General features: G+C 72.2%; 53 protein-coding genes and 3 tRNA genes. 36 read left to right on the forward strand and 20 right to left on the reverse strand.

Going from position 1 to position 53,819, the window contains the following annotated elements:
• Positions 1–86: 86 nt before the first annotated feature.
• Complete coding sequence (fahA, locus tag ACFWZ5_RS19690) at positions 87–1,391, reverse strand: fumarylacetoacetase (protein WP_384803934.1); 1,305 nt, start codon at positions 1,389–1,391, stop codon at positions 87–89.
• A gap of 180 nt (positions 1,392–1,571) precedes the next feature.
• On the opposite strand from fahA, the gene ACFWZ5_RS19695 reads away from it, so the two are divergent.
• Positions 1,572–2,858, forward strand: a complete 1,287-nt coding sequence (locus ACFWZ5_RS19695; protein WP_384803931.1) for an ATP-grasp domain-containing protein — start codon at positions 1,572–1,574, stop codon at positions 2,856–2,858.
• 59 nt (positions 2,859–2,917) lie between these two features.
• Positions 2,918–4,120: an FAD-dependent oxidoreductase gene (locus tag ACFWZ5_RS19700; RefSeq protein ID WP_384803928.1), complete on the forward strand. Its 1,203-nt coding sequence runs from the start codon at positions 2,918–2,920 to the stop codon at positions 4,118–4,120.
• 63 nt (positions 4,121–4,183) lie between these two features.
• Here ACFWZ5_RS19700 and ACFWZ5_RS19705 read toward each other — a convergent pair whose 3' ends face one another.
• Complete coding sequence (locus tag ACFWZ5_RS19705; RefSeq protein ID WP_384890896.1) at positions 4,184–4,549, reverse strand: hypothetical protein; 366 nt, start codon at positions 4,547–4,549, stop codon at positions 4,184–4,186.
• Between the two features lie 476 nt (positions 4,550–5,025).
• On the opposite strand from ACFWZ5_RS19705, the gene ACFWZ5_RS19710 reads away from it, so the two are divergent.
• From ACFWZ5_RS19710 to ACFWZ5_RS19735, 6 genes are all read left to right on the forward strand, one after another.
• The gene (locus ACFWZ5_RS19710; protein WP_384803922.1) at positions 5,026–5,868 is read left to right on the forward strand and encodes an HAD family hydrolase; all 843 of its coding nucleotides are present in this window, start codon (positions 5,026–5,028) and stop codon (positions 5,866–5,868) included.
• 328 nt (positions 5,869–6,196) lie between these two features.
• Complete coding sequence (locus ACFWZ5_RS19715; RefSeq protein WP_384803919.1) at positions 6,197–7,207, forward strand: polyprenyl synthetase family protein; 1,011 nt, start codon at positions 6,197–6,199, stop codon at positions 7,205–7,207.
• A 540-nt stretch (positions 7,208–7,747) separates the two neighbouring features.
• Positions 7,748–8,785: a CHRD domain-containing protein gene (locus tag ACFWZ5_RS19720; RefSeq protein ID WP_384803916.1), complete on the forward strand. Its 1,038-nt coding sequence runs from the start codon at positions 7,748–7,750 to the stop codon at positions 8,783–8,785.
• A 348-nt stretch (positions 8,786–9,133) separates the two neighbouring features.
• Positions 9,134–10,381, forward strand: coding sequence for an outer membrane lipoprotein carrier protein LolA (locus ACFWZ5_RS19725; protein WP_384803913.1), 1,248 nt, complete (start codon positions 9,134–9,136; stop codon positions 10,379–10,381).
• A gap of 82 nt (positions 10,382–10,463) precedes the next feature.
• Positions 10,464–11,423, forward strand: a complete 960-nt coding sequence (locus ACFWZ5_RS19730) for an ABC transporter ATP-binding protein (protein ID WP_384804402.1) — start codon at positions 10,464–10,466, stop codon at positions 11,421–11,423.
• Positions 11,410–12,345 carry an ABC transporter permease gene (locus ACFWZ5_RS19735; RefSeq protein WP_384804400.1) on the forward strand — a complete coding sequence of 312 codons (936 nt, stop codon included), beginning with the start codon at positions 11,410–11,412 and terminating at the stop codon, positions 12,343–12,345. The genes ACFWZ5_RS19730 and ACFWZ5_RS19735 overlap by 14 nt, the downstream gene beginning before the upstream one ends.
• Positions 12,346–12,367: 22 nt before the next feature.
• Here ACFWZ5_RS19735 and ACFWZ5_RS19740 read toward each other — a convergent pair whose 3' ends face one another.
• The 3 genes from ACFWZ5_RS19740 to ACFWZ5_RS19750 all read right to left on the reverse strand — a co-directional run bounded on the left by ACFWZ5_RS19740 (position 12,368) and on the right by ACFWZ5_RS19750 (position 15,773).
• Positions 12,368–12,964 carry a flavodoxin family protein gene (locus ACFWZ5_RS19740; RefSeq protein ID WP_384804398.1) on the reverse strand — a complete coding sequence of 199 codons (597 nt, stop codon included), beginning with the start codon at positions 12,962–12,964 and terminating at the stop codon, positions 12,368–12,370.
• Positions 12,965–13,130: 166 nt separating this feature from the next.
• The gene (locus ACFWZ5_RS19745; protein ID WP_384804396.1) at positions 13,131–14,096 is read right to left on the reverse strand and encodes a M28 family metallopeptidase; all 966 of its coding nucleotides are present in this window, start codon (positions 14,094–14,096) and stop codon (positions 13,131–13,133) included.
• Between the two features lie 192 nt (positions 14,097–14,288).
• A complete protein-coding gene (locus ACFWZ5_RS19750; protein ID WP_384804394.1) occupies positions 14,289–15,773 on the reverse strand; it encodes a hypothetical protein in 1,485 nt (494 codons plus the stop codon).
• A 143-nt stretch (positions 15,774–15,916) separates the two neighbouring features.
• On the opposite strand from ACFWZ5_RS19750, the gene ACFWZ5_RS19755 reads away from it, so the two are divergent.
• Positions 15,917–16,804, forward strand: coding sequence for a TIGR03619 family F420-dependent LLM class oxidoreductase (locus ACFWZ5_RS19755; RefSeq protein WP_384804392.1), 888 nt, complete (start codon positions 15,917–15,919; stop codon positions 16,802–16,804).
• A gap of 137 nt (positions 16,805–16,941) precedes the next feature.
• Here ACFWZ5_RS19755 and ACFWZ5_RS19760 read toward each other — a convergent pair whose 3' ends face one another.
• Positions 16,942–17,916: a helix-turn-helix domain-containing protein gene (locus ACFWZ5_RS19760; RefSeq protein ID WP_384804390.1), complete on the reverse strand. Its 975-nt coding sequence runs from the start codon at positions 17,914–17,916 to the stop codon at positions 16,942–16,944.
• A 52-nt stretch (positions 17,917–17,968) separates the two neighbouring features.
• On the opposite strand from ACFWZ5_RS19760, the gene ACFWZ5_RS19765 reads away from it, so the two are divergent.
• Positions 17,969–18,421, forward strand: coding sequence for a cupin domain-containing protein (locus ACFWZ5_RS19765; RefSeq protein WP_384804388.1), 453 nt, complete (start codon positions 17,969–17,971; stop codon positions 18,419–18,421).
• 14 nt (positions 18,422–18,435) lie between these two features.
• On the opposite strand, the gene ACFWZ5_RS19770 is transcribed toward ACFWZ5_RS19765, so the two are convergent.
• Both ACFWZ5_RS19770 and ACFWZ5_RS19775 read right to left on the reverse strand, forming a co-directional pair.
• Positions 18,436–18,885, reverse strand: coding sequence for a VOC family protein (locus ACFWZ5_RS19770; RefSeq protein ID WP_384804386.1), 450 nt, complete (start codon positions 18,883–18,885; stop codon positions 18,436–18,438).
• Positions 18,886–19,016: 131 nt separating this feature from the next.
• Positions 19,017–19,493 carry a winged helix-turn-helix transcriptional regulator gene (locus ACFWZ5_RS19775; protein ID WP_384804384.1) on the reverse strand — a complete coding sequence of 159 codons (477 nt, stop codon included), beginning with the start codon at positions 19,491–19,493 and terminating at the stop codon, positions 19,017–19,019.
• A gap of 89 nt (positions 19,494–19,582) precedes the next feature.
• Between ACFWZ5_RS19775 and ACFWZ5_RS19780 the strand changes: the two genes are divergently transcribed.
• Positions 19,583–21,061: an MFS transporter gene (locus tag ACFWZ5_RS19780; protein ID WP_384890900.1), complete on the forward strand. Its 1,479-nt coding sequence runs from the start codon at positions 19,583–19,585 to the stop codon at positions 21,059–21,061.
• Here the strand turns inward: ACFWZ5_RS19780 and ACFWZ5_RS19785 are convergent.
• A complete protein-coding gene (locus ACFWZ5_RS19785; protein WP_384804447.1) occupies positions 20,998–21,855 on the reverse strand; it encodes an AraC family transcriptional regulator in 858 nt (285 codons plus the stop codon). The two genes, ACFWZ5_RS19780 and ACFWZ5_RS19785, sit on opposite strands and share 64 nt — an antisense overlap.
• Positions 21,856–21,956: 101 nt before the next feature.
• Here ACFWZ5_RS19785 and ACFWZ5_RS19790 point away from each other — a divergent pair, with 101 nt between their 5' ends.
• The gene (locus tag ACFWZ5_RS19790; RefSeq protein ID WP_384804445.1) at positions 21,957–22,799 is read left to right on the forward strand and encodes an NAD(P)H-binding protein; all 843 of its coding nucleotides are present in this window, start codon (positions 21,957–21,959) and stop codon (positions 22,797–22,799) included.
• Positions 22,800–22,839: 40 nt separating this feature from the next.
• Here ACFWZ5_RS19790 and rarD read toward each other — a convergent pair whose 3' ends face one another.
• Together rarD and ACFWZ5_RS19800 are read right to left on the reverse strand one after the other, a co-directional pair.
• Complete coding sequence (rarD, locus tag ACFWZ5_RS19795; RefSeq protein ID WP_384804443.1) at positions 22,840–23,808, reverse strand: EamA family transporter RarD; 969 nt, start codon at positions 23,806–23,808, stop codon at positions 22,840–22,842.
• Positions 23,809–23,929: 121 nt separating this feature from the next.
• A complete protein-coding gene (locus ACFWZ5_RS19800; RefSeq protein ID WP_384804441.1) occupies positions 23,930–24,787 on the reverse strand; it encodes an SDR family oxidoreductase in 858 nt (285 codons plus the stop codon).
• A gap of 147 nt (positions 24,788–24,934) precedes the next feature.
• Between ACFWZ5_RS19800 and ACFWZ5_RS19805 the strand changes: the two genes are divergently transcribed.
• A complete protein-coding gene (locus ACFWZ5_RS19805; protein WP_384804439.1) occupies positions 24,935–25,306 on the forward strand; it encodes a winged helix-turn-helix transcriptional regulator in 372 nt (123 codons plus the stop codon).
• Positions 25,307–25,349: 43 nt separating this feature from the next.
• Here the strand turns inward: ACFWZ5_RS19805 and ACFWZ5_RS19810 are convergent, their stop codons facing one another.
• From ACFWZ5_RS19810 to ACFWZ5_RS19830, 5 genes are all read right to left on the reverse strand, one after another.
• Entirely contained in the window at positions 25,350–26,432 is a 1,083-nt protein-coding gene (locus ACFWZ5_RS19810; protein ID WP_384804437.1) for a 2-oxoacid:ferredoxin oxidoreductase subunit beta, read from the reverse strand.
• Positions 26,425–28,356, reverse strand: coding sequence for a 2-oxoacid:acceptor oxidoreductase subunit alpha (locus ACFWZ5_RS19815; protein ID WP_384804435.1), 1,932 nt, complete (start codon positions 28,354–28,356; stop codon positions 26,425–26,427). Before ACFWZ5_RS19815 ends, ACFWZ5_RS19810 begins: the two co-directional genes overlap by 8 nt.
• Positions 28,357–28,675: 319 nt before the next feature.
• Entirely contained in the window at positions 28,676–29,335 is a 660-nt protein-coding gene (locus tag ACFWZ5_RS19820) for a LuxR C-terminal-related transcriptional regulator (RefSeq protein ID WP_384804451.1), read from the reverse strand.
• Positions 29,336–29,572: 237 nt separating this feature from the next.
• Entirely contained in the window at positions 29,573–30,913 is a 1,341-nt protein-coding gene (locus ACFWZ5_RS19825; RefSeq protein WP_384797925.1) for a sensor histidine kinase, read from the reverse strand.
• A gap of 248 nt (positions 30,914–31,161) precedes the next feature.
• On the reverse strand, positions 31,162–32,343 hold the full coding sequence (locus tag ACFWZ5_RS19830) for a sensor histidine kinase (RefSeq protein WP_384797922.1): 1,182 nt from the start codon (positions 32,341–32,343) through the stop codon (positions 31,162–31,164).
• A gap of 155 nt (positions 32,344–32,498) precedes the next feature.
• Here ACFWZ5_RS19830 and ACFWZ5_RS19835 point away from each other — a divergent pair, with 155 nt between their 5' ends.
• The 13 genes from ACFWZ5_RS19835 (at position 32,499) to ACFWZ5_RS19895 (ending at position 44,149) form a co-directional block, all read left to right on the forward strand.
• Positions 32,499–32,891: an NADH-quinone oxidoreductase subunit A gene (locus ACFWZ5_RS19835; RefSeq protein ID WP_384797919.1), complete on the forward strand. Its 393-nt coding sequence runs from the start codon at positions 32,499–32,501 to the stop codon at positions 32,889–32,891.
• On the forward strand, positions 32,882–33,511 hold the full coding sequence (locus ACFWZ5_RS19840) for an NADH-quinone oxidoreductase subunit B (RefSeq protein WP_384797916.1): 630 nt from the start codon (positions 32,882–32,884) through the stop codon (positions 33,509–33,511). Before ACFWZ5_RS19835 ends, ACFWZ5_RS19840 begins: the two co-directional genes overlap by 10 nt.
• Positions 33,508–34,689, forward strand: a complete 1,182-nt coding sequence (locus ACFWZ5_RS19845) for an NADH-quinone oxidoreductase subunit C (protein WP_384797913.1) — start codon at positions 33,508–33,510, stop codon at positions 34,687–34,689. The genes ACFWZ5_RS19840 and ACFWZ5_RS19845 overlap by 4 nt, the downstream gene beginning before the upstream one ends.
• Positions 34,686–35,654 carry an NADH-quinone oxidoreductase subunit H gene (locus ACFWZ5_RS19850; protein WP_384797910.1) on the forward strand — a complete coding sequence of 323 codons (969 nt, stop codon included), beginning with the start codon at positions 34,686–34,688 and terminating at the stop codon, positions 35,652–35,654. The genes ACFWZ5_RS19845 and ACFWZ5_RS19850 overlap by 4 nt, the downstream gene beginning before the upstream one ends.
• Positions 35,654–36,238, forward strand: a complete 585-nt coding sequence (locus ACFWZ5_RS19855) for a NuoI/complex I 23 kDa subunit family protein (protein ID WP_384797907.1) — start codon at positions 35,654–35,656, stop codon at positions 36,236–36,238. The genes ACFWZ5_RS19850 and ACFWZ5_RS19855 overlap by 1 nt, the downstream gene beginning before the upstream one ends.
• Entirely contained in the window at positions 36,235–36,882 is a 648-nt protein-coding gene (locus ACFWZ5_RS19860; RefSeq protein WP_384797904.1) for an NADH-quinone oxidoreductase subunit J, read from the forward strand. The genes ACFWZ5_RS19855 and ACFWZ5_RS19860 overlap by 4 nt, the downstream gene beginning before the upstream one ends.
• Positions 36,882–37,304: an NADH-quinone oxidoreductase subunit NuoK gene (gene nuoK / locus ACFWZ5_RS19865; RefSeq protein ID WP_384797901.1), complete on the forward strand. Its 423-nt coding sequence runs from the start codon at positions 36,882–36,884 to the stop codon at positions 37,302–37,304. The genes ACFWZ5_RS19860 and nuoK overlap by 1 nt, the downstream gene beginning before the upstream one ends.
• Positions 37,301–39,295 carry an NADH-quinone oxidoreductase subunit L gene (locus tag ACFWZ5_RS19870; RefSeq protein WP_384797898.1) on the forward strand — a complete coding sequence of 665 codons (1,995 nt, stop codon included), beginning with the start codon at positions 37,301–37,303 and terminating at the stop codon, positions 39,293–39,295. The genes nuoK and ACFWZ5_RS19870 overlap by 4 nt, the downstream gene beginning before the upstream one ends.
• Before the next feature lie 6 nt (positions 39,296–39,301).
• Positions 39,302–40,879 carry an NADH-quinone oxidoreductase subunit M gene (locus tag ACFWZ5_RS19875; RefSeq protein ID WP_384797895.1) on the forward strand — a complete coding sequence of 526 codons (1,578 nt, stop codon included), beginning with the start codon at positions 39,302–39,304 and terminating at the stop codon, positions 40,877–40,879.
• A 2-nt stretch (positions 40,880–40,881) separates the two neighbouring features.
• Positions 40,882–42,444 carry an NADH-quinone oxidoreductase subunit N gene (locus tag ACFWZ5_RS19880; RefSeq protein WP_384797928.1) on the forward strand — a complete coding sequence of 521 codons (1,563 nt, stop codon included), beginning with the start codon at positions 40,882–40,884 and terminating at the stop codon, positions 42,442–42,444.
• A 184-nt stretch (positions 42,445–42,628) separates the two neighbouring features.
• On the forward strand, positions 42,629–43,492 hold the full coding sequence (htpX, locus tag ACFWZ5_RS19885; protein ID WP_384797892.1) for a zinc metalloprotease HtpX: 864 nt from the start codon (positions 42,629–42,631) through the stop codon (positions 43,490–43,492).
• Positions 43,489–43,932: a YccF domain-containing protein gene (locus ACFWZ5_RS19890; RefSeq protein WP_384797889.1), complete on the forward strand. Its 444-nt coding sequence runs from the start codon at positions 43,489–43,491 to the stop codon at positions 43,930–43,932. Before htpX ends, ACFWZ5_RS19890 begins: the two co-directional genes overlap by 4 nt.
• 58 nt (positions 43,933–43,990) lie before the next feature.
• On the forward strand, positions 43,991–44,149 hold the full coding sequence (locus tag ACFWZ5_RS19895) for a hypothetical protein (protein ID WP_384797886.1): 159 nt from the start codon (positions 43,991–43,993) through the stop codon (positions 44,147–44,149).
• A gap of 108 nt (positions 44,150–44,257) precedes the next feature.
• Here the strand turns inward: ACFWZ5_RS19895 and ACFWZ5_RS19900 are convergent, their stop codons facing one another.
• A complete protein-coding gene (locus ACFWZ5_RS19900) occupies positions 44,258–45,511 on the reverse strand; it encodes an APC family permease (protein ID WP_384797883.1) in 1,254 nt (417 codons plus the stop codon).
• A 97-nt stretch (positions 45,512–45,608) separates the two neighbouring features.
• On the opposite strand from ACFWZ5_RS19900, the gene ACFWZ5_RS19905 reads away from it, so the two are divergent.
• Positions 45,609–45,875, forward strand: a complete 267-nt coding sequence (locus ACFWZ5_RS19905; protein WP_384797880.1) for a GlsB/YeaQ/YmgE family stress response membrane protein — start codon at positions 45,609–45,611, stop codon at positions 45,873–45,875.
• 95 nt (positions 45,876–45,970) lie between these two features.
• On the opposite strand, the gene ACFWZ5_RS19910 is transcribed toward ACFWZ5_RS19905, so the two are convergent.
• Complete coding sequence (locus ACFWZ5_RS19910; protein ID WP_384797877.1) at positions 45,971–46,459, reverse strand: YajQ family cyclic di-GMP-binding protein; 489 nt, start codon at positions 46,457–46,459, stop codon at positions 45,971–45,973.
• A gap of 196 nt (positions 46,460–46,655) precedes the next feature.
• Between ACFWZ5_RS19910 and ACFWZ5_RS19915 the strand changes: the two genes are divergently transcribed.
• A tRNA-Tyr gene (locus tag ACFWZ5_RS19915) sits at positions 46,656–46,737 on the forward strand.
• Between the two features lie 157 nt (positions 46,738–46,894).
• The gene (locus ACFWZ5_RS19920; protein WP_384797874.1) at positions 46,895–47,119 is read left to right on the forward strand and encodes a hypothetical protein; all 225 of its coding nucleotides are present in this window, start codon (positions 46,895–46,897) and stop codon (positions 47,117–47,119) included.
• 39 nt (positions 47,120–47,158) lie between these two features.
• Here ACFWZ5_RS19920 and ACFWZ5_RS19925 read toward each other — a convergent pair whose 3' ends face one another.
• The gene (locus ACFWZ5_RS19925) at positions 47,159–47,815 is read right to left on the reverse strand and encodes an NAD(P)H-binding protein (protein WP_384797871.1); all 657 of its coding nucleotides are present in this window, start codon (positions 47,813–47,815) and stop codon (positions 47,159–47,161) included.
• A 201-nt stretch (positions 47,816–48,016) separates the two neighbouring features.
• Positions 48,017–49,297 (reverse strand): amidohydrolase family protein, encoded by a 1,281-nt coding sequence (locus tag ACFWZ5_RS19930; RefSeq protein ID WP_384797868.1) that lies wholly within the window; start codon positions 49,295–49,297, stop codon positions 48,017–48,019.
• Between the two features lie 280 nt (positions 49,298–49,577).
• Here ACFWZ5_RS19930 and ACFWZ5_RS19935 point away from each other — a divergent pair.
• The 7 genes from ACFWZ5_RS19935 to ACFWZ5_RS19965 all read left to right on the forward strand — a co-directional run bounded on the left by ACFWZ5_RS19935 (position 49,578) and on the right by ACFWZ5_RS19965 (position 53,434).
• Positions 49,578–49,650 (forward strand) — tRNA-Thr (locus ACFWZ5_RS19935).
• Positions 49,651–49,697: 47 nt separating this feature from the next.
• A tRNA-Met gene (locus tag ACFWZ5_RS19940) sits at positions 49,698–49,770 on the forward strand.
• Between the two features lie 88 nt (positions 49,771–49,858).
• Positions 49,859–50,023, forward strand: a complete 165-nt coding sequence (gene rpmG / locus ACFWZ5_RS19945) for a 50S ribosomal protein L33 (protein WP_003956487.1) — start codon at positions 49,859–49,861, stop codon at positions 50,021–50,023.
• Positions 50,024–50,245: 222 nt separating this feature from the next.
• Positions 50,246–50,698, forward strand: coding sequence for a MaoC family dehydratase N-terminal domain-containing protein (locus ACFWZ5_RS19950; protein ID WP_384797865.1), 453 nt, complete (start codon positions 50,246–50,248; stop codon positions 50,696–50,698).
• 4 nt (positions 50,699–50,702) lie between these two features.
• On the forward strand, positions 50,703–51,131 hold the full coding sequence (locus tag ACFWZ5_RS19955) for a MaoC family dehydratase (protein ID WP_384797862.1): 429 nt from the start codon (positions 50,703–50,705) through the stop codon (positions 51,129–51,131).
• Positions 51,132–51,322: 191 nt separating this feature from the next.
• Positions 51,323–51,895, forward strand: coding sequence for a TetR/AcrR family transcriptional regulator (locus ACFWZ5_RS19960; RefSeq protein WP_384797859.1), 573 nt, complete (start codon positions 51,323–51,325; stop codon positions 51,893–51,895).
• A 111-nt stretch (positions 51,896–52,006) separates the two neighbouring features.
• On the forward strand, positions 52,007–53,434 hold the full coding sequence (locus ACFWZ5_RS19965) for a DHA2 family efflux MFS transporter permease subunit (protein ID WP_384797856.1): 1,428 nt from the start codon (positions 52,007–52,009) through the stop codon (positions 53,432–53,434).
• The last annotated feature ends 385 nt before the right edge of the window (positions 53,435–53,819 follow it).

Here is a 53,819-nt window from a genome sequence, read left to right on the forward strand (position 1 = left end):
CTGGACCCCCCTTTCATCCGCGCTTCGCGCTCGTCCTCAAACGCCGGACGGGCTGAGATGCCCAGCCCGTCCGGTGGGGCTTTGCGTCAGCGGGGCGGGGCGATGCGGCCCGTCACCTCGCCCAGGCCCACCCGCGTGCCGTTGGGGCCGGGGGCCCAGGCCGAGAGGGTGACCACGTCGCCGTCCTCGAGGAACGTCCGCTTGCCCGAGGGGAGTTCGAGGGTGTCGCGGCCGTTCCAGGTCAGTTCGATGAGGGAGCCGAACTGGTCGGGGGACGGGCCGCTGACGGTGCCGGAGCCGTAGAGGTCGCCGGTCCGCAGGGAGGCGCCGTTGACGGTCATGTGGGCGAGCTGCTGCGCGGCGGTCCAGTAGACCGTGGAGAAGGGGGGCTCGGAGATGACCTCGCCGTTGAGGGTGACGGTGATGCGGAGGTCGTAGCCGCCCGGCTCGTCGGCGGAGTCGTCCAGGTACGGCAGGAGGGGCTCCGTGCGCTCCGGCGGGGCGACGCGGGCCGCGTCCAGGGCTTCGAGGGGCGTGACCCACGCGGAGACGGACGTGGCGAAGGACTTGCCGAGGAACGGGCCGAGCGGGACGTACTCCCAGGCCTGGATGTCGCGGGCCGACCAGTCGTTGAGGAGGGTGAGGCCGAAGACGTGCTCGCGGAAGTCGGCGAGGGGCACGGGGGTGCCGAGCGTGGAGGGGCCGCCGACGACGAAGCCGACCTCGGCCTCGATGTCGAGCTTGGTGGACGGGCCGAAGACCGGCGCCGAGTCGGCGGGCGTCTTGCGCTGGCCGGTGGGGCGCACCACGTCCGTGCCGGAGACCACGACGGTGCCGGACCGGCCGTGGTAGCCGATGGGCAGGTGCTTCCAGTTGGGGGTGAGCGGCGACGGGGCGTCCGGGCGGAACATGCGGCCCAGGTTCGACGCGTGGTGCTCCGACGCGTAGAAGTCGACGTAGTCGGCGACCTCGAAGGGCAGGTGCAGGGTGACGTCGGAGAGGGGGTGGAGCAGCGGGCGGACGACGTCGCGGTGCGCGGGGACCGTCACCCAGGCGGTGAGGGCGCGGCGGACGTCGCGCCACGCGGTGCGGCCGGCGGCGAGCAGCGGGTTCAGCGTGGGCTGCGCGAGCAGCGAGACATAGGGCGAGCCCAGGGCGGCCGCGGCGGCGCCGGCGTCGAGGACGTACGAGCCGAGGCGGACGCCGACGCGGGGGCCGTCGTGGGCGGGCGTCGATCCGGGTGCGGAACCGGGCGCAGAACCGGGGGTGGAGCGGGCCGCGGAGTCGGCCGTGGAGTCGGACGACCTCGCGGGGGAGAAGACTCCGTAGGGAAGATTGTGCGGGCCGAAGGGGTCGCCCTCGGGGAGGTCGAGCGGGTTCTGCTCGGACATGCGTTCCTGCCTCGCTTTCCAATCCGGGTGCCCCACACGTTACGTGTAAGCGCCCAGTTGGGGCAGTGCCTAAAGAGTTCGCAATGTCCGGATAAATCTCGGGTGGGGCTCTCAAATGAGGCCCTAGGTTCCTCGGGGGGACGCGGACGGGGTGGGTCCGGGTCGGGCTGCACTGGACGCGTGGGGGGACCCGTGACCAAGAACGGCGGCGTACTGACGCCTGACCGCGAAGTGCCCGGACTCGTCGTGAAATTCGGCGACTATCCGCTGCACCACGGCGGCGTCGGCGCGATACGCAGCCTCGGCCGCATCGGCGTCCCCATGTACGCCATCACGGAGGACCGGCACACACCGGCCGCCGCCTCCCGCTATCTCACCGGAGCCTTCCCCTGGCCGACCACGGGGACGGAGGAGCCGGGATACCTCGTCGACGGGCTGCGGCGCATCGGGCAGCGCATCGGCAGGCCGACGGTGCTCATCCCGACCGACGAGGAAGCGGCCGTGCTGATCGCCGAGCACCAGCGGGAGCTCGCCGACGACGCCCGCTTCGGCGGCTTCCTGTTCCCGCGCGTCGACGTCCCCCTGCCGCGCCGCCTCGCCAGCAAGCAAGGGCTGCACGAGCTGTGCGCGGAGCACGGCATCACCTCGCCCGTCTCCGCGTGCCCGCGGGGCCTGGCGGACATCGAGAGGTTCGCCGCGACCGCGCGCTTCCCGGTCGTGGCGAAGAACCGCGAGGCGTTCCAGCGCCGCGAGCGCCCCGCGGTGCCCGGCACCACCCGCATCGACACCCCCGAAGCCCTCGTCGGCCTCGCCCGGGAGTGGGGGGAGCGGCCCGGAGTGGTCCTCCAGGAGTACCTGCCGCGCGAGCAGGCCGAGGACTGGGTCGTGCACGCCTACTTCGACGCGGACTCGGCACCGCTCGCCCTGTTCACGGGGGTGAAGGTCCGCTCCTGGCCGCCGCACGCGGGGATGACGGCGTGCGCGTACGTCGTCGACAACCCGGACCTCGCCGACCTCGCCGCGCGCTTCGTCAAGCGGATCGGCTTCACCGGCATCGTCGACCTCGACCTGCGCTTCGACCGCCGCGACGGCCAGTACAAACTGCTCGACTTCAACCCCCGCATGGGCGCCCAGTTCCGGCTCTTCGAGAGCGAGTCGGGGATCGACGTGGTCCGGGCCATGCATCTGCACCTCACCGGCCGCGCCGTCCCGGAGGGCGAGCAGCGCGCGGGCCACCGCTACGTCGTGGAGAACATCGACCTGCCCGCCCTCATCGCGTACCGCCGCAGCGGCTATGTGACCCCGCACGCGCCCGCCCGCGCCAGCGGCACGGAGCTCGCGTGGCTCGCCGCGGACGACATGAAGCCGTTCTTCACGATGCTCGCCCGCTTCGTACGGCCGGGGGCGAAGCACCTGCACCAGATGTGGCGGACGAACCGGCGCCGCGGTGCCGCCACCACCCGATAGCCGTGATACCGCGTGCCGTGCGACGGCACGGCGCGCACGACGTCCTGGGGAGGGACTTCGTGATGCAACCAGTGGCAGTCATCGGGGCGGGCCCCTACGGCCTGTCCACCGCGGCCCACCTGCGGGCCCGCGGCCTACCCGTCCGCGTCTTCGGCGAGCCCATGGTCAGCTGGCGCTCCCACATGCCCGCCGGAATGCTCCTGAAGTCGACGCCCGTCGCGTCGAACATCGACGCGCCGCAGCCCGGCCACAGCCTCGTCGACTACTGCACGACGGTCGGCATCCCGCGCCTCGCCAGGGACGAGGACATCGTCCCGGTCGAGACGTTCATCGGATACGGGCGGTGGTTCCAGGGGAAGCTCGTGCCCGAGCTCGAACAGGTGCGGGTGGTGTCCGTGGACCGCCGCGGCGCGGGCGGCTTCGAGCTGAAGCTGGACTCGGGGGAGCAGTTCACGGCCCGCGCGGTCGTCGTCGCGACCGGCCTCACCGGCCTCGCACAGCTGCCGCCCGTGCTCGCCGCCGCCGTGCCCGACGGCCCCGCCCCCGCGGGCCCGCTCTCGCACAGCGCACAGCACCACGACCTCACGCGGTACGCCGGTACGGAACTGATCGTCGTCGGGGCGGGCCAGTCCGCCCTGGAGACCGCCGCCCTCGCGGCGGAGGCCGGGGCGAGGGTGCAGGTGGTGGCGCGCGGCAAGGGGGCGGTGGCGTTCGGCGGGCCGCCGTGGGCGCAGCCGAGGCTGCGCCCGCAGTCGCCGTTCGGCCGCGCCTGGTCGCTCTACGCGCTCAGCTACTACGCCGACCTGTACCGCCATCTCCCGGCACAGGCCCGCCACTTCCTCGCCCGCCGGGTGCTCGGCCCGCTCGGCGCGTGGTGGCTGCGCGAGCGCTTCGAGGGCAAGGTCGAGGCGCGCGAGGTGCGCCGCGTCGTGCGTACGGAGACACGCGAGGGCCGCCCGGTCCTGACGGTCGAGACGCTCGGCGGCCGGATCAGGGAGCTCACCGCCGACCATGTCATCGCCGCCACGGGGTACCGCGTCGACCTCGCCGCCCTCAGCTTCCTCGAACCGGGCCTGCGCGCCCGCATGGCCGTCAGCCGCGGCACGCCGAAGCTGGGCGCGGGGTACGCGTCGTCGATCCCGGGGCTCTACTTCACGGGCATGCTGGCCGGTTCGTCGTACGGGCCCCTGATGCGGTTCGTGTGCGGCACGGAGTACGCGTCGCCGCGGCTCGCGCAGCACCTCTCGGCGGCGTACGGCTGAGCCGTGGCGTACGCGTACGGCTGAGGCGCGGCTCGGTACGACCTCGACGGGCGGCCCGTCCGGCTACCGGTGGTCGTCGCCGGGAACCACCGGCATCGGGGCGGGCTGCGCCGCGCGCATGCGCTCCGGCGTCCAGTAGTCCGCCGCCGGGGACGTGTCGTGCTCGGCGTCCCGCGCGATGGCCGCGTCCGGCTTCGCCCCCGGGGAGGTCCGGCCGCCCCCGTCCGAGTCCGCCGCCGAGGCCTGCCAGGCGAGCCCCGCCGTGAGCACGGCGACGGCGGCCGCGGTGACGAGGCCGAGCTTGCGGGTCCCGAGGGTGCGGGTCCCGGGCGTGCGGGTCCGGGGGAGTGCCATGTCGTGTGGTTCCTTGTCGTCGAGGGCCGCCGGGTCCGTCGGGTCCGTCGGGTCTGTCGGGCGGCGGTCGGTCACTGCCGCGTACTGCTGGCTGCGTACTCGTGTTGCGTACTCCAGTGACGTGGCGGGAGGCCCGGAGGTTCCGCCGTCGTGCGTCGGCGTTGCGGGGCGCGGGGGGTGTGGATCTCGGGGCGGGTGTCAACGTGCTGTTCCCGCAAGGAAGTTCGGCTTGACGGGGGCGGCCGCGGTTCGGGGCGGCCCGGCGCGGTGCTGCGTGGTCTTTCGTGGCCGTTCGGGCGGCCTCCGGCCGTACGGGGGCCGACGGGGCCGACCCGGGCGCGGCCGGTGTCGTCGCGCCGCGTCCCGCCTCGTTCCGGTGAACCGGGAGCGGGGCGGCGCGGCCAGCGTGCGCAGGCATCCGCGGCGCGCGTGATCGGTTCGTTGCCGCCTCACGACCAGGTGACCGCCGGTAGTGCGCCGGGCGCGACCGAACCGTCACAGCTCCTGCCACACGGCTTACCGGCCGGGCTCAGATCCGTATTCTTCGGATCATGGCCGCTCCCCTCGCATATGCCCTCATCGCCACTGACCTGGACGGAACCCTGCTCCGCCGCGACGACACGGTGTCCGACCGGTCGCGCAGGGCGCTGGCAGCCGCGAGCGAGGGCGGAGCGCGGCACCTCGTCGTCACCGGCCGCCCCGCGCCCCGCGTGCGCCCGCTCTTCGACGACCTCGGGTACGACGGGCTCGCGGTGTGCGGGCAGGGGGCGCAGCTGTACGACGCCGGGAGCGACCGCATGGTGTGGTCGGTGACCCTGGAGCGGGAGCTCGCGGAGGTCGCGCTCGGCAAGATCGAGGCGGAGGTCGGCCAGGTGTTCGCGGCGGCCGACCAGGACGGCGTCGACGGCCTGACCCTGATCGAGCCCGGGTACGAGATGCCGCACCCGACGCTGCCCGCCGTGCGCGTGCCGGGCCGGGACGTCCTGTGGGAGGAGCCGATCAGCAAGGTGCTGCTGCGGCACCCCACACTGGCGGACGACGAGTTGGCCGAGGTCGCCCGGGGCGTGGTGGGACATCTCGCCACCGTGACGATGTCCGGGCCCGGCACCGTCGAGCTCCAGCCGTGCGGGGTCACCAAGGCCACGGGGCTCGCGCTGGCGGCGGAGCGGCTCGGCCTGTGCGCGGCGGACACGATCGCCTTCGGTGACATGCCGAACGACATCCCCATGTTCGCGTGGGCGGCGCACGGCGTGGCCATGGCCAACGCCCACCACGAACTCAAGGCGGTCGCGGACGAGTTGACGCTGTCCAACGAGGAGGACGGGATCGCCGTGGTGCTTGAGCGCATGCTGGACAGTGGCCGGAATTCGGTGGGTACGACGCTGCGCGCGTGAGGTACCCGGCACGGTGTGCCGTGACCGATGTCTCACTCAGCGTGGTGCGGCGCCGGAGGGCGGGGTCATGTGGTCCGCTCTCCGGGTGGATCGGGCGTGCGGGGCGGGAACGGCATGTGGGACGCATCGTTCTCCGGGTATCAATTCGGTCATTCCGTGCCTGTCGGGCAGGGTGGTCTCCTCTGGCCGGGCAGGTGCTCGCTGTGATCGAAAGGCGACCGGATACGCTGACTTGAGTGATGGCAGCGACACATCGACAAACCGTGTCATCGACGAGTGATCGACCGAGTGATCGACTTGTGATCGTCAGCAGACAGGAGAACCCCTCGTGACCGTCGTCGGGCCCTTCGGGCTGAGCGTGCGGGACCAGGCTCTCGAAGCCGATGTCCAGGCCGGATTGGCGGCTGTCGAGGAGGGCCTGCTCGAGGCCACCAAGAGTGAGGTGCCGTTCATCACGGAGGCGGCGCAGCACCTCGTGCGCGCGGGCGGCAAACGTTTTCGGCCACTCCTGGTGATGCTCGCGGCCCAGTTCGGCGACCCGTACGCGCCGGGGATCGTGCCGTCCGCCGTCGTCGTCGAGCTGACGCACCTCGCGACGCTGTACCACGACGACGTGATGGACGAGGCCGAAGTGCGCCGTGGCGTGCCCAGCGCCAACCAGCGCTGGGGCAACTCGGTGGCGGTCCTCACCGGCGACTTCCTGTTCGCGCGCGCCTCGCACATCCTGGCCGACCTCGGCCCCGAGGCCGTCCGCATCCAGGCCGAGGCCTTCGAGCGCCTCGTCACCGGGCAGATCCTCGAGACGGCGGGGCCGCGGGACGGGCGCGATCCGGTCGAGCACTATCTGGACGTCATCGGCGGCAAGACCGGCTCGCTCATCGCCGTGGCGGGGCGTTTCGGCGCGATGATGTCCGGGGCGGACGAGACGGTGGTGGACGTCCTCACGCAGTACGGGGAGCGGCTCGGCGTCGCCTTCCAGCTCGCGGACGACGTGCTCGACATCGCGTCCGACTCCACCGAGTCCGGCAAGACGCCGGGCACGGATCTGCGCGAGGGCATTCCCACGCTGCCGGTGCTCCGGCTGCGGGAGCGGGTGGCGCGGCTCGGGCTCGCCGAGGACATCGCCCTGAGCGAGCTCCTCGACTCCGACCTCACGGATGACGCGCGGCATGCGGAGACGTTGGCGCGGCTGCGGGCGCATCCGGCGCTTGAGCAGGCTCGGCGGGATACGGTGCGGTATGCGCAGGAGGCGCGCGCCACGCTTGCCCCCCTCCCTGAGGGGGACGCCAAATCTTCCCTGGTCGAGCTGTGCGACCTGGTGGTCCACCGGGCGGGCTGATCCCCCCGTCGCTGCCGCCTTCCCGCCCGCCCGCCCGTTTCCACTCCTGCGCGGGGTGGACGCCCCTGGCGGGTGCCGATCGCCGTCGGCGGCTGCGGGTTACCGCCGCTACCGCGGCGACTCCTCTCCCACCCGCCCGCCCGTGACCCCCTTCCAGGGGGTGGAGGTCTCTGGTGGGGGTTGATCGCCGTTGGCGTCCGTGGGTTACCGCCGCTATCGCGGCGACTGCTTTCCTGCCCGCCCGCCCAGTACCTGCCGTCCCGGCCGCACCCGCCGGCGGTGGGTAACCCCCACGAGGGGCGTCCACCCCCTGGGAGGGTGGAAACGGGCGGGCGGGTGGGAAACAAACCGCCGCGGTAGCGGCGGAAAACCCCCGCCGGCCCGCACTCGCCCACCCCATGCGCAGCGGGCCGACGGCCAGGTGACGTAGGTCACAGTATTTCCCTCGCTCTGGATTGAGTCCAGACTCGGACCCGTTCGTACTCATGCCCAGAAGCTGACGCAGGGGGCGTTGGCCGGGAAACGGGGAGATTTCACGTCATGGGTACTGTCACCACTTCTGCGAAGAATCGTCGTCGGACCCTGCTGGCCTCCGGCATCGCCGTCGCCGCCGCGGGCGCCGTGGCGGCCGCCGTCCTTCCGGCGATGGCGGACAGCGGGAGCGGGAGCGGGAGCGAGAGCGGGCACGCGAGCAAGGGGCACGGCGCGCACGGCGCCGGCGTCGAGATCCAGAGCGGCGGCGTCGCCGCAACAGCCCGCGGCGCCCTCTTCACCGCCAGCCTGAACGGCGCCAACGAGGTCCCGGCACCGGGCGGCCCAGCCGTGGGCGACAAGGACGGCGCGGCCCTGCAATTCGTGCGGGTCAAGGGCGGCAAGGTCTCCGTCACGGTCGCGTGGCGCGGCACCGGCAAGCCGACCGCCCTGCACATCCACCAGGGCGCCAAGGGCACCAACGGCGGCATCAAGGTCGACTTCACCAAGCTCCTCGCCAGGGCGCGGCACCACCGCGTGACCGGCACGGTCAAGGTCTCCGACGCCGCCCTGCTGCGGCGGCTCAAGGCGGACCCCGGCGGCTTCTACGCCAATCTGCACACCGCCGAGTTCCCCGGCGGAGCCGTCCGCGGCCAGCTCCACAAGGTCACCGCCAACGTCTCCTTCGACGCCGCGCGCCGCAGCTTCCAGGCCTCCGTCGTCACCGGCAAGCAGATCTACCAGTGCAAGAAGGCCGAGGACGGCTCGGGCACGTACACCTTCCAGCAGCGCGACGTACGCGCCACCCTCGGCGGCCCCATCGCGCACGACTTCGTCGCCCCGAACTCCGGTACGCCGCGCTGGACCGCCCGGGACCGCAGCGCCGTCACCGGCAAGCTGATCTCCAAGACGCCCAACGGCGCGAAGAACATCGCCGAGCTCGACCTCAAGGCCGAGCAGGCGGGCACCAGGCGCGGCCTGCTCGCGGGCACCACCGAGATCCTGCGCCTGAACACGGTCGGCGGCGTCCAGCCCGCCGGCGGCTGCACACCGGGCGCGGTCACCTCCATCCCGTACGGGGCGGACTACGTCTTCGTCCAGCGCTGAGCCCGGCATCGAGTCAACCCTGAGCCGGACAGTCGGCCATCTCCCCCGGTGACCGGCTGTCATCCGGACGATCGGCGCCACGGCCCCGGTGGCCGATCGTCACCTCCAGGGGCGGCGTCTCCCCTACGGGACGGGGGAGGCGCCGCCCCCTCATGTCATCCCGTAGCAGTAGGCGGAGTTGCTTCCGCGGTCTGACGCTTCCGGCTGGCCGATTTGGTCGGATGGAGACAGTCGAAGAGACGCAGGGACAACCACCCCTGACCAATTCGGGTGAGAATGGCGGCGCGGGGTGGACGAGTGCATGGCCGTAACGGAACGCCGCCGCCGACCACGGAGGTAGGGCACACAATGGCACCGTACGAACCGGAGCAGGACACCAGCGAGGCCGGGGAGCAGAGCGCGAGCCGTCGCAAGGCGGCGCGCTATGTCGTCCCGTTCGCGGTGGCGGGGGTGGCTGCGGCGACCATCGGGCTGGTCCCGGCGCTCGCCTCCTCGGGCGACCCGGACCTGCCCGACGTCACCGCTCAGGAACTCATCGAGAAGATCGCCGCTTCGGACACCGAGCAGCTGTCCGGCACCGTGAAGATCAGCACCGACCTCGGTCTGCCGTCGCTCGGCGGCGGCGCGGCCGGCGCCTTCGCGCCGGGCGCGGGCGGCGGCGAGGGCCGCGGGGGCGACGGCGACAAGGGCTCGGCCGCCGACCCGTCGGCCAAGCTGATGGAGCTGGCGTCCGGCACGCACACGCTGCGCGTCGCGGCCGACGGCCCGGACCGGCAGAAGCTCTCCGTGCTCGACGACGCCGCCGAGTACAGCCTGATCCACAACGGCGACGACGTGTGGGCGTACGACAGCGCCTCCAACGAGGCGTACCACTCGAAGCACGCGGGAGAGGGCAAGGACCAGCGCGGCAAGGGCGACCTGCCGAAGGACTTCCCGGCCACGCCGAAGGAGTTCGCCGAGCAGGCCCTGAAGGCGGCCGACGAGTCGTCGACGTCGGTCGAGGTCGACGGCAGCGCGCAGGTCGCGGGCCGGGACGCGTACCGCCTGGTGATCAAGCCGAAGGACAGCGGCAGCACCGTCGGCCAGATCACGGTCGCGGTCGACTCGAAGACGGGTACGCCGCTGAAGTTCACCCTGTCCCCGGCGGGCGGCGGCTCCGCGGTCGTCGACGCGGGCTTCACGAAGGTCGACTTCGACAAGCCGTCCGCGTCCACCTTCGACTTCACGCCCCCGAAGGGCACCAAGGTCACCGAGGACGACGGCAAGCGCGGCACGCACGACAAGTCCGGGAAGGACTTCGAGAAGGAGTTCAAGGGCGACAAGCCCGAGGCCAACGTGATCGGCAAGGGCTGGACGTCCATCGCCGAGCTGCGGATCCCGGGCGGCCGCGGCCTGCCGACGTCCGGCTCCGGCGAGCTGCCGGCCGACGCGCAGCGGTTCGTCGACTCGCTCGGCGACAAGGTCGACGGGAAGTTCGGCTCGGGCACGGTCTTCAAGACCCGCCTGATCAACGCCCTCGTCACGGACGACGGCAAGGTGTACGTGGGCGCGGTCACCAAGGACGCCCTTGTGAAGGCGGCCGACGCCGCCCAGTAGGCACAGAGCGCAGCCGGCGGCGGATTGGGGAGCACCCGAGCGGTGCTCCCCAATCCGTCGTCACAGTGACGAGGGAGGACAGGTGCCGAGCACCCAGGGCGGGCCCCACGGCCATGTGATCGAGACGACGGCGTTGACCAAGCGGTACGGCAAACACCTGGCCGTGGACAGCCTGAGCCTCGTCGTGCCGGGCGGCAGCGTCTTCGGCTTCCTCGGTCCGAACGGCTCCGGCAAGACCACCACCATCCGCATGCTGATGGGCCTGATCGAGCCGACATCGGGGCGCGCCAAGGTCCTCGGCCGCCCCATGCCGTTCGACGGCCGCAGGGTGCTGCCGCACGTGGGCGCGCTCATCGAGGGCCCGGCGCTCTACGGCTTCCTTTCGGGCCGCGACAACCTCCTGCGGTACGACGCCGCCGACCCGACCGCGGACCCCCGCACCCGGCGGGCCCGCGCCGACGCCGCGCTCGACCGGGTCGGCCTGACCGCCGCCGCGGGCAAGAAGGCGAAGGCGTACTCCCTCGGCATGAAGCAGCGCCTCGGCCTCGCGGCGGCGCTGCTCCAGCCGCGTCGCCTCCTGGTCCTGGACGAGCCGACGAACGGCCTCGACCCGCAGGGCATGCGCGAGATCCGCGCCCTGGTGCGGGAGCTGGCGTCCGAGGGCACGACGGTCTTCCTGTCCTCGCACCTCCTCGACGAGATCGAGCAGGTGTGCACGCACGCGGCCGTGATGACGCAGGGCCGTCTGATCACCCAGGGCCCGGTCGCCGAGCTCGCCGCGCGGGCGCGCGGCCGGCTCGCCGTGACCACCCCGGACACGGGGGACGCGGCCCGCGTACTGAAGGAAGCAGGCATCGCCGACCTCGTCGTCACCGACGACCGGGTCACGGGCGAGCCGCCCGGCCGGGAGACGGATCCGGCCGAGCTGAACGCCGCACTGGTCAAGGCGGGCGTGCGCGTCCGCGGCTTCGGCGTCGAACGGGCCTCCCTGGAGGACGCGTTCGTGGCGCTGACGGGAGAGGGATTCGATGTCGCGGGCTGAACCGACACACGCAGGAACAGAGACAGCGGCGCCCGCGCCCCACAGGACGAGCGACCCCGGGGCGCCCCGGGAGCCCCGCTTGCTGTGGACGTTCGGCCTGTTCCGCAGCGAGCTCTCCCTCACGTTCCGCCGCTGGCGCACCCTCGCGCTGCTCGGGGTCCTCGCCGCCGTACCGATCCTCGTCGGCATCGCCGTGAAGATCGAGACGAGCGACGGCGGCTCGATCGGCGGGGGCGGCCCGGACGGCGAGGGGCCCGCGTTCATCGCGCAGGTCACCAACAACGGCCTGTTCCTGGTCTTCACGGCGCTCGCCGCGACGCTGCCGTTCTTCCTGCCGATGGCGATCGGCGTCGTCGCGGGCGACGCGATCGCGGGCGAGGCGAGCGCGGGCACGCTGCGCTACCTCCTGGTGGCGCCCGCGGGCCGCACCCGCCTGCTGCTCGCCAAGTACGCGGCCACGCTGGCCTTCTGCCTGGTCGCGACGCTCGTCGTGGCCGCGTCCGCGCTCGCGGTCGGGGCGCTCCTCTTCCCGCTCGGGGATGTCACGACGATCTCCGGCACGCGCATCAGCTTCGCGGACGGGCTGCTTCGCGCGCTGCTCATCGCCCTCGTCGTCACGGCCTCACTGATCGGTGTGGCGGCGCTCGGCCTGTTCGTGTCCACGCTGACGAGCAGCGGCATCGCGGCCATGGCGACGACCGTGGGGCTGCTCATCACCGTCCAGATCATCGACCAGATCCCGCAGCTGCACGCGGTCCACCCGTATCTGTTCCCGCACTACTGGCTGTCCTTCGCCGACCTGATGCGCGACCCGATCTACTGGGACGACCTGGTCAAGAACCTCGGCCTGCAGGCGCTGTACGCGGGCGTGTTCGGGTCGGCGGCGTGGGCGCGGTTCGGGGCGAAGGACATCGCGAGCTAGCGTCGCCCTCCCGGGGCGGGTGTCACTCCGTGGCGAACGGGAAGCGGGCGAGCGGTGCCTCCTGGGCGAAGAAGGTCTTGGCGCGGGCCAGGGCGTCGGCGTCGTCGAGGACCTGGCCCGGCCGGGTGCCGTTGCCGAGCAGGACGCCGCCGAAGCGCATCGGGAAGTACGCGGCGGAGAAGCGCAGGGTGCCGATCAGGTGGTCCGCCGCCTCCTCCTCGGGGTGCGCGAGCGCGGTGACGCCCCACAGCGTCCGGTCCTTCATCTTCTCCTTGAAGTCCAGGCCGGGGACTTCGAGCCAGGCGTCCCAGAAGTCCAGGTAGCGCTTGACGGTGGCCGACACCGAGTACCAGTACAGCGGCGACGCGATGACGATGTCCGTGGCGTCGAGCGTGGCGTCCAGGAGCAGCGCCTCGTTGGTGCCTTCGGGCAGCGGGCGGGCGCGGGCGTAGACCTTGTCGTGCCGCAGGTCGTCGAAGTCGGGGAGCGGGTGGTCGGCGAGGTGCAGCCAGCGCTGTTCGACGTCCGCGGGCAGCTGCTCGGCGGCCTTGCGGGCCAGGAGCTCGGTGTTGCCGTCGGAGCGCGCGCTGCCGAGCACGAACAGGAACTTGCGGGTCATGGGTCCCCCAGGACGTGAGTGCACGCGGTGGCGTACGACGGAATGGCACGCGGTGGCGCACGACGAATGCTTGCGCGTGCACTATATGCACGCGCAAGCATCATCGTCCAGGGCTCAGGTTCCAGGGCTCAGGGCCCCGGGTCCCGGGGGCGGGACGGCCGGGCGGTCAGCCCGACAGGCCCCACACCGCGTACGCGACCGCGTCGCTGCTGCGGTCGATGGCGGTGGTGTTGATGTTCGACGAGGTGTCGCAGGACGTGTGGTAGCAGCGGTCGAAGGCCTGCCCGGCCGTGCCGCCCCACTTCTGGGCCTGCGCCGCGGACTTGGTGCTGCCCGCGCCGGTGGCGATGCCGCCCACGGGGATGCCCGCGTTCTTGAACGAGGCGTGGTCGGAGCGGCCGTCGCCCTCGCGGTCCGGCTCGGTGCTCACGCCGATGCGCGCGTAGTAGTCCTTGAAGCTCTTCTCGATGGCCGCGTTGTCGTCGTAGACGAAGTAGCCCGCGTTCGGCGAGCCGACCATGTCGAAGTTCAGATAGCCCTTGATCTTGGTGCGCTCGGTGCCGGGCAGGCCCGACACGTAGTTTCGGGAGCCGATCATGCCCAGCTCCTCCGCGCCCCACCAGCCGAACCGCAGGTGCTTGGTGGGCTTGTACTGCTCGCGGGACACGGCGAGCGCGGTCTCCAGGACGGCGGCCGAGCCGGAGCCGTTGTCGTTGATCCCGGCGCCGCGGCTCACGCTGTCGAGGTGCGCGCCCGCCATGATGACCTGGTTCGGGTCGCCGCCGGGCCAGTCGGCGATCAGGTTGTAGCCGACCCGGCCGCTGGCCGAGAACTGCTGGACGGTGGTGGTGAATCCGGCCGCGTCCAGCTTGCCCTTGATGTAGTCGAGCGAGGCGCGGTAGCCCGCGCTGCCGTGGGCGCGGTTGCCGCCGTTGGCGGAGGCGATGGACTGCAGCTGGGAGAGGTGGGCCTTGACGTTGGCCACCGGGATGTCGGGGGCGGCTGCCGCCCGTGGGGGTGCGGTGGTGCCCGTCGGCCCGGTGGCCGCGGTGGATATCGCGCTGGTGGTGAGGAGCGCGGCGACGGCCAGGGCGGCCGCGGTCGCGCCGCGCTTGGGTACGGAGAGTCTCATGTGGGGGGCTCCGGCTTCCGTGAGGTCAATCCCGAGGTGAATTCCGAATGAGCCTGGAGTGCCCGATGGTGGAGGCCTGATGAGTTCACGTCAAGAGCGGGATCCGGACGGCTCGCTCCGCATTCCGGTGAGAGAGCAGGGAGGGAGGGGCGGAGGGCCGATGACGCCAGGAGCGTGCGGAGCGCCGGGAGTTCAGGCGCGCGGGCGGACGTACACGTTCCAGTCGCGGGCGTAGGTGTCGCGTACGGGGACGTGGTGCCAGGTCCTCGCCCAGGGCGGGGGCGGCGCCCCGCGCAGGACCAGGGCGGAGGACCGGCGCGCGCTGTCGCGCCCCGCGGGCTCGCAGTCGGCGACGTACGCGAGGGGGATCTCGGACGTGTTGCCGCGCAGCAGACAGGGCGGGCGCACGCCGTGGGCGCGCAGGGCGTCGGCGACGCGCTGCCAGTCCTCGCGGGCGGCCGACTGGACGCGGGTGGTGCCCGCGGCGAGCGTCACCTGGGCGACGAGGTGCCCGAGCAGGGCGAAGCCCAGGACACCCCCGGCGACGGCGGGCAGCCATGTCCCCCGCCCCCGCCCCCGCCGCGGCGCGCTCCGCACCCACTCCGCCACCGCGACCACCCCGAACGCCGCCGGAACGGCGAGCAGCGCGTGCGTGGGCAGCAGGAACCGGGGCGCGGTGTACGGCACGACGAACACGTAGGGCAGCGCCGCCGACACCCCGACGGCCACCGCGAGCCACCCCGCGGCGGACGCCCGCCGCAGCCGCCGCACCGACCACAGGCCGACCGGGACCAGGACGGCGAGGAGCAGCCACCACTCCAGGGCGTACGTCCTCACGCCGTCGCCCGCGCACGGGCGGCACAGCAACGGCCCGTCGATGGCGGTGAACTGGTGCAGCGCGGAGTCGGTGAGCCGCAGCCCGCCCTGCACCTCGCTCGCGTCGTCGAGACGTTCGCGTACGCCACCGAAGCGAACGTACGCCTCGATTGCCCACGGCACGAACCCCACGGCGAGACCGCCGAGCACCGCGCCCGCGCGGCCTCGCGTGCGCCACCGCGGCACGAGCGCGGCGGCGAGGAGCAGCGGCAGGGCGACGGCGCCGCCGTCGTTGGGCCGCATCAGGGTGGCGAGGGCGAGGCCGGCCGCGATGCCCGCGTGGGCGCGGGGACCGGGGCGGCGGTGCAGGAAGAGCCCGACGGCGCCGACGGCTCCCATGGCGGTGTAGTGGTTCGGCATCGCCGCGCTCGCGTAGAACAGCGTGACCCACAGGCCGCCGTACAGCGCTGCGGCCACCGCCACCGCCTCCGGCCTGCGCGGGAGTGCCCGCAGCCAGGGGCGGAAACCCAGATAGAGCGCGGCCGTCGCGAGCAGCGTCAGCCACGCCCTGAGCAGCACCACCGAGTGGCTCCAGGTCGCGACGGGCGCGATGAGCAGCGGCACGCCGCGGGTGCGGGGCGCGCTGAACGGCACGCCCGCGGGTTCGTCCGGCGCGTACGGGCCGAAGCGGCTCGCGTAGACGATCTCGTCCCAGCCGAGGCGCAGGCCGAGCGGCACGAGCACGAGGGACGCCAGGGCGAACAGGGCGCAGACGGCGAGCAGGAGGCGCCGGGCGCGGCGTTCGCGGTCGCGACGCGAGGGGTGGGGGGCCGCCGGTTTCCGCGCATCTGTGAGGGACACATCCATACGGTAGGCAGGGGGAACGCCGGTACGGCAGCAGATTTGTCGCCGGGCGCGCCCGGCGCGGTCCCGCGCCGGGCCGTGGTGCGCGTCACGCCCGCGGCTGTACGGCCGCCATATGTCCCCGTGCGCAGGATGACCCCATGCACATAGGTATCGCCCTGCCGCAGTACGGAACCCACGCCCGGGCCGAGTCGATCGCGCCGTTCGCCCGGGACGCGGAGGCCGCCGGGTTCGACTCGCTCTGGGTCGGCGACCGTTCGCTCACGCCGGTGGCGCCCAGCGACCTCTATCCGGGGCACACGCCCGACAACCCCTACCCGCCGGAGTACAAGACCTTCCTCGACCCGCTCACCGTCCTGACCGTCGCCGCCACGGCGACCACCCGCGTGCGCCTCGGCACGAGCACGCTCAACGCGCCCTGGTACCCGCCGCTGCTGCTCGCCCGCTCCCTCACCACCCTCGACGTCGTCAGCGGCGGCCGCCTCGACGCCGGGCTCGGCATCGGCTGGCTGCGCGACGAATACACCGCCGTCAACGCCGACTTCGGCAAGCGGGGCGCCCGGCTCGACGAGATCCTGGACATCCTGGAGGGCATCTGGACGCAGGAGACGTTCGGGCACGAGGGGCCGCACTGGACGATTCCCCGCGCGCACGTCGGCCTGCGGCCCGCCCAGCGGCCCCATCCGCCCGTCTACCTGGGCGGGTTCAGCCCCGCCGCGATGGCCCGCGTCGGGCGGCGGGCGGCGGGCTGGGTCGGCGTGACGCTGCCGCCGGAGGCGCAGGCCGGGCTGTGGGGCGTCGCGCGTCGCGCCGCCGAGGACGCGGGGCGCGATCCGGACGCGCTCCGGCGCGAGCTCCGCCACAATCCCGGGCCGGGGGCCTCGTACGAGGACATCGCGGCCGTCGTCCGCGGGGCCCGGGAGTCCGGCGCGGACGGGTGCTTCATCGATCTCCAACAGTGCGTGGCGGCCCCCGAGGCGGCGCTTGACCTGGGCATCCAGGTCCTGAACGAGGTCCGCCGCGGCTGATCCCCACCGCCCCGGCACCCGCCGACGGCGAACAACCCCCACGAGGGGCGTCCCCCGCCACCCGCCCGCACCCGCCCCCACCAGGGGCGGTCACCCCGCGGACCACTGGAAACGGGCGGGCGGGAGATGACCCGCCGTCAGGGGCCGAAGCGGCGACGGTACGCCGACGGGCTCAGCCCCGTCTCCCGCCGCACCCGGAGGCGGAGGTTGGCCGCCGTACCGAGCCCGCTGCGCGCCGCGACCACGTCGAGCCGCTCCTCACCGCGCTCGATGAGCCGGCAGGCGAACGCCGTACGCTCCGCGTTGAGCCACGCGAGCGGCGTCGTACCGAGCTGCGCCCGGAAGCGCCGGTGCAGCGTCGCGGGACTGACCGCCGCCCGCGCGGCGAGCCCGGCCACCGTCAGCGGCTCACCGATCCGCTCCTGCGCCCAGGCGAGCAGCGGCGCGAGCGACTCGTCCGGCACCTCGGGGACGGGCCGTTCCACGAACTGCCGCTGCCCGCCGTCCCGGTGGGCGGCGAAGACCAGCCGCCGCGAGACGGACACCGCGACCTCGGCGCCGAAGTCACGGCGCACGATGTGGAGCCCCAGGTCGAGCGCGGCGGCGCTCCCGGCCGCGGTGAGGATGTCGCCGTCGTCGACGTACAGCACGTCCGGTTCGAGCCGTACCGCGGGGAAACGGGCGCGGAAGTCGTCCGCCCACTGCCAGTGGGCGGTGGCGCGGCGCCCGTCGAGCACCCCGGCCTCGGCGAGCGTGAACGCGCCGCTGCAGAAGCCCACGAGCCGGGCGCCGCGCGCGTGGGCGCGCCGGACGGCGTCCAGGACGGCGGGCCGCCGCGGCACCGCCGTGTCGGGCCGGTTCGGCACGATCAGCGTGTCCGCGGTGTCGGCGGCGTCGAGCCCGGCCACTCCGGTGAGGGTGAAGAAGCCGTCCCGCATCAGGGTGCGCGGCTCGGGCGAGCAGAGCGCGAAGTCGTACAGGGCGGGCCGCGGACGCCCCAGCTCGGGCCGCTGGAGCCCGAAGATCTCGGTCACGCAGCCGAGCTCGAACGGGTTGGAGTTCTCGTCGACGACGACCACGACCCGATGGGCGTGAGAGTTTTCTTGCGCCATATGCGATTTCTAGCACTCGTGGCCCGACGGCCCAAGGGCCACGATGAGCCGCATGAGCAACGACACCGCGACCGGCACCGCAGCCGAAGCCCCCGCCGAAACCGCAGCCCAGGCCCCTGCCCCCATCCCCCTGGACCAGGCGCTCGCCTCCTTCGACGCCGTGTGGAGCCCCCGCATCGTCACCCAGGTCAACGACTACGACGTACGCGTGGCCAAGGTCGAGGGCGAGTACATCTGGCACGTGCACGAGAACACCGACGAGTTCTTCCTCGTCGTCGACGGCGAACTGGACATCGCGCTGCGCGAGCCCGCGGGGGAGCGGACGGTCACGCTCCCCAAGGGCTCGGTCTTCACGGTGCCGCGCGGCACGTACCACAAGCCGATCGCACACAGACCCGCGTCGATCCTCGTCATCGAGCCCACCGGCACCCTGACGGTGGGCGACCACCACGACGAGATCCCCGCCCACGTGGACGCGACAACGGGCCACACCCTGAACGCCTAGCACCCACCGCGTGCCTACTGCACGCAGAACTCATTGCCCTCCGGGTCCGTCATCACCACCCACGCGCCCCCGGCCGCCCGCACCTGCCGCACCACGGCCGCGCCCAGCGCCTCCAGGCGGGCCACTTCCGCGTCGCGGGTGCCGGGCTCGGCGTGCACGTCCAGGTGGAGCCGGTTCTTGCCGGACTTCTCCTCCGGCACGCGCTGGAACAGCACACGGCGGCCGAGCCCCGTGCCGGTCCCCTCCTCGTAGGGGTCGTCCGGATGCCGTACGGCGACGAGATCACGAAAGGCCCGCCGCCCACGGAACTCGACGGTCTCGGCCTCCGCCAGTGCGCCGAGGCCGAGCAGCCGCTCGATGAGGGCGTCGTTGTCCTCGACCTCGTACCCCAGGGCCTCGCCCCAGAAGGACGCCTGGGCGTGCGGATCGTTCGCGTCGATGACGAGTTTCCAGTGCAGAGCCATGCGACCAGTTATATGCGAGCCCCCCGCGGGCCAGAGCTGAGTATCAGCCCGTCAAGGGGGTACCCCCTGCTCCTTAAGAGCTTGGGGGAGTTTGAGGACGAGGCCCGAAGGGCCGATCGGCGGCCACCGAGTCAACGGGACCCTTCCGCCGCCTCACGCAAGTCGTACGAGGACCGCGCGGCCGCGATCTCCCCCTGGTGCTCCTCCGTCCACGTCACCAGCGCCTGGATCGTCGTGTGCAACGTGCCGCCGAGCGGCGTCAGTTCGTACTCCACGCGCGGCGGCACCACCGGGTGCACCGTGCGCAGGACCAGGCCGTCGCGCTCCAGCTGGCGCAGGGTGACCGTCAGCATGCGCTGGCTGATGCCGTCGATCTCGCGCCGCAGCTCCGTGAAGCGCAGACACCGGTGCTCCAGGAGCGCGATGACGAGCAGCGACCACTTGTCGGCGACGCGGTCGAGGATCTGCCGCACCTGGCAGTCCTCGCGGGTGTCCCACTGGAAGGGGTCGGCGTCCCCGTAGTCGGCATGCGCGACCTTGTACCCCGTGCCGGCCTCGGTGTCGGTGCCTCCGAAGTTACTCGGTGACTTCAAAGTGCCTTCTTCCATACCTGGCGATGCTGCCCCACGATTCCCTTGGTTACAAGAAGGAACCGGCCGTCGGTTGAGTAACCGGCACCTGAACCCGAGGAGTCATCATGGGCGCCCGCGCCTGGGCACTGCTGCTCGTCCTCTGCGGAACGATCTTCCTGGAGGGCGCCGACATCGCCATGCTGGCGATAGCGATCCCCACGATCCGGTCCGACCTGGACCTGTCGACGGCCACCGCCGCCTGGGTGATCAGCTCCTACGTCCTCGGCTACGCGGGCTTCACGCTGCTCGGCGGCCGCGCCGCGGACCTGCTCGGCAGGCGGCGGATGTTCCTCACCTGGCTCGGCGTCTTCCTGGTCTTCTCCGGGCTCGGCGGCTTCGCGACCGAGGGCTGGATGCTGATCGGCGCGCGGTTCGTGACGGGCGTGGCGGCGGCGTTCATGACGCCCGCCGCGATGTCGATCATCACCACCTCGTACGCGGAGGGCCCCGAGCGCAACAAGGCGCTGCTCGTCTTCGCCGGGACCTCCGCGGGCGGCTTCTCGCTCGGCCTGGTGATCGGCGGCCTGCTCACCGAGCTCGGCTGGCAGTGGGTGTTCTTCGCGCCCGTGTTCTTCGCGGCCCTGATCCTCGCCGCGGCGATCCGCCTGGTCCCCGCCCCGCCCGCCGCACCGCGCCGGGAGAAGGCGGCCCGCACCGGCGGCTTCGACCTGCCGGGCGCCGCCGCGGCCGCGGGCGCCATGCTGCTGCTCGCCTACGGCGTCGTACGCCTCGAACACGGCCTGGAGGACTGGCCGCCGACCGCCGCCGCGGTGGTCGCGGGCCTGCTCCTGATCGCCGCGTTCGTGGCGATCGAGCGGCGCACGGCCGTGCCGCTCGTCCGGCTCGGGATCTTCCGTACGGGAAGCGTGGTGCGGGCCGGGCTCGGCGCGCTGCTCTTCCTCGGCGCCTTCATGGGCTTCCAGTTCGTCGTCACGCTCTACCTCCAGGAGCTGCGCGGCTGGTCGTCCTGGCAGACGGCGATCGCCCTGGTGATCATGGGCTGCGACGTGGTGCTCGCGCCGACGCTCACCCCGGTCCTGGTCAACCGCTTCGGCCACGCGCGCGTGATCCTCGGCGGCTTCCTGCTCGCGGCGCTCGCGTACGCGCTGTTCCTGCCGGTCGGCCTGGACTGGACGTACTGGGCGATGCTCCCGACGCTGTTCCTCGCGGGCTGCGCCTTCGCCCTCGCGTACGGGCCGCTGATGATCGCGGCCACGGACGGCGTGCCGGAGGCCGAACAGGGCCTCGCGGGCGGCCTGTTGCACACGGCCACGCAGTTCGGCGCCGCCATCGGCATCTCGGCGGTGACGGCGGTGTACGGCCTCGCGTCCGGCGGGAGCGCGGGCGGCGGGCACGGCGGCGCGGGGGCCGAGGAGACGCTCGGCGCGTTCCGGTCGGCGCTCGCCGTGCCGGTGGGCCTGGCCGCGCTCGGCGTGGCCGTCGCCCTCGCCGGGGTGCTGCGGAAACGCTCCCGCGCCGGTCAGCCCGCCGCCCGGAGCGACGAGCCGGGGGCCGTCCTGTCGGCGGCGAGCGACGCGCGGTAGCCGCTCGGCGTGACGCCCCGGATCCGCTTGAAGGCGTCGCTGAAGCCGAACCCGTCGGCGTACCCCACCCGCGCGGCCACCGCCGCCACCGTCGCGCCCGGCTCCGCGAGGAGGTCGGCGGCGAGCGCCATGCGCCACTCGGTGAGGTACGCCATCGGGGGCCGCCCCACCAGGTCGGCGAAGTTCCGGGCGAACGCGGCGCGCGACACCTGGGCGCGCGCCGCGAGCGACGCCACCGTCCAGGCCCGGCCCGGCTCGTCGTGCATGGCGCGCAGGGCCGGGCCCACCACGTCGTCGCCGAGCGCCCGGTACCAGGCGGGCGGGCAGGCCTCGGGCAGGTCGAACCACTCGCGCAGGGTGCAGGCGAGCAGCCAGTCCAGCATCCGGTCCATCACGTACTGCCGCCCCGGCCGGTCGGCGGCGACCTCGGCGGCGATCAGCTCGACGATCGCCAGGCACTCCTCGCCGCCCGGGACGGCGAGCAGCGGCGGCAGCGCGCTGAGCAGCCGCCGCCCGCCCCATCCGTCCCACTGATAGGCGCCGGTGATCACTTCCGTCCCGTCGGCACCGTCGGCGGCGAGGCCGAACGGCACGGAAGCGCAGACGGCGGCGTCGCCCGCGCTCAGGACGCGCACCGCACCCGGCGTCGTGACGCGGGCCGCCCCGCTCAGCACCATGACCAACGTCAGCGCGGCGGGGTCGGGCCCCGGCTCCCACGCCGTGCTCAGCACCGTACGGTCGAACCGCGCGCCGTCCGCGCGGATGCCGCGCAGCAGATCCCCCAGAGCGTCCATGCCCCCACCGTAGACGGCCGTCCCGTCCGGCGAGACGGACACCTATAGGGGCGAGACGGACGCCCATGTCCCCGGAGCGGGCACGGGGGTTGGCTGGGTGCATGACCACGACACCCCACACGAACGACCTCTTCCTCGTCCTCGGCGCCACCGGCAAGACCGGCCGCCGGATCGTGCCCCGGCTGCGCGCGGCGGGCCACACCGTGCGGGCGGCGTCCCGCTCCGGCGAGACCCGCTTCGACTGGTCCGACCGCACCACCTGGGCCCCGGCCCTGTCCGGCGTCACGGCCCTCTACCTCGTCACCCCGGCCGAGCCCGACCCCGTCACCGACTTCGTGGCGCAGGCCGCGGCCGCGGGCGTACGCCGCTTCGTCGTCCTGTCCGGCCGCGGCGCGGACGTCTACGGCGAGTCCTTCCTGCCCGCGATGGCGCGGGCCGAGCGGGCCGTCAAGGAGGCGGGCGTCGACTGGACGGTGATCCGCCCCAACAACTTCGCGCAGAACTTCGACGAGGACCTCTTCCACGCGCCGCTCATCGCGGGCCGCCTCGCGCTGCCGGTCGGGACCGCGCCGGAGCCGTTCATCGACGTCGACGACATCGCGGACGTCGCGGTGGCGCTGCTCACCCAGGACGGCCACACGCACCGCGTGTACGAGCTCTCGGGCCCGCGCGCCCTCAGCTACGGCGACGCGGTCGCGGAGATCGCGGCGGCGTCGGGCCGTGAGATGCGCTTCGACGCGCTCACCCCGGAGCAGTACGTGGCCGAACTGACCGCGGAGGGCGTCCCCACCGCCGTAGCCCAGGAACTGTCCGCCATCTTCACCTTCGCCTCCGAGGGCCACCTCTCACCGCTGACCACAGGCGTACACGACGTCCTGGGCCGCGCCCCGAAGGACTTCTCGGAGTACGTGAAGTCGGCCATGGCGAACGGGGCCTGGAAGTAGCAGCAGGTAGTAAGGGCGGGTGGGTGGGGAACTGCGGCCGCTAGGCCGCAGGCTCTTTCGCCCCCCGAAGGGGAGCAGCCTCCCGTGCGGCGGCAAGCCGCACTGCGTTGCGCCGCGCGGTGCGAAACGCGTCGAAGGTCAGCAGCACCAACGCCAGCCACACGAGCCCGAACCCGGCCCACCGCTCCGGCGGCATCGCCTCGTGGAAGTACAGGATGCCGAGCAGGAACTGGAACACCGGCGCGAGGTACTGGAGCAGCCCGAGCGTGGACAGCGGTACGCGGATCGCGGCGGCGCCGAAGCAGACGAGGGGCGCGGCCGTCACCACGCCGGTCGCGGCGAGCAGCGCGGCGTGCCCGGCGCCCTCCGCGCCGAAGGTGGCGTCGCCCTGGGAGCCGAGCCACACCAGGTAGGCGACCGCGGGCAGGAACTGCACGGCGGTCTCGGCGGCGAGGGACTCGAGGCCGCCGAGGTTCACCTTCTTCTTGACCAGGCCGTAGGCGGCGAAGGAGAAGGCGAGGCAGAGCGAGATCCACGGCGGGCGGCCGTAGCCGACGGCCAGGACGAGGACGGCGGCGGCGCCGACGCCGACGGCCGCCCACTGCGCGGGCCGCAGGCGCTCGCCGAGCAGCAGCACGCCGATGGCGATGGTGACCAGCGGGTTGATGAAGTAGCCGAGTGAGGCCTCGACGACGTGGCCGGAGTTCACGGCCCAGATGTAGACGCCCCAGTTGAGGGTGATGACCGCGGCGGCGATCACGACGAGGCCCAGCCTGCGCGGCTGGCGCAGCAGTTCGCCCGCCCAGGCCCAGCGGCGCACGAAGAGGAGCGCGACGGCGACCACGACGAGGGACCAGGCCATGCGGTGGGCGAGGATCTCGGCGGCGCCGGCGGGCTTGAGGAGCGGCCAGAAGAGGGGCACGAGGCCCCACATGCCGTACGCGGCGAAGCCGTTCAGAAGACCTGCGCGGGCCTCGCGGGCCTCTTTCTTCGCCTGCCCGGATCCCACGGCTTCTCCTTCGTACGACGGCTCCCCGAAGGTAGCGCCCACGCGGCCCCGCTGTCATGTCCGTATCGCCATACGGTCATGACGCGGGTGCTCGCGTGGGCGTTGTCGTAGGAGTGCCCCGTCAGGCGAGCGCAGCCGCGACGGCGTCGGCCAGCGGCGTGGTCGGCCGCCCGATGAGCCGGGCGAGGTCACCGGTGGTCCCCGCGAGGAGCCCCCGCCCGACAGCCGCGTCGACGTCGACCAGGATCGCCGCCATCGGCTCCGGAACGCCCGCCCCCGTGAGGACGGCCAGGTGCTCCGCGGGCGGCACGTCGGCGTACGCCACGGCCTTGCCGGACTGCTCGGCGACCTCCGCCGCGTACTCGGGCAGGCTCCACGCCACGTCCCCGCTCAGCTCGTACGCCGTGCCTTCGTGCCCCTCGCCGGTGAGCACCGCGACGGCCGCCGCCGCGTAGTCGGCGCGCGCGGCGGAGGCGATGCGGCCCGCGCCCGCGCTGCCGACGACGGCGCCGTGCTCCAGGACGGGGGCGAGGTGCTCGGTGTAGTTCTCGTGGTACCAGCCGTTGCGCAGGAACGTGTACGGAAGGCCCGAGTCGAGGATGACCTGCTCGGTCGCCTTGTGCTCGGCGGCGAGGTCGAAGTCGGCCTTCGGGCCGCCGAGGATGCTCGTGTAGACGAAGTGCGCGACCCCGGCGGCCTTCGCGGCGTCGACGACGGCGCTGTGCTGGGCCACGCGCTGTCCGACCTCGCTGCCGGAGACCAGCAGCACCTTGTCGCCCGCGGCGAAGGCGCCCGCGAGGGTCTCGGGCGCGCTGTAGTCCGCGACGTGCAGCTGGACGCCGCGCTCGGCGAGGTCCGCGGCCTTCTCCTTGTTCCGTACGAGGGCCACGACCTGCCCGGCGGGCACGCCCGCGTCGAGCAGGCCCGCGACGACGAGGCGGCCGAGGTGTCCGGTGGCTCCGGTGACGACGATGCTCATGACTGAAAGCTCCCCATCGGCCCGCTATGGACCGTTGTGATTCGGTACGACACTCACCCTAGCCCTGGCACTAACTATCCGTAAGTACCCACTTTGAAGTAAGGTACTGATACACGAGTAAGGGCGCGGAGGCAGGGAGGCACCGACATGGCCCTGAGGAACTGGGACACCGACGCCGAGGCGATGTGCCCCCACCGCCTCGTCCTGGAGCACGTCACGAGCCGCTGGGGCGTCCTCGTCCTGATCGCCCTCGCGGAGCGCTCGTACCGCTTCAGCGAGCTGCGCCGCGAGATCGGCCGCGTCAGCGAGAAGATGCTGACCCAGACCCTCCAGACCCTGGAGCGCGACGGCCTGGTCCACCGCGACGCGAAGCCCGTCATCCCGCCCCGCGTCGACTACTCGCTCACCGACCTCGGCCGGGAGGCGTCCGAGCAGGTGCGGGCCCTCGCCGCCTGGACGGACCGGCGCATGGACGACGTCCTGAAGGCGCGCGGCGCATACGACGAGGCCCGGTCCTGACGGATCAGGACCGGGCCTCGCAGGCGTACGCGGGCGGTGGCGGCTAGCCGACGACCGTCCAGGTGTCGCCGCCGGCGAGCAGCGCCGCGAGGTCGCCCTTGCCGTGCTGCTCGATGGCCGTGTCCAGCTGGTCGGCCATGAGCGTGTCGTACACCGGACGCTCCACGTTGCGGAAGACGCCGATCGGCGTGTGGTGCAGCGTGTCCGGGTCGGCCAGGCGGGAGAGCGCGAAGGCGGTCGTCGGGGACGCGGCGCGCGCGTCGTGGACCAGGAGGTCGCCCTCGTTCTCCGCGGTCACCGCGACGACCTTCAGATCGCCGGTGGCCGGGTCCCGCACGACGCCCTTCGAGCCCTCGGCGCCGAAGCGGATCGGCTGCCCGTGCTCCAGGCGGATCACCGCCTCCTCGGCCTGCTTCTTGTCCTTGAGGACCTCGAAGGCGCCGTCGTTGAAGATGTTGCAGTTCTGGTAGATCTCCACCAGCGCCGTGCCCGGGTGGTCGGCGGCCTGGCGCAGGACCTCGGTGAGGTGCTTGCGGTCGGAGTCGACGGTGCGGGCCACGAAGGAGGCCTCCGCGCCGATCGCGAGGGACACCGGGTTGAAGGGCGCGTCGAGCGAGCCCATCGGCGTCGACTTCGTGATCTTGCCGACCTCGGACGTGGGGGAGTACTGGCCCTTCGTGAGGCCGTAGATCCGGTTGTTGAACAGCAGGATCTTCAGGTTCACATTGCGGCGCAGGGCGTGGATCAGGTGGTTGCCGCCGATGGAGAGCGCGTCACCGTCGCCGGTGACGACCCAGACGGACAGGTCGCGGCGCGAGGAGGCGAGTCCGGTCGCGATCGCCGGGGCGCGGCCGTGGATGGAGTGCATCCCGTACGTGTTCATGTAGTACGGGAAGCGGGAGCTGCACCCGATGCCCGAGACGAAGACGATGTTCTCCTTCGCCAGGCCGAGCTCGGGCATGAAGCCCTGGACGGCCGCCAGGACCGCGTAGTCGCCGCAGCCGGGGCACCAGCGCACTTCCTGGTCGGACTTGAAGTCCTTCATGGACTGCTTGGCTTCGGCCTTGGGCACCAGCTTCAGAAGCGTCTCGGAGCCTGTGGGCCCCGCGAGCGAGGTGTCAGCCATCGATGGCCTCCTTGAGAGCCGTGGCGAGCTGCTCGGCCTTGAACGGCATTCCGTTGACCTGGTTGTACGAGACCGCGTCCACGAGGTACTTGGCGCGGATCAGCGTGGCGAGCTGGCCGAGGTTCATCTCGGGGATCACCACCTTGTCGTAACGCTTCAGGACCTCACCCAGGTTCCGCGGGAAGGGGTTGAGGTGGCGCAGATGGGCCTGCGCGACGCTCTGCCCGGCCGCCCGCAGGCGGCGCACCGCGGCGGTGATCGGCCCGTACGTCGAGCCCCAGCCGAGGACGAGGAGGTTCGCGTCGCCGTTCGCGTCGTCGACCTCCAGGTCCGGCACGTCGATGCCGTCGACCTTGGCCTGCCGGGTGCGGACCATGAAGTCGTGGTTGGCCGGGTCGTAGGAGATGTTGCCCGTGCCGTCCTGCTTCTCGATGCCGCCGATGCGGTGCTCCAGGCCCGGCGTGCCGGGGACCGCCCACGGCCGGGCGAGGGTCTTCGGGTCCCGTTTGAACGGCCAGAAGACGTCGGTGCCGTCCTCCAGGGTGTGGTTCGTGCCGGAGGCGAACTGCACGCGCAGGTCGGGGAGTTCGTCGGTCTCCGGGATGCGCCACGGCTCGGAGCCGTTGGCCAGGTAGCCGTCGCTCAGGAGGAAGACCGGCGTGCGGTACGTCAGCGCGATCCGCGCCGCCTCGATCGCCGCGTCGAAGCAGTCGGCCGGGGTGCGGGGCGCGACCACCGGGACCGGGGCCTCGCCGTTGCGCCCGTACATCGCCTGGAGCAGGTCCGCCTGCTCGGTCTTGGTCGGCAGGCCCGTGGAGGGACCGCCGCGCTGGATGTCGACGATGAGCAGCGGCAGTTCGAGGGAGACGGCGAGGCCGATGGTCTCGCTCTTGAGCGCCACGCCGGGGCCCGAGGTGGTCGTCACCGCGAGGGAGCCGCCGAAAGCGGCGCCGAGGGCGGCGCCGATGCCCGCGATCTCGTCCTCGGCCTGGAAGGTGCGCACGCCGAAGTTCTTGTGCTTGGACAGCTCGTGCAGGATGTCCGAGGCCGGCGTGATCGGGTACGAGCCCAGGTAGAGCGGCAGGTCCGCCTGCCGGGACGCGGCGATCAGGCCGTAGGACAGCGCGAGGTTGCCGGAGATGTTCCGGTACGTGCCCGTCGGGAAGGCCGTCGCCGCGGGCGCCACCTCGTAGCTGACGGCGAAGTCCTCGGTCGTCTCGCCGAAGTTCCAGCCCGCGCGGAACGCGGCGATGTTCGCCGCCGCGATGTCCGGCTTCTTGGCGAACTTGGCCTTGAGGAATCTCTCCGTGCCCTCGGTCGGCCGGTGGTACATCCACGAGAGCAGGCCGAGCGCGAACATGTTCTTGCTGCGCCCCGCGTCCTTGCGCGAGAGGTCGAACTCCTTCAGCGCCTCCACGGTCAGCGTGGTCAGCGGGACGGGGTGCACCTGGTACCCGTCGAGGGAGCCGTCCTCCAGGGGCGAGGTCTCGTACCCCACCTTCTGCATCGCGCGCTTCGTGAACTCGTCCGTGTTCACGATCACCTCGGCGCCGCGCGGCACGTCGCCGATGTTCGCCTTCAGGGCGGCCGGGTTCATCGCCACCAGCACGTTGGGCGCGTCGCCGGGCGTGAGGATGTCGTGGTCGGCGAAGTGCAGCTGGAACGAGGACACGCCCGGCAGGGTCCCTGCGGGCGCGCGGATCTCGGCGGGGAAGTTCGGCAGCGTCGACAGGTCGTTGCCGAAGGACGCCGTCTCGGAGGTGAACCGGTCACCCGTGAGCTGCATGCCGTCACCGGAGTCGCCCGCGAAACGAATGATCACCCGGTCGAGACGGCGCACGCTCTTCTCGCCCGCAGGTTTGCGCTGCTCCCCGACAACGGCTTCATCGGCCTGCTCGGCCGGGCTACTGACCTGGCTGGTCACTGAACTGGACCTCCCTCGAGGCGGCTCTGCGGGAGCCGCAGGCCGCCCTGCGCTCCCCTGGCCAACCCTACGTCGGTAAGGGTCGCCTTCTTGGGGCCGCTCGTATGGTGGACGTGGTTTTGAGACGGCTGAATGCCCTGATTTGTCATGCTGTGACTCGCCCCCCGGCCTTTCGTGAAGACGCTTTCTGCTCATCCTTTGGTTCTAGGACCACGCCACGGTGCCGTGGCGCAGCCGTGCCGCGCTGTTCTCGAATCCCGTCCCGGCCGCTGCTGATGTTGTCCTGCTGCCGGGACGGCAGCAGGACCGACGGGACGGCTCAGGAATTGAGATACGTGAGCACCGCGAGCACCCGTCGATGATCCCCGTCGCTCGGCGACAGGCCCAGCTTCAGGAAGATGTTGCTGACGTGCTTCTCGACCGCTCCGTCGCTCACCACGAGTTGCCGCGCGATCGCCGAGTTAGTCCGTCCCTCGGCCATCAGGCCCAGGACCTCCCGCTCCCTCGGGGTGAGCCCCGCGAGCACGTCCTGCTTGCGGCTGCGCCCGAGGAGCTGCGCCACGACTTCCGGGTCGAGCGCGGTCCCACCCTGCGCCACCCGCACCACGGCGTCCACGAATTCCCTGACCTCGGCGACCCGGTCCTTCAGCAGATAGCCCACGCCTCTGCTCGACCCTGCGAGGAGTTCCGTCGCGTACTGCTCTTCCACATACTGGGAGAGCACCAGCACGCCGAGCCCCGGATGTCGCTGGCGCAGCTGCACGGCCGCGCGCACCCCTTCGTCGGTGTGCGTCGGCGGCATCCGCACGTCCGCGACCACGACGTCCGGCAGCGTGCCCTGACCCGCCAGATCGGTGATCGTCTTGATCAGCGCGTCGGCGTCCCCGACCCCGGCGACGACGTCATGCCCGCGGTCCGTCAGCAGCCGGGTCAGCCCCTCCCTGAGCAGCACTGAATCCTCGGCGATGACCACCCGCACCTTGTCCTCCACGATGTTCCGGCCCCCCAGAGCCTGTCCCCGCCCCGTTGACAGACTCCAGCATCCCAGCATCCGGACGAGCCCGGGCAGAAAAGCCCGTCCGGCGTTTGAGGACGAGCGCGAAGCGCGGATAAAAGGGGGTCCAGGGGGCGGAGCCCCCTGGTTCGGGAAGGGGTGCCCGCGCGCGGAGCGCGCTGATGGATGCAGTGGGGCGCCCCGCGAGGGCCCCAGCCGGGCCTACCCCCGCCAGGGCAGCTCGGCGGTCACCAGCGTCGGCCCCCCGACGGGAGACTCGACCACGAGGATCCCGTCAACCGCGTCGAGCCGCTCCGCGAGCCCCGCGAGCCCCGACCCGCCACTGACATCGGCCCCGCCCCGCCCGTCATCGGTGACCTGGAACATGAGCCGGTCCTCGGCCCGCCACACGTCGACGGACGCCCGCTGGGCCCCGCTGTGCTTGCTGATGTTCTGCAGGAGCTCGGAGACGGTGAAGTACGCGATGCCCTCGATCGCGGCCGCGGGCCGGGACGGCAGGTCGACCTCGACCTCCACCGGCACGGTGCACCGCGCGGCGAGCGCGGACAGGGCGGCGTCGAGCCCGCGGTCGGTGAGGACGGCTGGGTGGATGCCGCGGGCCAGGTCCCGCAGCTCCTGCAGGGCGATCTTCACCTCGCCGTGCGCCTCGTCGACCATGCGCGCGGCGGCCTCCGGGTCCTCGGCCAGCTTCTCCTTGGCGAGCCCGAGGTCCATGGCGAGGGCGACGAGCCGGGCCTGGGCGCCGTCGTGCAGATCGCGCTCGATGCGCCGCAGGTCGGCGGCGGCGGTGTCGACGACGACCCCGCGGTCGGACTCCAGCTCGACTACACGTGACACCAGGCGCGAGGGGCCGAGGAGGCCGTAGACCAGACCGCGGTCGACCGTGGTGAGGGCGCGGATGATCCAGGGCGTGGCGAGCGTGACGAGAAGGCCGGTCACGGAGGTGAGCCCGATTTCAAACGGGTTGTCCAGATAGATCTGGTGCGTCCCGTCGCCGTAGAGCTGGATGCCGTCCTGACCGGCGTACATGGGGAAGACCCAGAACCACAGCGGGTACGTCAGCATCGCCCAGCCGTACGTCCAGAACACCACCGACACCGTGAACGCGAGGATCGACCACGGCATGTGCAGCAGGGTGTACATCAAGTGCCGCCAGGAGACGCCGCTCTTGAGGACGGCGCCCATCCAGGCCATGAAGCCGCTGTCGCGGGGCTGCAGCGGGTGCGGGGCCGCCACGTCCGCGCCGAGCAGCGCCCGCGCCCGCGCCCGCTCCAGGCTGCCGAAGGCGCGGCAGGCGGTGAGGCCGAGGGCCAGGACGGGGATGCCGATGAACGTGACCAGCAGCCCCGCGCCGATGGCCAGCATCGTCACGCCGAAGGTGAAGCCGACGATGCTGATGGGCAGGGAGAGGAGTACGTAGACGAACTCCCGCAGCGTGCGCGCCTCGAACGGCGCCCGCAGCGCGACGGGGAGGCGGTGCCGACGGCCCTCGACGTCCGATCGCATGACGTTTCCGTACTCCTGTCCGTAATCCGTAGCCATCGGTGTCGTCCGTTTCTGCTCGGTCCCCTTGTGTATACCTCCACAGTGCGCGCCGGGAGCCGGCCGAACCATGCGGTGAGTAGGCGTCTTGGACCGGGGGTTTTCCCTACCCCGAGGAGAGACCCAGCCTGTCCGGCGTTTGAGGACGAGCGCGCAGCGCGGATAAAAGGGGTCCTAGGGGCGGAGCCCCTAGTTTCGGGAAGGGGCGGGCCTGGGGCGCCCCCGCGAGGCCCCAACGCCCCGCACCGTCACTCCATCCGATCCCGCCAAGGCAACTCCGCCGTGATGGTCGTGGGCCCGCCGACAGGCGAGTCGATCACGAAGAGCCCGTCAACCGCCCCCAACCGATCCGCAAGCCCCGCCATCCCCGTCCCCCCGTCGAGACTGGCCCCGCCACGCCCGTCGTCCCACACCTGGATGAGCAGCCGCTGATCCGACCGCCACACCTCCACGCTCGCCGTCCGCGCCCCACTGTGCTTGCTCACGTTCTGCAGGAGCTCGGACACGGTGAAGTACGCGATGCCCTCGATCGCGGCCGCGGGCCGGGACGGCAGGTCGGCGGTCACCTTCACCGGCACCGTGCACCGCGAGGCGACCGACGAGAGCGCGGCGTCGAGGCCGCGGTCGGTGAGCACGGCCGGATGGATCCCGCGGGCCAGGTCCCGCAGCTCCTGGAGCGCCAGCTTCACCTCGCCGTGCGCCTCGTCGACCATCGCCGCCGCGGCGTCGGGGTCCTCCAGGAGCTTCTCCTTGGCGAGCCCGAGCCCCATCGCGAGGGCGACGAGCCGCGCCTGCGCCCCGTCGTGCAGATCGCGCTCGATGCGCCGCAGGTCGGCGGCGGCGGTGTCGACGACGACCCCGCGGTCGGACTCCAGCTCGGCGATGCGCCGCTCAAGGCCGTCCGACGGCGAAAGCAGGCCACGCGCCATCGCCCGGTCGGCGTTGGCGAGCGCCCGCACGACGAACGGAAGCACCGGCCACAGGACGAAGAGCCCCACGAGCGTGATCACGAACGTCGCGACGCCCCACGGCAGGCGGATGAAGCCGTAGAGCATGGCGCGCCAGCCCACCGGGTCCTTCAGCGTGGACCACAGCCAGCTGAGCAGGCCGCCGCTGCGCTGCGACCGCAGCGGCATGGGGCTCGGCTCGTCGATCCGCACCCCGAGCAGCGTCCGGGCCCGCGCCCGCTCGAACTTGCCGAACAGACGCGCGCCGAACAGGGCCATGGCGAGCAGCGGCAGACCGATCACCGTCACCGACAGGAAGCTGCCGACGAACAGCGCCGTCACCACGTACGTGAATCCGACGAGTCCCGCCGGGAGGTTCACCAGGAGGTAGAGGATCTCCTTCCAGGTGTGCCTGTCGTAGGCGAAAAGGGCAGGCGGCGGGCCCTCCGGCGCGGCCTGCGAGGACGTGGTGCTCGCGGTCATACGCGCAAGGGTGCCCTGGCGCGCCGCCCTTGCGCCATGAGGGGGACCTCCGAACCTGGCTGGGGATAACCCCACCTCGTCCCTGACTGTCTGCTTACCTCGCCTTTAGCAGGCCCTAGACTCCCGTGCGTACAGATCGTCGAACGAGGTCGGGAGTGAGGGCTGACGTGGTCGTGGCGAGCGGATACTTCGAGTCGTACTCCGTCGTCGGACTGCTCGCCGTCGTCGGCGTGCTGTTCGTCGCCGTCGCCTTCGGCGCGGGGCGGCTGCTGCGGCCCGCCGTGCCGACCCCGGAGAAGCTCCTCACGTACGAGTGCGGCGTCGACCCGGTCGGCGAGGGCTGGGCCCACACCCAGGTGCGCTACTACGTCTACGCGTTCCTCTACGTGATCTTCGCCGTCGACTCGATCTTCCTCTTCCCGTGGGCGACGGTCTTCGCCGCGCCCGGCTACGGCGCCACGACGCTCGTCGAGATGTTCATCTTCCTCGGCTTCCTCGCCGTGGGACTGCTGTACGCATACAAGAAGGGCGTCCTCACATGGGCGTGAACCAGGAGCCCGCGGGGCCGGCCGAGCCCGTGTTCCTCCCGGAGCCGAAGAAGCTGGGCGTCCTGTCCCGCCTCGCGCCCGAGCCCATGAAGGTGGTCCTCAACTGGGGCCGCCGCTACAGCCTCTGGGTGTTCAACTTCGGACTCGCCTGCTGCGCCATCGAGTTCATCGCGGCCTCCATGGCCCGGCACGACTTCATCAGGCTCGGCGTGATCCCGTTCGCGCCGGGCCCGCGCCAGGCCGACCTGATGGTCGTGTCCGGCACGGTGACGGACAAGATGGCGCCCGCCGTGAAGCGCCTGTACGAGCAGATGCCCGAGCCCAAGTACGTCATCTCCTTCGGCGCCTGCTCCAACTGCGGCGGCCCCTACTGGGACTCGTACTCCGTGACGAAGGGCGTCGACCAGATCATCCCGGTCGACGTCTACGTACCCGGCTGCCCGCCGCGCCCGGAGGCGCTCCTCCAGGGCATCCTCAAGCTCCAGGAGAAGATCGCCCGCGAGTCGCTCGGCGAGCGCTACGGGACGAACGGGGCGCGGCCGTCGACGGCGGCTCTTCGGAGTGACCTGGTGACACCGCCGACGCCGTCCACGACGCCGCTCCCGGAGGGAGACAGATGACCACGGGCTGGCTCCCGTCTCCCGTCGAGGAGCTCTTCGGCACGGACGCGACCGCCGAGGAGTCGTACGAGGTCCTGACGGTGGACGTGCCCGCCGCCTCCTGGACCGACGCCCTGCGCACCGCCCGCTCCGTGCTCGGCTGCACCTACTTCGACTGGCTGAGCGCCGTCGACGAGCCCGGCACGGGTTTCCGCGTGTCCGCGCACGTCGTGGCCCTCGCCCCGGTGCGGCGCCTGCTCGTCCGCACGACCGTCCCGCACGAGGCGCCCGCCCTGCCCACCGCCGTCGACGTCTACGCGGGCGCGGCCTGGCACGAGCGCGAGACGCACGAGATGTTCGGCGTCCACTTCGAGGGCCACCCCGGACTCACGCCGCTGCTCCTGCCGGAGGGCTTCGAAGGCCACCCCCTGCGCAAGGACTTCGTGCTCGCGGCCCGCGTCGCCAAGGCGTGGCCCGGCGCCAAGGAACCGGGGGAGTCCGAGCACGGCGGCCCCAAGCGCCGCCAGATGCTCCCGCCCGGCGTGCCCGACCCCAACGAGTGGGGCCCGCTCAAGGGCCAGCTCCCCGCCGCCCCGGCCCGCCCCGCCCGCGGCGCGGCCCGCACGGCCCCCGGCGAACGCCCGGCCCGCCGCACCCGCACGGCAGGCGAGGGCTCGGCCAGCCAGACGGAGGCGACCCCGGCCCGCCGCACCCGCAGCGCATCCCAGGGCTCGGCGTCACAGCGCCCCGCGACCACGGGGAGCCCGGAAGGCGCGGCACCCGCGGCAGGCACGGCGCCCGTGTCAGGCGCGGCACCCGCGGCAGGGGAGGCCGCACCGGCTGCCCCCGCCCCGCCCCGCCGCAACCGCAGCGCGAGCGCGGGCTCCGCCTCCCAGCGCGCCGCCGAGCCCGCCCCCACGGAGGCGAAGCCGCCGCGCCGCGAGGGCAGCGCGGACGCCCCGTGGCACCACGCACGCCCGGCGTTCGACACGCAGGAGCCGACCGCCGAAGCCGCCAAGGCCCCCGAAGCCGCCGAAGCTCCCGAGGGCAGCGAAGCCGCCGAAGCCGCCGCCAAGGCCAGCGAAGCCCCCGAAGCCGCCGAAGGCAGCGAAAGCAGCACACCTCCCGCAGCCAGCTCACCTCCCGCAGACGCCACACCCCCCGAAGACGACACCGACCGCCCAGGAGGCCCGCAGTGAACGACGCCCTCGACGTCGCCCTGCGACTCCTCGTCGTCTTCGTCGTCTTCCTCGCGCTGCCCCTGGTCATCGGCCAGACCGAACACAAGGTGATGGCCCACATGCAGGGCCGCCTCGGCCCCATGTACGCGGGCGGCTTCCACGGCTGGGCCCAGCTCGTCGCCGACGGCGTGAAGTTCGCCCAGAAGGAAGACGTCGTCCCGGCCGACGCCGACCGCCGTGTCTTCCAGCTCGCCCCGGCCGTCGCGCTCCTGCCCTACCTCCTGGTCCTCGTCGCGATCCCCGTCGGTCCGGGCGAGGGCGCCGTCGGCGAGGTCGTCGACGCGGGCGTCTTCTTCGTCCTCGCCGTCATGGGCGTCGGCGTCCTCGGCTCCCTCATGGCGGGCTGGGCGTCGGCCAACAAGTTCTCCCTCCTCGGCGGCCTCCGCACCGCCGCGCAGCTCCTCGCGTACGAACTCCCGATGCTCCTCGCCGCCGCCTCCGTCGCGATGGCGGCCGGCACCGTCTCGCTGCCCGGCATCGTCGACGCCTTCGAGTGGTGGTGGCTGCCCTGGCAGATCGTCGGCGCACTCGTCTTCTTCGTCGCGGGCCTCGCCGAGCTCCAGCGTCCGCCCTTCGACATGCCGGTCGCCGACTCGGAGATCATCTTCGGCGCGTACACCGAGTACACGGGCCTCCGCTTCGCCCTCTTCCTCCTCGCCGAGTACGCCGGGATCGTCGTCCTGTGCGGCCTCACCACCGTCCTCTTCCTCGGCGGCTGGCACGGCCCCTGGGGCGCCGACGGCCTCGGCTGGGTGTGGACCCTCCTGAAGACCGCCGTCCTCGCCTTCGTCATCATCTGGCTGCGCGTCAGCTACCCCCGGCTCCGCGAGGACCAGCTCCAGAAGCTCTCCTGGACCCTCCTCGTCCCGCTCGCCCTGGCGCAGATCGCGCTCACCGGAATCGTGAAGGTGGCGATCAACTGATGGCCGAGTCGCTCCCGCCCACCCGGTCCCGCATCCCCGGCAGCGGCCTCGCCAAGGGCCTGGCCGTCACCCTCCGCACGATGACGAAGAAGACCGTCACCGAGCAGTACCCGGACGTCCAGCCCGACCTGCCGCCCCGCACCCGCGGCGTCATCGGCCTGTTCGAGGAGAACTGCACGGTCTGCATGCTCTGCGCCCGCGAGTGCCCGGACTGGTGCATCTACATCGACTCCCACAAGGAGACGGTCCCGGCCGCGTCGCCCGGCGGCCGCGAGCGCAGCCGCAACGTCCTCGACCGCTTCGCCATCGACTTCTCCCTCTGCATGTACTGCGGCATCTGCATCGAGGTCTGTCCTTTCGACGCCCTCTTCTGGTCCCCGGAGTTCGAGTACGCGGAGACCGACATCCGTGAACTCACCCACGAGCGCGACAAGCTCCGCGAGTGGATGTGGACGGTCCCGGCCCCACCCGCCCTCGACCCGTCCGCCGAGGAACCGAAGGAACTCGCCGCCGCCCGCAAGGCCGCCGACAAACTGGCCGCCGAGCAGGCTCCGGCCGCCGCCGAGCCCGAGGGGGACGCGTGAACGTCACCCTCGCAGCCGACGCCCCCCACGGCTTCCTGTCCCCGACCGGCGTCGAGATCGCCTTCGTCCTCGTCGGCCTGGTCACCCTGGGCGCGGCGATCGTCACCGTCACCACCCGCCAGCTCGTGCACGCCGCCCTGTGGCTGGTCGTCGCCCTCGGCGGGCTCGCCGTCGAGTACCTGCTCCTGACCGCCGAGTTCATCGCCTGGGTGCAGGTCCTCATCTACGTGGGTTCCGTCGTCGTCCTCCTCCTCTTCGGTCTGATGCTCACCAAGGCCCCCATCGGCCGCTCACCGGACGCCGACTCGGGCAACCGCTGGGTCGCGCTCGCGGTGGCCCTCGCCGCTGCCGCCGCCCTGGTGTGGGTCGTCGTGGACGCGTTCCGTACGCAGTGGATCGACCTGGACGGCGCGGCCCAGGGCTCCACCGACGTGACCGGTGCGATCCTCTTCCGGCACTGGGTGCTGCCCTTCGAGGCCCTCTCGGTGCTGCTGCTCGCCGCCCTCGTCGGCGCGATCGTCCTGTCCCGCAAGGCCAAGGCCGGGACTGAGACCGGAACCGGGGCCGGATCCGGGACCAAGACCGAGGGCGGAACCACGACCGCCACCGCCACCGCCGCCAAGGGCCGGGAGGAGAACCGCTGATGCACCTCGCCTACCCCGCCGTCCTCGCCGCCCTCCTCTTCTGCGTCGGCCTGTACGGCGTGCTTGCCCGCCGCAACGCGATCCTCGTCCTGATGTCCGTCGAGCTCATGCTCAACGCCGTCAACCTCAACCTCGTCGCCTTCGACGTCTGGCTCCGCGACAAGCTCCACTCCGGCCAGGCCCTGACCCTGTTCACCGTCGCCATCGCCGCCGCCGAGATCGGCATCGGCCTCGCGATCGTCCTGGCCGTCTACCGCAACCGCGGCACCTCCGCCGTCGACGACCTCCGCGACACCGCCGAACGCCCCGACGGCGACGGCGACGACGATGGTGACGACAGCGACACCGAAGGCGCCACCGCCGACGGGCCCGCCCGGACGCCCCGGCCGACGACGTCACAGAAGGCTGAGGCCACCGCGTGACCACGACCACCCTCGCCGTCCTCGTCCCCCTCCTGCCGTTCCTGGGCGCGGCCGCGGGCCTGCTGCTCGGCCGCTCGGTGCCCGGCCTCGTCCGCCCGCTCGCCGTCCTGCCCACGCTGACGTCGCTCGTCCTCGCCGTCGTCGTGGCCGTCCGCCAGGGCGGTGACGCCGCCGTCGACGCGGCCACCCAGCTCACACCCACCGGCTCGGTCCCGATCGACCTCGCCCTGCACATCGACGGCTTCGCGGCCCTGACCGCCGTCCTCGTCGGCGTCGTCGCCTCCTGCGTGCAGATCTACTCGACCGGCTACCTGCGCGACGACCCGCGCTACCCCTCGTACGCCGCTCTGGTCTCCCTCTTCACCTCCGCGATGCTGCTCGTCGTCTACTCCGGCGACCTGATGGTGCTCCTGGTCGGCTGGGAGATCATGGGCATCTGCTCGTACTTCCTCGTCGGCCACTACTGGGAGACCCCGGAGGCCCGCGCCGCCTCCCTGAAGGCCTTCCTGGTCACCAAGCTCGGCGACGTCCCCTTCCTGATCGGTCTGTTCGCCCTCGCGGTGGACGCGGGGTCGTTCCGCATCACGACCGTCCTCGCGAAGGTCGCCGACGGCGGGCTCGACCATCCGACGCTGGTGGCGCTCCTGCTCCTCGCGGGCGTGGCGGGCAAGTCCGCGCAGTTCCCGCTGCACACCTGGCTGCCCGACGCGATGGCGGGCCCCACGCCCGTCTCCGCGCTGATCCACGCCGCGACGATGGTCGCCGCCGGCGTCTACTTCGTCGCCCGGCTCCTCCCGGTCTTCGCCGCCTCGTCGGCGGCCCTCGTCGTCCTCGCCGTCATGGCCGCCGTCACGATGGCCGGTTCGGCGCTCGCCGCGCTCGCCCAGGACGACATCAAGCGCGTCCTCGCGTACTCGACGATCGGCCAGCTCGGCTACATGACCGGTGCCCTCGCCGTCGGTGACCGCGGCGCGGCCGTCTTCCACCTCCTGTCCCACGGCGCCTTCAAGGCGCTCCTGTTCCTCGCCGCGGGCGTGATCATCCACGCCGCGGGCACCAACTCGCTGGCCGCGATGTCCCGCATGGGGAACCTGCGCGCCCGCGTCCCCGACGCCTACTGGACGATGACCGTGGCGCTCCTCGCGCTTGCCGCGATCCCGCCGTTCAGCGGCTTCTTCTCCAAGGAGGCCGTCCTCGGCGCCGCCGAGCACACGGCCACCGGACACGCCGACGCCGTCCCCGAGGCGGCGGGCTGGATCGTCCTCGTCGCCGGTCTGGTCACCGCCCTCCTCACCGCCGCGTACGCGACCCGGCTGTGGCTGCTCGCCTTCCACGGCAGGGGAGCCGAGGCCCCGGCCCATGGCAAGCAGCCCCTCACCATGACCGCCGTGCTCTGGGTGCTCGCCGTCCCGTCGCTCGCCTTCGGCCTGTCCGTCGGCACGCTCCCGGACTGGTTCGACGGCGACAAGCTCGCCCCGACGCTCACCACCTCCGTCCTCGGCACGGGCTTCGCGCTCGTCGGCGCCCTGGTCACGTACGGCGCCTGGCGGCACGTCGGCTCCCTCGCCGCCCGCGTCCCGATCGGCGCCGTCGCCGCGCACCCGGACGGCGACGCGGGCCAGGTCGAGGCCGAGGCCATCGCCACCCACACCCCCGCGTACGGGGATGTGGCGAGCGCCCCCGACCCGGCGGACCCCGGCCGCCTCCTGCTCGGCCCGCTGCACCGCCACGCCGCCGTCGGCTTCCACCTCGACGCCCTCTACGCGGCCCTGTTCGTCCGCCCCGTCCTGGCCGGCGCCCGCCTCGTGCGCTTCCTCGACCGCGAGGTCGTCGAGACCTACGTGCGCGGCGCGGCCACCGCACCCCGCCTGCTCGGCGCCGCCGTCCGCCGCGCGCAGACCGGCAACGTGCAGACCTATCTGAGCGCGCTGCTCGCGGGCACCGTCGTCCTGGCGGTCGCCGCCGTCCTCGTCGCCACCGCCGGAGCGTGAGCAGCCGTGATCGGTATCAGTGAGTCAGTGATGCAGTTCCTTCTCGCGTTGATCGTCGTCGGCCCGCTCGTCGGCGCCGCGGCCGCTCTCCTCCCGGCCCCGCCCGGGCTGAAGGGGAAGTCCCCGGACCAGGCCGTGCTCCGCCACGGCGTGACCGTGACCGGCGTCGTGCTCATCGCGGCGATCGTCCTCGCGCTCGGCTTCGACCACGACCACCCGTCGAAAATGCAGGCCACGACCGATATCAGCTGGATCCCCGCACTCGACGTGCGCATCCACCTCGGCATCGACGGCATCTCGCTCCCCCTCCTGGTCCTGACCGCGCTGCTGACCTTCCTCTGCGCGCTGTACAGCTACTTCAAGATGCCTGCGGGCCCGTCCCCCAAGGCATTCGTGGCGCTGGTCCTCGTCCTCGAGTCCGGCACCCTCGCGACCTTCGCCGTCCTCGATCTGCTGCTGTTCTTCCTCGCGTTCGAGATGGTGCTCATCCCGATGTACTTCCTCATCGCCCGCTGGGGCGGTGAGCAACGGACGCAGGCCGCTTGGAAGTTCATCCTCTACACCCTGCTCGGCTCGGTCGTGATGCTGCTTGGCCTGCTCCTCATCGGACTCAGGTCCGGCACATTCGACATGGTGGCACTCGCCACTGACAATCAGCCGGGCCTCACCAAGTCCGTGCAGGTCATCGCCGTTCTGGCGATCGGGATCGGGCTCGCCGTCAAGACGCCGATGTGGCCGCTGCACAGCTGGCTGCCGGACGCCCACACCGCCGCGCCCACCGTCGGCTCGGTCCTCCTCGCCGGCGTCCTGCTGAAGATGGGTACGTACGGATTCGTCCGGATCCTGCTGCCCGTCGCGCCCGACGGGATGGCGACGTTCGCGCCCTACCTCGCCGCGTTCGCCGTCGTCGGGATCATCTATGGATCCCTCGCCTGCCTCGCGCTGGCCAGGCCCGGCGCGAAGGGCGACCTCAAGCGCCTCATCGCGTACTCGTCCGTCGGCCACATGGGCTTCGTCCTCCTCGGCATCGCCACGATGAGCCCGACCGGCGTGAACGGCGCGCTCTTCGCGAACATCGCCCACGGCCTCATCACCGGCCTGCTGTTCTTCCTCGTCGGCGCCCTCAAGGACCGCACCGGCACCAGCGACCTCGACACCCTTGCCAAGGGGTCGGGCGCCGCCCTGTACGGCAAGGCGCCGCGCCTCGGCGGCCTCCTCGCGTTCGGCGCCGTCGCTTCCCTCGGGCTGCCGGGCCTTGCCGGATTCTGGGGCGAGATGCTCGCGCTGTTCGGCGCGTTCAAACCCGCCGACGACCTCAGCCGCCCCGCGTTCCTCACGTTCATGGCGATCGCGGCCTTCGGCACCCTGCTCACGGCCGCGTACATGCTCGTCGTCGTACGCCGCGTCTGCATGGGCCCCGCCGCCGAGCCCGGCGCGCCGCGCCTCGCCGACGTGCACGGCTACGAGTTCGCCGCCTGGACCCCGCTCGTCGCCCTCACCGTCCTCGCCGGACTCTGGCCCGCGGCCCTCCTGAGCCTCACCGACCCGGCCGTGCAGCAGCTCCTCGCGGGAGGAAAGTCGTGACCGTGGCCACCACCGAGACCGCGGTCGTCGAGACCGCCGCGAGCGTCGTCCAGAACGTCGACTGGCCGGCGGTCCTGCCGCCCACCATCACGGCCGTCGTCGCGCTCGCCGTGCTCGTCGTCGACCTCTTCGTGGGCGAGCACCGCAAGGCGCTGCTCGGCTGGATCTCCGTCGCGGGCCTCGCCGGGGCGGCCGCGTCCATGCTGCCGATCGCGGACTCCCACCACCGCGACACCTTCTGCGTGGTCGGCACGGGCGGCAACGTCTGCAGCTACACCGTCGACGAGTTCACGATCGCCATCCAGCTCCTCGTCCTGGGCGGCGCGCTGCTCGCCGCCCTGCTCTCCCTGAGCACCCTCAAGGACGCGCGGAACGCCAAGCGGGAGCTCCCCGAAGGGGAGTTCTGGTTCCTGCTGCTCTCCTCCGCGGCGGGCGCCGTCCTGCTGCCCGCCTCCCGCGACCTCGCCACGCTCGTCGTCGCCCTCGAAGTGGCCTCCCTGCCCGCGTTCGCCCTCGTCGGCCTCAAGCGCGGCGACAAGCGGTCCTCCGAAGCGGCCCTGAAGTTCTTCCTGTCCTCGGTCACCGCCACCGCGGTGACCCTCCTGGGCGTGAGCTTCGTGTACGCGGCCACCGGCACCCTGTACCTCACCGAGCTCGACGAGAAGCTCGGCCAGGTCGACGGGCAGCTGGAGACGCTCGTACGGGCCGGAGTGATCTTCACCCTCGTCGGATTCGCCTTCAAGGTGGCGGCCGTACCGTTCCACTTCTGGGTACCCGACGCCTACGTAGGCGCGCCCCTGCCCGTCGCCGCGTACCTCTCGGTCGTCGGCAAGGCCGTCGGCTTCACCGGCCTCATCCTGGTCACCGTCGTCGGCTTCCGCTCCTACGACGACGTCTGGGGCCCCGCCATCGCGGTCCTCGCCGCCCTCACCATGACCGCGGGCAACGTCGCCGCCCTCAGACAGCAGGCCACGCGCGCGTACAGCGCGGTCCGGCTGCTCGCCTGGTCGTCCGTCGCCCAGGCGGGCTACCTCCTGGTGCCGATCGCGGCGGCCGGATTCGACCACGGCAGAGGGGAGGACGACCCCACGGACGCCGTGGGCGCCACCGTCGCGTACGCCCTGATGTACGCCGTCGTGAACCTGGGGGCGTTCGCCGTCGCCGCCCTCGTCGGCCGCACGAAGCGGCTCAACCGCGTCAGCGACTACCGCGGCCTGTACGCCAGGAGCCCCCTGTCCGCCCTGACGCTCGCGTTCTTCCTGCTCTGCCTCGCGGGCCTGCCGCCCGGCATCATCGGCCTCTTCGCGAAGGTCACCGTCTTCTCGGCGGCGGTCGACGCGGGCCTCGGCTGGCTCGCCGTGGTCATGGCCGTCAACGTGGTCATCGCCCTGTACTACTACCTCCAGTGGACGGCGCTGCTGTTCCGCGCCCCGGAGGGCGAGCCCGCGCGGCACCGCGTCCCGGCCCCGCTCACCGCGGCCATCGCGGTGACCGCGGTGCTCGGAATCGCCCTCTCCGGAGCGCCCCAGCTCGTCCTGAGGTTCACGGCGACCAGCCCGTTCTGACCAGCACGTCCCCCGGACGGGACCGGCCCGCTTTGGCCCGTCACCCGGGCGGCCCACGCCGTCCTCCGTGCGCACAAGGGAACTAGCTCCTCCCGCCTGGCGTTGACCAGTAAGGGAGGGTCCACTGAACAGTGGAAGACCAGCAAGCAGAGGGTTCCCCCGCGCACCACCAGGAGGGCGTACCGTGCACCGCCGGACCAACGGGCTGAAGACCGCCGTACTCCTCGGGGGACTGTCCGCACTCATCCTTGTCATCGGCAGCTTCTTCGGGCGTACGGGCCTGGTCGTGGCGCTCTTCGTAGCCATCGGGACGAACGCGTACGCCTACTGGAACAGCGACAAGCTGGCCCTGCGCGCCATGCGGGCCCGCCCGGTGAGCGAGTTCGAGGCCCCCGAGCTGTACCGGATGGTGCGCGAGCTCTCCACCCAGGCCCGCCAGCCCATGCCCCGCCTCTACATCTCCCCGACGGAGGCGCCGAACGCCTTCGCGACCGGCCGCAATCCGCGTAACGCCGCCGTGTGCTGCACGGAGGGCATCCTGCGGATCCTCGACCAGCGCGAGCTGCGCGGCGTCATCGGCCACGAGCTCAGCCATGTCTACAACCGCGACATCCTGATCTCGTCGGTCGCCGGCGCGCTCGCCTCCGTCATCATGTTTCTGGTCAACTTCGCATGGCTCATTCCGGTCGGCCGCTCGAACGACAACGACGGCCCCGGCATCTTCGGCATGCTCCTGATCATGCTCCTCGGCCCGCTGGCCGCATCCATCATCCAGCTCGCCATCAGCCGTTCCCGCGAGTACGAGGCCGACGCCTCCGGAGCGCAGCTCACCGGCGACCCCCTCGCCCTCGCCAGCGCCCTGCGCAAGCTCGACGCCGGCACGAAGCAGCTGCCGCTTCCCCCTGAGCCACGCCTGGAGACGGCGAGCCACATGATGATTGCGAATCCCTTCCGGCCGGGTCAGGGTATGTCGAAGATGTTCTCCACTCACCCGCCGATGGCGGAGCGCATCGCCCGGCTCGAGCAGATGGCAGGTCGCCAGCAGTGAAGATTGTCCTCAACGTCATTTGGCTCGTCCTGTGCGGACTCTGGATGTGCCTCGCGTACCTCTTCGCAGGCGCGGTGTTGTGCGTCACGATCATCGGCATCCCACTGGGCCTCGCGGCCTTCCGTATCGGCCTGTTCGCCCTGTGGCCCTTCGGCCGCAAGGCCGTCGAGCGGCCGGACGCGGGCGCGCCGTCCCTGATCGGCAACGTCATCTGGCTGGTCCTCGCGGGCTGGTGGCTCGCCCTCGGACACATCTTCACCGGCCTGATCCTGTGCCTCACGATCATCGGCATCCCGCTCGGCCTCGCCAACTTCAAGCTGATCCCCATCTCGCTGATGCCGCTGGGCCGCGAAATCGTGCCCACGGACGAGCCGTTCGCCGCCCCGCGGGGGGCCTGGGCCCCGTCCGCGCAGGGTTCGGGGGAGCCGCGGGGCTGGTGAGAGCGCCCGCGAGGCGGCGTCCACGGCGATTGTCAGTGGCGGGGTCCATCATGAACGCATGACGGAAGAACGCGTGACGCGTGAACGCGTGACGGAAGAATGCGTGACGGACGAACGCATGCCGGGTATCGAGCGGTTGCCGCACCGCCCGGCCAACGCCCGGCGCCCGCACGCCGCTTGGGTCCGGGGCTGGACCCAGGACCTCATACGCACCTGACGAGCCATACGAGCCATACGCGCCTGACGCGCCCCCGGAGGGCACCCTTCACAAGTACCCCGCGGTGGGCAGCCCTCCACGAGCACCCACAGGTGGCGCACGCGCGCATCACCCCCACCGCCGCCGCACCCCATAAGCAAGCGCGCCCACCACCAGCACCGCCCCGCCCGCCACCACCGACGCCCCGGGCAGGGCGAACGCCAGCGTCAGGCAGCCCGCGAGGCCCACCACCGGCCCCACGCGCGCGAGCGGGGCCGAACTCAGCGTCCAGGCCGACGCGTTGGCGATCGCGTAGTACACGAGCACCCCGAAGGAGGAGAAGCCCACCGCGCCGCGCACGTCCACCGTCGCGGCGAGGACCGCGACCACCGCGCCGACGGCGAGCTCCGCCCGCTGCGGCACCTGGAAGCGCGGATGAACGGCGGCCAGCACCCCCGGCAGATGGCGGTCGCGCGCCATGGCGAGCGTCGTCCGCGACACCCCGAGGATCAGCGCGAGCAGCGAGCCGAGCGCCGCCACGGCCGCCCCCACCCGCACCACCGGAGCGAGCCCCGGCACCCCAGCGGCCCGCACGGCGTCGGACAGCGGAGCCGACGCCTGAGCAAGGCCGCCCGACCCGAGCACGGAAAGGACCGCAGCCGCCACACACGCGTACACACACAGGGTGATGCCCAGCGCCAGCGGGATCGCCCGCGGAATGGTGCGCGCCGGATCACGTACCTCCTCGCCGAGCGTGGCCACGCGCGCGTACCCGGCGAAAGCGAAGAACAGCAGCCCGGCCGCCTGCAGCACGCCGCCGAGCCCGCCGTCCGAGAGCCCCACGTCGAGCCGGTCCGGGGTGGACTCCGCCGAGCCCAGGCAGGCCACGACCACCGCCGCGAGGACGGCGAGCACCACCGCCACGATGCCCCGCGTCAGCCACAGCGACTTCTGGACGCCCAGACAGTTCACGGCGGTCAGCAGCACCACGGCCGCCACCGCGACCGCATGCGCCTGCCCCGGCCAGGCGTAGGCGCCCACGGTCAGCGCCATGGCCGCGCACGAGGCCGTCTTGCCGACCACGAACGCCCAGCCCGCCAAATACCCCCAGAGCGCCCCGAGCCGCTCCCGCCCGTACACGTACGTCCCGCCCGACGCCGGATACCGCGCGGCGAGCCGCGCCGACGCCATGGCGTTGCAGTACGCCACCACGGCGGCGACCCCGAGCCCGAGGAGCAGCCCCGACCCCGCCGCCCCCGCCGCGGGCCCGAGGACGGCGAAGACCCCGGCCCCCACCATCGACCCGAGCCCGATGACCACCGCATCAAAAACCCCGAGCGTCCGCCGCAGCCCGACCGCCCCCGACGATCCCCGCTGTGTCATGCGCCGCACCCTACTGACATGCGGGAACCGGGCGCGGCGCGCGAGACGTCCTCCAGGACAACAGCGCACGAAAAGGTACGAAAAGGCAGGTCACCGCATGGGCATCATCAGCTGGATCGTTCTCGGTCTCCTCGCCGGCGCCACCGCCAAGCTGCTGCTGCCGGGCCGCGACCCGGGCGGCTTCATCGGCACGACGGTGATCGGCATCGCCGGCGCCTTCGTGGGCGGCTGGATCTCCGCGCGCTTCCTCGACCGCCCCGTGGCCGACCACTTCTACGACGGCGCGACCTGGGTGGCGGCCATAGGCGGCTCGCTGGTCCTCCTGATCGCGTACCGCATCCTGTTCGGCCACTCCCGCCGCTGACCACCAACGCCCCACCCCGAAGACTGCGGCCAGCAGCAAGGGCGGGCACCCGGCCCGGGTGCCCGCCCCTCGATCCGTTCGGCGTCCGCCGGTGGTTACCGGTAGTTCACGAACTGCAGCGCGAAGTCGAAGTCCTTGCCCTTCAGGAGGGCGATCACGGTCTGCAGGTCGTCGCGGCTCTTGGAGCTGACGCGCAGCTCTTCGCCCTGCACCTGCGCCTTGACGCCCTTCGGGCCCTCGTCGCGGATGATCTTCGCGACCTTCTTCGCGTTGTCCTGGGAGATGCCCTCCTCGATCGACGCGAAGATCTTGTACTCCTTGCCGGACAGCTGCGGCTCGCCCGCGTCCAGCGACTTCAGCGAGATGCCGCGCTTGATCAGCTTGGACTGGAAGACGTCGAGGATCGCCTTGACCCGGTCCTCGCCGTTCGCCTCCATCAGGATCTTCTCGCCGGACCACGAGATCGAGGCGCCCGTGCCCTTGAAGTCGTAGCGCTGCGAGATCTCCTTGGCCGTCTGGTTGAGGGCGTTGTCGACCTCCTGCCGCTCGACCTTCGAGACGATGTCGAAACTGGAGTCGGCCATGTCCTGTGGCTCCTTGTATCGGTATCTGCGTACTCAGCGGGTACACGGCCTTCAGTCGCCGACCGCATCCGCAAAGCCTAGCTACTGCCCCCGCGACGGGTGCGGATCAATCGGGTGGCGAAGCACCCCGGCACATCAGGTATCGTTTACGTCGTTGCCACGGAGCACCGCGAAAGCGGCGCCAGGCAGCAACCCCGGCGGTGTGCCCGAGCGGCCAAAGGGAGCAGACTGTAAATCTGCCGGCTCAGCCTTCCCAGGTTCGAATCCTGGCGCCGCCACGCTGAGGGAGACCCCCTCCGATCTGTGAGAGCAGATCGGAGGGGGTTTCTTCGTTGATGGGCCGCGGTGCTCGATGGGCCACGCGTCGCGGTGGGGCGGGCGGCACGCGCCCGCCCGTGCCTCGTGTGCGGCCGGGCGCGCGGGCAGACTGGGGGCATGTCGTCGCCCAGCTCGCCCCGCCGCAGGCACTGCCCGGAGTGCCGCCGTGAAATCGCCGTCGTCGGCGGACGGTTCGCCCGCCACGACCCGCCGGGCCCACGCGGCGGCCTGGAGCTGATCTCGTGCCCCGGGTCCCGACGGCACGCCCAGCTGGGCGCCGCGCAGCCCGCGCTCGACGGCTACGTGGTGCCGGAGTTCCCGGGGCAGCTGCCCCTGTTCTGAACGGGCACGGGCTGAACGGGCACGGCCCGCACGGCAACGTCAGTTCCCGGCAACCGACTTGACGGCCACGGACACCGGCGTGGACCCGCTGATCAGCTCAAGCGTCAGGCCCGCCGTCGCTGACGTCTCCACCAGCTCCGCGAGCACCGCGGCCACGTCGTCGCGCGGGACGGGCCCGCGCCCCGTGGCGGCCTCCAGGCGTACGAGACCCGTGCCCGCGTCGTCCGTGAGCATGCCGGGCCGCAGGATCGTCCAGTCCAGGGCGGCCCGGCCGCGTACGTACGCGTCGGCCTCGCCCTTGGCCCGCAGATAGGCGTCGAAGATCTCGTCGCCCGCGCGGCCCGGGTCCGCGCCCATCGACGACACCACCACGTACCGGCGCACCCCGGCCCGCTCCGCGGCGTCCGCGAACAGGACGGCGGCGGCCCGGTCCACGGTGTCCTTGCGGGACGCGCCGCTGCCGGGACCCGCGCCCGCCGCGAAGACGGCCGCGTCCGCGCCCTCCAGATGCCCGGCGACCTCGTCCACGGACGCCGCCTCCAGGTCGCACAGGACCGGCTCCGCGCCGGCGTCCCGCACGTCGGCCTCGTGCGCGGAATTGCGGATGATCCCGGCGACTTCGTCACCGCGCGCGGCGAGCAGGCGCTCGAGCCGCAGCGCGATCTGACCATGACCCCCAGCGATGACAATGCGCATGCTTCCGACCGTACGGCAGGGGGCGGCCGACCGCTCGACCGTCACTGGCCGCCCGGCCTCGACCGGTACCCGGGGCCCCCGGACGGCCGCCGACGACCGCCCTTCGGCCTGCGTCTTCCGCCCTCGGCCTTCGGTCTCGTCCTCGAACGCCGGACGGGCCTGGCGCGAAACCTCCCGCCCAGCGGCGGAAGCCCCCGTTCCTCAGACGCCCGGCAGGTCCGCCGCCTCGCCCGTCTCCCCGCGGCCCCGCCCCTGACGCGGCAGATCCAGCGCCGCCGCGGCCGCCGAGTCGCAGTACTCCCGTACCGCGCTCGTCCGCGCCACCACGCGCCCCCGGTGTACGACAACGCGGCTGTACGCCAGCGAAAGCGCCCCCGCGAGCGTGTCGCCCCGCACCGCGAGGAGCTCGGCGGGGAAGCCCGCCTCCACGCGCACCGGAGGCAGGGCAAGGGCCGCACGAGCCACCGAACTCACCGCGTCGTACGCCTCGTCGGGGCGCAGGCCGTCGCGGGACGCCAGCAGGTACGCCGCCTCCAGCGGGTCCCCGCGGCCCACCGGATTCGCCACGTCACGCATCGCGCCGCTGCCCGCCGCGACCCGCACCCCGGCGCACCGCAGCAGCCGCGCCGGAGCCGTGCCCCGGCCCTTGGCGTCCCGGCTCTCCGTGCCCCCGCACGCGCCCTGCGGCAGACACACCACCGTCACCCCGGCCGCCGCGAGCTGCTCCGCCGTCCGCGCGGCCACGTCGGACGGCAGCCGCCCGAGCCCGCCGCACGGGCCGAGCGTCACCCCGGGCCGCAGCCCGCCCGCCATCGCCGCGAGCCGGGCGAGCCGCACCGGATCCGAGCCGTCCGTGTGCAGGTCGACGGGGCACCCGTACTCCGCCGCGAGCTCCAGGACCGCCTCCGCGTACCCCGTCGGATCCGGGTCCAGATCCGGGCAGCCGCCCACTACGGAGGCGCCCATCCGCAGCGCGTCCCGCAGCATGGCGAGCCCGTCGGCACCCGCGACCCCGGTGAGCAGCCGCGGCACCGCGACCGTGGACAGGTCGACGAGCCCGCGCAGCGACCGCCTCGCCTGGAGCACCGCCTCCAGGGAGCTCAGCCCCTGTACGTCGCCGATCCGCACGTGCGAGCGCAGCGCCGTCGCCCCGTGCCCGAGCTGCAACAGGGCCGCCTCCGTAGTGCGGCGCTGCACGTCCTGGGCGTCGTAGGGGACCGGGCCCTCCGACAGGGCGGACAGCGCCGTGTCGCTGTGGGCGTGCGGCTCCGCGGCCGCGGGGAGCAGGAGATAGCCGCTCAGGTCCACGCGTGCGGCGGGCGCGCTGAGGCTGCCGGCCGTGCCGACGGCCTCGATGCGCCCGGCGCCGAGCCGGACGTCGACGGTCCTGCCGTCCGTGAGCCGCGCCCCGCAGAGCAGCAGGGCCCCGGACCTGGCGGTGGGCTCGGCGGAGTGGGGCTGCTGCGGCTGGCTGTCGGGCATCGCGCTCCTGGGGCTCGGGGGCGGCTGCGGGCGGCTCGAAGCGCGCGGTGGCGCCGCGCGCAAGATCACGCAGCGTGCGCCGAGCCTAGGGCGGCGGTGGCCCCGCTTCCGGGAGGAACGCAATAGTCGTACTGATGTGGTGCGAGTGCGCCGAGATGCCTCGTGAGGGGTCCTGATGCGTACGAGACGGCCTGATCGGGGCCTGTGCCGTGCCCATGGACGGGCCTCGCGAAACGGATTTGGGCGATCGGCGGCCGAGCGTGTAATGTCTTCATCGCTCGCCCCAATAGCTCAGTCGGTAGAGCGTCTCCATGGTAAGGAGAAGGTCTGCGGTTCGATTCCGCATTGGGGCTCTGATGTCGAGTGATCCTCGCCTTCGGGCGGGGGGATCCGGCATCGCAGCGGTGTAGCTCAGTCGGTAGAGCAAGCGGCTCATAATCGCTGTGTCACCGGTTCAAGTCCGGTCACCGCTACTCTTGGTAGCCGATTGTGGGGTCGGTCCTTCGATCGGCTACTCTTTTTTGCGTTCATCCGTCCATCCGTCCGTCAAGGAGCACTCACGTGGCTGCCACCGACGTCCGCCCGAAGATCACGCTGGCCTGCGTGGAGTGCAAGGAGCGGAACTACATCACCAAGAAGAACCGGCGCAACAACCCGGACCGTCTTGAGATGAAGAAGCACTGCCCCCGTTGCAACTCGCACACCGCGCACCGCGAGACGCGATAACAACAGGCTCGTACTCGAGGCCGCCCCCGCATCAGTGGGGGTGGCCTCGAGTCGTTTCTCGACCCGGTCGCGAAGAACTCGACGAAGAATGCCGCGGGTGACACCGCACGGCGCGGCACAGCACGGCACGGCAAGGCACCGCACGGAGATCTCCGTGCGGATCTTCGTAGAGAACTTCGCGGGAAACTTCGTAGAGAACCCAGTTGCAGGAGGTGCCGAGCCATGGCGCTCGACCAGTCCTTCGTGGGGCGGTCCTACCCGCCCACCACCCCGTACGAGGTGGGCCGCGAGAAGATCCGCGAGTTCGCGGTCGCGGTGGGCGACGCCAACCCCGCGTACGCCGACCAGCAGGCCGCCAAGGCGCTCGGCCACCCCGACGTGCTCGCGCCGCCGACCTTTGTGTTCGCGATCACGTACAAGGCCGCGGGCCAGGTCATCTCCGACCCGCAGCTGGGCCTCGACTTCAGCCGCGTCGTGCACGGCGACCAGAAGTTCGCGTACACGCGTCCCGTGTACGCGGGCGACCGGCTGACGGTCACCTCGACCATCGAGACGATCAAGTCCGTGGCGGGCAACGACATCCTGGACATTCGCGGCGAGGTCCACGACGAGGCGGGCGAGCACGTGGTGACCGCCTGGACCAAGCTCGTCGCACGGGCCGCCGAGGAGGCGTGAGGCGATGACGGCGAAGATCGCATACGACGACGTCGAGGTCGGCACGGAGCTGCCGGCCCAGACCTTCCCGGTGACACGCGCCACACTCGTGCAGTACGCGGGCGCGTCCGGTGACTTCAACCCGATCCACTGGAACGAGAAGTTCGCGGTCGAGGTCGGCCTGCCCGACGTCATCGCGCACGGCATGTTCACCATGGCCGAGGCGATCCGCGTCGTGACGGACTGGGTGGGCGACCCGGGAGCCGTCGCCGAGTACGGCGTGCGCTTCACCAAGCCCGTCGTGGTCCCGAACGACGACAAGGGCGCGACGATCGAGGTCAGCGGCAAGGTCGCGGTCAAGCTCGACGACCAGCGGGTGCGGGTCGACCTGATCGCGAAGAGCGGCGAGCAGAAGGTGCTCGGCATGGCGCGGGCGGTCGTGCGCCTGGCGTAGCCGATGACCGGCAGCCGCGGATGCGGATGCGTACGCGTGCGCATCCGCGTGTGAGTGGATGTAAGGGGCGCCCTCCATGGTGGGGCGCTCCTTACGTGTTTGTGGCCCCCTGGCCTGCACAACGTCTGGGGTTCGGGCGGCGTTCCGGCACCCCCTTGACGTAGTTAGTGATTGAGTACTAACTTACTCGCATGGTCAGGATGAGCGCAGAAGAGAGGCGCGAGAGCGTCATCCGTGCGGCGATGAGCGAATTCGCCCGCGGTGGGTACCACGGGACGTCGACCGAGGCGATCGCCAAGCGTGTCGGGGTCTCGCAGCCCTATCTCTTCCGGCTCTTCCCGGGCAAGAAGGCGATCTTCCTCGCGGCGTCGGCCCGCTGCGTGGAGGAGGTCCGCCGCGTCTTCGAGGAGGCGGGCGAGGGGCTGCACGGCGAAGAGGCCCTGCACGCCATGGCGAGGGCGTACGGCGATCTCATCGCGAAGGACCCCGACAAGCTCCAGCTGCAGCTCCAGACGTACGTCGCCGTGGCGGCGGCCGAGGCCGCCGGGGACCACGAGTTCGGCGAGATGGTGCGCGCGGGGTGGATGAGCCTCTTCGACACGGTGCACCTGCCGCTCGGTGCCGATGTGAACGAGACGACGCAGTTCATGGCGTACGGGATGCTCATCAACGTCCTGGCCGCCATGGGGTTTCCGGCCGAGCATCGCATCTGGGAGGGCCTCTACCTGTCGGCGCAGCCTGGAGGCGGGCGCGCGGAGGCCTGAGGGCGCGCTGGGGGAGTCCGGTTCCTGCCGGGCCTTCTCATGCCCTCGAAAGTTAGTCATCAATTACTAATCAATCGAACGTCACTCACCGAACCGTCACCTGGGGGAGCAATGTCACAGCAAGCAGCACGCCCCGGAGGAGCCGTCTGGGCCCTCGTCATCACCAGCGTCGCCGGATTCATGGCCGCCCTGGACAACCTCGTCGTCACCACCGCGCTGCCCTCCATCCGTGAGGACCTCGGAGGAGCGCTCGAGGACCTGGAGTGGACGGTGAGCGCCTACACGCTCACCTTCGCCGTGCTGCTGATGTTCGGCGCCGCCCTGGGGGACAGGTTCGGACGCCGCAAGCTCTTCGGGATCGGCCTCACGATCTTCACCGGGGCCTCCGCCGCCGCGGCCCTCGCGCCCGGCATCGAGGCGCTGATCGCCGCGCGCGCCGTCCAGGGCGTCGGCGCCGCGATCATGATGCCGCTGACGCTGACCCTGCTCACGGCCGCCGTGCCGGCCGCCAAGCGCGGTATGGCGTACGGAATCTGGGGCGCCGTCAACGGCCTCGCCGTCGCCAGCGGGCCGCTCATCGGAGGCGCCCTCACCGAGCACGTCTCCTGGCAGTGGATCTTCTGGCTGAACGTCCCGCTCGGCCTCGCCCTGCTGCCGCTCGCCCGGCTGCGCCTCACCGAGTCGTACGGCACGGGTGCCCCGCTCGACATCCCCGGCACCCTGCTGGCCAGCGGTGGCCTCTTCGGCATCGTCTACGCCCTGATCCGCGGCAACATCGACGGCTGGACCAGCGCGCCCGTCCTGACCGGACTGATCGCGGGCGGCGCGCTGCTCGCCGGGTTCGTGCACCACGGCATCCACAACCGGGCCCCGATGCTGCCGATGCGGCTCTTCCGCAACCGTGCGTTCTCGGCGATCAACGCCGCGAGCCTGCTGATGTTCGTCGGGATGTTCGGCTCGATCTTCCTGCTCAGCCAGTTCCTCCAGGGTGTGCTCGGCTACTCGCCGACCGAGGCGGGGCTGCGGATGCTCCCCTGGACCGGTATGCCGATGATCGTCGCGCCCGTCGCGGGCTACCTCTCGGACCGGATCGGTGGCCGTCCCGTCGTCACCGCGGGCCTCGCCCTCCAGGCCATCGGCCTCGGCTGGTTCGCCGTCGTCCTGGAGCCCGATGTGGCGTACGCCGCGCAGCTGCCCGCCCTGATCATCAGCGGCATCGGCATGGCGCTGTACTTCGCTCCCGCCGCCAACCTGGTCATGTCCAGCGTCCGGCCCTCCGAGCAGGGCATCGCCTCCGGCGCGAACAACGCCCTGCGTGAGGTCGGCGGGGCGCTCGGTATCGCGGTGCTCGCCTCGGTGTTCTCCGCCCAGGGTGGGTACGAGTCCGCGGTGCGGTTCGTGGACGGGCTCCGGCCTGCGCTGTGGGTGGGGGCGGGGGTTGTGGGGGTTGCGGCTGTTGCTGCGGCGCTGTTGCCTGGGCGCTCCGCTGTGGTGGCCGAGGATGCGCCGGTCGAGGCCCGGGAGCCGGTGGCCGTGTGACGGGGTTCTCCCCACCCACCCGCCCTTCCTGAGGCCACAGCCCCAGCCCCCACCGGGCCTGGGGCTGCGCCCCTTTTTCCGCTTCATCACCGCTCCACGCCGCGCCTCGCCCTCAAGCGCCGGGCGGGCTGTTTCTTCCCCACCCACCCGCCCTTCCCCTGGGGGCTCCGCCCCCAGCCCCCCTCCTCTCCGGCGCTGCGCGCCTCGCTCTCAAGCGCCGGGCAGGCTGATATCCCCCACCCGCCCGCCCTTCTCCGGTGCTGCCGCCCCGGACCCCGCCACATCGCCCCGCCTTGCGCCGCTGAGCTGGCTTCGCGCTGCGCGCTCGCTTTTTTTCCCCGCCCACCCGCCCTTCTCGCATGGGGCTTCGCCCCTTTCCCCCTTT

The organism is Streptomyces sp. NPDC059003, assembly GCF_042740445.1.
Classification (GTDB): Bacteria; Actinomycetota; Actinomycetes; order Streptomycetales; family Streptomycetaceae; genus Streptomyces.

What these genes read in the sequence shown, in the direction of transcription:
- fahA (WP_384803934.1), bottom strand. Translation starts at nt 1,391, where the DNA reads ATGTCCGAGCAGAACCCGCTCGACCTCCCCGAGGGCGACCCCTTCGGC.
- ACFWZ5_RS19710 (WP_384803922.1), top strand. Translation starts at nt 5,026, where the DNA reads ATGGCCGCTCCCCTCGCATATGCCCTCATCGCCACTGACCTGGACGGA.
- ACFWZ5_RS19720 (WP_384803916.1), top strand. Translation starts at nt 7,748, where the DNA reads ATGGGTACTGTCACCACTTCTGCGAAGAATCGTCGTCGGACCCTGCTG.
- ACFWZ5_RS19725 (WP_384803913.1), top strand. Translation starts at nt 9,134, where the DNA reads ATGGCACCGTACGAACCGGAGCAGGACACCAGCGAGGCCGGGGAGCAG.
- ACFWZ5_RS19735 (WP_384804400.1), top strand. Translation starts at nt 11,410, where the DNA reads ATGTCGCGGGCTGAACCGACACACGCAGGAACAGAGACAGCGGCGCCC.
- ACFWZ5_RS19740 (WP_384804398.1), bottom strand. Translation starts at nt 12,964, where the DNA reads ATGACCCGCAAGTTCCTGTTCGTGCTCGGCAGCGCGCGCTCCGACGGC.
- ACFWZ5_RS19745 (WP_384804396.1), bottom strand. Translation starts at nt 14,096, where the DNA reads ATGAGACTCTCCGTACCCAAGCGCGGCGCGACCGCGGCCGCCCTGGCC.
- ACFWZ5_RS19755 (WP_384804392.1), top strand. Translation starts at nt 15,917, where the DNA reads ATGCACATAGGTATCGCCCTGCCGCAGTACGGAACCCACGCCCGGGCC.
- ACFWZ5_RS19760 (WP_384804390.1), bottom strand. Translation starts at nt 17,916, where the DNA reads ATGGCGCAAGAAAACTCTCACGCCCATCGGGTCGTGGTCGTCGTCGAC.
- ACFWZ5_RS19765 (WP_384804388.1), top strand. Translation starts at nt 17,969, where the DNA reads ATGAGCAACGACACCGCGACCGGCACCGCAGCCGAAGCCCCCGCCGAA.
- ACFWZ5_RS19770 (WP_384804386.1), bottom strand. Translation starts at nt 18,885, where the DNA reads ATGGCTCTGCACTGGAAACTCGTCATCGACGCGAACGATCCGCACGCC.
- ACFWZ5_RS19775 (WP_384804384.1), bottom strand. Translation starts at nt 19,493, where the DNA reads ATGGAAGAAGGCACTTTGAAGTCACCGAGTAACTTCGGAGGCACCGAC.
- ACFWZ5_RS19780 (WP_384890900.1), top strand. Translation starts at nt 19,583, where the DNA reads ATGGGCGCCCGCGCCTGGGCACTGCTGCTCGTCCTCTGCGGAACGATC.
- ACFWZ5_RS19785 (WP_384804447.1), bottom strand. Translation starts at nt 21,855, where the DNA reads ATGGACGCTCTGGGGGATCTGCTGCGCGGCATCCGCGCGGACGGCGCG.
- ACFWZ5_RS19790 (WP_384804445.1), top strand. Translation starts at nt 21,957, where the DNA reads ATGACCACGACACCCCACACGAACGACCTCTTCCTCGTCCTCGGCGCC.
- ACFWZ5_RS19800 (WP_384804441.1), bottom strand. Translation starts at nt 24,787, where the DNA reads ATGAGCATCGTCGTCACCGGAGCCACCGGACACCTCGGCCGCCTCGTC.
- ACFWZ5_RS19805 (WP_384804439.1), top strand. Translation starts at nt 24,935, where the DNA reads ATGGCCCTGAGGAACTGGGACACCGACGCCGAGGCGATGTGCCCCCAC.
- ACFWZ5_RS19810 (WP_384804437.1), bottom strand. Translation starts at nt 26,432, where the DNA reads ATGGCTGACACCTCGCTCGCGGGGCCCACAGGCTCCGAGACGCTTCTG.
- ACFWZ5_RS19825 (WP_384797925.1), bottom strand. Translation starts at nt 30,913, where the DNA reads ATGGCTACGGATTACGGACAGGAGTACGGAAACGTCATGCGATCGGAC.
- ACFWZ5_RS19830 (WP_384797922.1), bottom strand. Translation starts at nt 32,343, where the DNA reads ATGACCGCGAGCACCACGTCCTCGCAGGCCGCGCCGGAGGGCCCGCCG.
- ACFWZ5_RS19840 (WP_384797916.1), top strand. Translation starts at nt 32,882, where the DNA reads ATGGGCGTGAACCAGGAGCCCGCGGGGCCGGCCGAGCCCGTGTTCCTC.
- ACFWZ5_RS19845 (WP_384797913.1), top strand. Translation starts at nt 33,508, where the DNA reads ATGACCACGGGCTGGCTCCCGTCTCCCGTCGAGGAGCTCTTCGGCACG.
- ACFWZ5_RS19855 (WP_384797907.1), top strand. Translation starts at nt 35,654, where the DNA reads ATGGCCGAGTCGCTCCCGCCCACCCGGTCCCGCATCCCCGGCAGCGGC.
- nuoK (WP_384797901.1), top strand. Translation starts at nt 36,882, where the DNA reads ATGCACCTCGCCTACCCCGCCGTCCTCGCCGCCCTCCTCTTCTGCGTC.
- ACFWZ5_RS19895 (WP_384797886.1), top strand. Translation starts at nt 43,991, where the DNA reads ATGACGGAAGAACGCGTGACGCGTGAACGCGTGACGGAAGAATGCGTG.
- ACFWZ5_RS19900 (WP_384797883.1), bottom strand. Translation starts at nt 45,511, where the DNA reads ATGACACAGCGGGGATCGTCGGGGGCGGTCGGGCTGCGGCGGACGCTC.
- ACFWZ5_RS19905 (WP_384797880.1), top strand. Translation starts at nt 45,609, where the DNA reads ATGGGCATCATCAGCTGGATCGTTCTCGGTCTCCTCGCCGGCGCCACC.
- ACFWZ5_RS19910 (WP_384797877.1), bottom strand. Translation starts at nt 46,459, where the DNA reads ATGGCCGACTCCAGTTTCGACATCGTCTCGAAGGTCGAGCGGCAGGAG.
- ACFWZ5_RS19920 (WP_384797874.1), top strand. Translation starts at nt 46,895, where the DNA reads ATGTCGTCGCCCAGCTCGCCCCGCCGCAGGCACTGCCCGGAGTGCCGC.
- ACFWZ5_RS19925 (WP_384797871.1), bottom strand. Translation starts at nt 47,815, where the DNA reads ATGCGCATTGTCATCGCTGGGGGTCATGGTCAGATCGCGCTGCGGCTC.
- ACFWZ5_RS19930 (WP_384797868.1), bottom strand. Translation starts at nt 49,297, where the DNA reads ATGCCCGACAGCCAGCCGCAGCAGCCCCACTCCGCCGAGCCCACCGCC.
- ACFWZ5_RS19950 (WP_384797865.1), top strand. Translation starts at nt 50,246, where the DNA reads ATGGCGCTCGACCAGTCCTTCGTGGGGCGGTCCTACCCGCCCACCACC.
- ACFWZ5_RS19955 (WP_384797862.1), top strand. Translation starts at nt 50,703, where the DNA reads ATGACGGCGAAGATCGCATACGACGACGTCGAGGTCGGCACGGAGCTG.
- ACFWZ5_RS19960 (WP_384797859.1), top strand. Translation starts at nt 51,323, where the DNA reads ATGGTCAGGATGAGCGCAGAAGAGAGGCGCGAGAGCGTCATCCGTGCG.
- ACFWZ5_RS19965 (WP_384797856.1), top strand. Translation starts at nt 52,007, where the DNA reads ATGTCACAGCAAGCAGCACGCCCCGGAGGAGCCGTCTGGGCCCTCGTC.